This is a genomic window from Burkholderia diffusa (assembly GCF_902499115.1).
GTDB lineage: Bacteria > Pseudomonadota > Gammaproteobacteria > Burkholderiales > Burkholderiaceae > Burkholderia > Burkholderia diffusa.
This window is the reverse complement of sequence record NZ_CABVPN010000011.1, coordinates 111,603-169,273: the sequence shown is the minus strand read 5'-3', so window position 1 is coordinate 169,273 and position 57,671 is coordinate 111,603. Positions and strand designations below refer to the sequence as shown.

Here is a 57,671-nt window from a genome sequence, read left to right as displayed (position 1 = left end):
AAGTTCGAGTCGGGCGGCCATCGCGTGCAGCGCGTGCCGGCGACCGAGACACAGGGGCGCATCCATACGTCCGCGTGCACGGTCGCGGTGATGCCGGAAGCCGACGAGATCGGCGAAGTCGAGATCAATCCGGCCGACCTGCGGATCGACACGTTCCGCGCATCCGGCGCGGGCGGCCAGCACATCAACAAGACCGATTCGGCGGTGCGCGTCACGCACATCCCGACCGGAATCGTCGTCGAATGCCAGGACGACCGTTCGCAGCACAAGAACAAGGATCGCGCGCTGAAGGTGCTTGCCGCACGCATCAAGGACAAGCAGTATCACGAGCAGCACGCGAAGGAAGCCGCGACGCGCAAGAGCCTGATCGGCTCCGGCGACCGCTCGGAGCGGATCCGCACTTACAACTTCCCGCAGGGCCGGATGACCGACCACCGGATCAACCTGACGCTGTACCGGCTCGAGGCGCTGATGGACGGCGATCTCGACGAACTGATCAGCGCGCTCGTCAGCGAGCACCAGGCCGAACTGCTCGCGTCGCTCGGCGACGCCGACTGAGATCGCGATGCCCGACACCACCGCCGACGATCTGCTGCGCGCGTCGCCGCTCGACGCGGTCGATGCGCGCGTGCTGCTCGCGCACGCGCTCGGCTGGACCCGCACGCAACTGATCACGCGCGGCGACGTGCCGCTCGACGCTGCCGCGGTCGAACGCTATCGCGCGCTCGAAGCGCGCCGCGTAGCCGGCGAGCCGGTCGCGCAGCTCGTCGGGATGCGCGAGTTCTTCGGCCGGCCGTTCGACGTGACGCCCGATGTGCTGATCCCGCGCCCCGAAACCGAACTGCTCGTCGAAGCCGCGCTCGACGCGATCGACGGACGACCGCATCCGACGGTGCTCGACCTGGGCACCGGCAGTGGCGCGATCGCCGTGTCGATCGCCGCCGAACGGCCCGATGCGCGCGTGTGGGCGCTCGACCGTTCGCCGGCCGCGCTCGCAGTCGCGCAACGCAACGCGAACAAGCTGCTCGACGCGCGCCGCCCCGGCGGCCCGCTGCACTGGCTGCAGAGCGACTGGTACGCCGCGCTCGATCCGGCACTCGCGTTCGACACGATCGTCAGCAACCCGCCGTACATCGCGCAGCACGATCCGCACCTCGCGCAGGGCGACCTGCGGTTCGAGCCGCGCGGCGCGCTCACCGACGATGCCGACGGTCTCAGCGCGATCCGCACGATCGTCGCGGGCGCCGGCGCCTACCTGAGACCCGGCGGCACGCTATGGATCGAGCACGGCTACGACCAGGCCGAAGCCGTGCGCGCCTTGCTCGTGTCACGCGGCTTCATTTCGGTCCAGTCGCTCGCCGATCTGGCCGCGATCGAACGCACGACGGGTGGCCGCCTGCCCGGCTGATGGCCGGCCCGCCCGGTTGAAATCCGCTATCATTTCGTTCTAACGCCCCGCAAACGCAAGGTCAGTCATGGACACCCAACAACGTATCAAGCAAATCGTCGACGAAAACCAGGTCGTGCTCTTCATGAAGGGCAACGCGCAATTCCCGATGTGCGGCTTCTCGGGCCGCGCCGTGCAGGTGCTGAAGGCCTGCGGCGTCGACCAGTTCAAGACGGTCAACGTGCTGGAGGACGACGAAATCCGCCAGGGCATCAAGGAATTCTCGAACTGGCCGACCATCCCGCAGCTGTACGTGAAGGGCGAATTCATCGGCGGGTCGGACATCATGATGGAGATGTACCAGTCCGGCGAACTGCAGCAACTGTTCGCCGCCGCGTAACGCCCCCTTCCCGATGGCATCTCCCAGTGCGCCGCCACGCCGGCTGATCGTCGCGATCACCGGCGCCACCGGTGCAGTCTATGGCGTGCGGCTGCTCGAATTGCTGCGCGCCGCCGGCGGCGTCGAAACGCATCTGCTGGTTTCGAACGCCGGCTGGCTCAATATCCAGCATGAACTGAAGCTGCCCAAGGCCGAGGTCGAAAGCCGGGCGGATGTCGTGCATTCGGTGCGCGATGTCGGCGCGACGATCGCATCCGGTTCGTTCGCGACCGATGGCATGGTGATCGCGCCCTGCTCGATGAAGACGCTCGCGAGCGTCGCGCACGGCCTGTCGGACAACCTGATCACGCGTGCAGCCGACGTCACGCTGAAGGAACGCCGCCGTCTCGTGCTGATGGTGCGCGAAACGCCGTTCAACCTCGCGCATCTGCGCAACATGACCGCCGTGACCGAAATGGGCGGCATCGTGTTTCCGCCGCTACCCGCGTTCTATGCGATGCCGAAGACGATCGAGGAACTCGTCGACCAGACCGCCACCCGCGTGCTCGACCTGTTCGCACTCAGTGCACCGATGACGGCGCCGTGGGCCGGCATCAGGCCGGCAGGGTAAGCCGCTCGACACGGCGCTCCGGCGTCGTTCTTCACGCATCTTCGCTGATTCGGCCGTCTTCCCGCTCGATCCGGCAACCTCGAGCCCTCGCCTGCCGCCGAACGCCCGAAGCCGGCCGAATTATCAACTCACACGATTCAATCAAATTCCGCCAAGCCGATTTATCAATAATTGGTGTGCGTCTATAGTCACAGGCAAATCCCTTTTGCAGGCTCCCCACCATGAACCGCTTGCCCTCGCTTTACCTGTCCCACGGCGCCCCTACCCTGCCGATCGACCCGACACTGCCGTCCGGTGCGTTCACGCACCTCGGCGCCGAATTGCCTCGCCCGCGCGCGGTGCTGATGTTGTCCGCGCACTGGGGCACGCAACAGCCGGTCGCGAGCGTGGCCGCGCATCCTGAAACGATCCACGACTTCTACGGCTTCCCGCGCGCGCTGTACGAAATCCGGTACCCGGCACCCGGCGCGCCCGAGGTCGCCGAACGGGCGGCCGCGCTGCTGAACGCGGCCGGCATCGCGACCGCGACGACCGAGCACGGCCTCGACCACGGCGCGTGGGTGCCGATGCTGCTGATGTTCCCGGAGGCTGACGTGCCCGTCGCGCAGTTGTCGATCCAGCCCCGCGCGGACGCAGCCCATCACTTCGCGCTCGGCCGCGCGCTGCGGCCGCTGCGCGACGAAGGCGTGATGGTGATCGGCTCGGGCCAGATCACGCACAACCTGCGCGCGGCCGATTTCAGCGCGGCGCCCGAGGATGCGGACCCGCGCGTCGCGGAATTCACCGACTGGTTCGAGGCGAAGCTCGCCGCGCGCGATGTCGACGCGCTGCTCGACTATCGCCGGCAGGCGCCGCACGCGGCGCTGATGCATCCGACCGACGAACACCTGCTGCCGGTGTTCACCGCGCTCGGCGCGGCCGACGACGACTATCAGCTCGGCATCCAGTCGCTCGGCACGTATCAACGCGTGCTCGCGATGACGAACTACGTGTTCGCGAGCGCAGCCGCCTGAATCCGGCGACAAAGCCGGCGGCCGCAAACAAAAAGCCCGCCCGAGCAGCGCTCGGACGGGCTTTTTTTACGCTTTCCGCCACCGCCGATTCCGGTGGCGAGTCACGCGTCAGGCACCGACCCCTTCGAGGATCTCGTCGTGCGACTCGCGCTCGTCGAGATACTGCGTCCGGTAGCCCGTATTCACGCCCCAGAAGTAGAACACCAGCGAGATGGCCGCGACGATCAGCATGTCCCAGCCGTACGGCAGCACGCCGTGACCGCCGAACTCCTTGCTGCCGATCAGCGACAGCACGGCCATCGTCGGCAGGTACGCGACCAGCCACCACGCGGCCTTCAGGTCGGCGCCCCAGCCGGTCCAGCCCGACTTCGCCTGGAAGTAGAAATACACCGGCAGCGCGACGATCATCAGCAGGATGATTTCGCCCGTCAGCGGCCACTTCGCCCAGTACAGGATCAGCGACGCGCAGACGAACGCGAACGGTGCAATCAGCTTCATCAGCGGGATCGACAGCGGACGCTCGATGTCGGTCGCCGCGCGGCGCAGCGCCATCAGGCTGATCGGGCCGGTCAGGTACGAGATGACCGTCGCGACCGAGATCACCGCCGCGAGCGAGCTCCAACCGCGGAAGAAGAACAGGAAGATGAACGACACGAGCAGGTTGAACCACATCGCCTGGCGCGGCACACCGTAGATCGGATGCACGTTGCCGAACATCTTCGGCATCGTGTTGTTGCGCTCCATCGCGTAGATCATGCGGGTGGTCGTCGCCATGTAGGTCGTACCGGTGCCGCTCGGGCTGATGAACGCGTCGACATACAGCAGGATCGCGAGCCAGTTCAGGTTCAGCGCGATCGCGAGTTCCGCGAACGGCGACGAGAAGTTGAAGTGCGACCAGCCCTTTGCGACGTCGGCCGGATTCACCGAGCCGATGTACGCCATCTGCAGCAGCACGTAGATCACGAGTGCGATCAGAATCGAAGAGATCACCGCGAACGGCACGCTGCGCGACGGATTGCGCGCTTCACCGGCCAGGTTCACCGGGCTCTGGAAGCCGTTGAACGCGAACACGATGCCGCTCGTCGCGACCGCGGTCAGCACGGCCGACCAGCCATACGGCGCGAAGCTCGCATTCGACGCGGTGCCGAGGTTTTCCGGGTGGAAGCTCGACAGCATCAGGCCAAGGATCGTGAGGCCGGGGATCAGGAACTTGAAGATCGTGATCGCGGTGTTCGCACGCGCGAACGCCTTGACGCCCCAGTAGTTCAGCATGAAGTAGATGACGACCAGCACGGCGGATAGCAGCAGGCCGGGTGTCGTCAGCTCGCCGTTCACGAACAACGCGTGCGCCCACGGATACGGCCACGTGCTCATGTACTGGATCGATGCTTCCGCTTCGATCGGAATCACCGATACGATCGCGATCCAGTTCGCCCACGCGCTGATGAAGCCCACCAGCGAACCGTGCGAGTAGCGCGCGTAGCGCACCATGCCGCCCGACTCGGGGAACATCGCGCCCAGTTCGGCATACGTCAGTGCAATCGCGAGAATCACGACCGCGCCGATGATCCATGCGCAAATCGCTGCCGGGCCGGCAATCTTCGCAGCCTTCCAGGCGCCGAACAGCCAGCCCGAGCCGATAATCGAACCCAGCCCCGTCAGCATCAGTGCAAACGGGCCGATGTTCCGTTGAATAGAACTCTTCACATCCTCTCCTATGTCTCAAAAAGCATGGTCGGCCTGCTGTCCGGGATCGGCTCGGATAGCACCGCGCATGCAATTTTGGGGGGAAGGATCACCCGATCGGGGCAACCCTTCCGCGCGGCGCGTAGTTTAACGGTTGCACCTGCAAGTTGGCGCCAAAATCGTTCGGCCCCTACAAAAAATTCGCATCGTTTGCAAGGTTTGTAAACCTGAACCCCGCAATAACCCTGAGTGCATGGAAATACGGTTGACCGCGCGACCGAATAGCCGTATAAACAACGTTGCAGGATTTCAAGCGGCGAGTGAATTGGTTCTTTCGTAGTTCGCCCATCAACGGTACTCCGGTTGGTCCTATTACCCCCTTCCTTGATTTTCCGCACCCATGGGCCTCGGCCCCGTTTTATCTTTTTAGGAACAAGTAACATGGCAACCGGTACCGTCAAGTGGTTCAATGACGCAAAGGGCTTCGGCTTCATCACCCCGGAAGGCGGCGGCGACGATCTGTTCGCGCACTTCTCGGAAATCCGCGTCGAAGGCTTCAAGACGCTGCAAGAAAACCAGAAGGTTGAATTCGAAGTGAAGACGGGCCCGAAGGGTCTGCAAGCTGCGAACATCCGTCCGGTCTAAGTTCGGCGCGATATTTCGTGTAAAAAAGCCCCGCTTCGGCGGGGCTTTTTGTTTTCCGGCGCGGGCCGCCTTGCGGCCATCGCCGACCCGAATGGCCTTCGCTCAGCCGAACAGCCGCTGCGCGTGGATGCCGAGCCCGGTCGCGACGCTCGCGAGGCGATCGCCGAACACCGGCTGCGCGTCCGGAAATGCACCGGCGAGCGCACCCGACAGGAACGCGAGCCCGGTCGAGCCGCCGGTGAAATACAGCGCGCCGACATCGCGCGGCGCGATGCCCGCAAGCCGTACCGTTTCGCGCGCGGCATCGACGATGCGCGCGGTGTCGTCGACGCTCGCATCGACGAGACGTTCGGCGTCGAACGCGATCTGCAGATCCTCTTCCACGTCGTTCAGGTCGATCATCGTCTCCCCGCCCGCCGCCACGCCGATCTTCGCTTCTTCCGCGCGCGCCATCAGCGCATGCCCGAGCCGTTGCTCGACCACGCGCGTGAGCCGGTCGTACTGCCGTACGTCCTGGTACAGATGCTTCATCAGCTTCAGCTCGCCCAGCCGCTTCGGCGTGTAGACCGTGTTGATCAGGTGCCAGGTCGCCAGGTCGAAGTAGATCCGGTTCGGCAGCTCGCGCCCCTCGGGATCGAGCGCGCGGTAGCCGAACGCGGGCAGGATCGCCGCCAGCTCGACGCGGCGGTCGTAATCGGTGCCCGCGACGTGCACGCCGTGGTGAGCAAGCACGTCGTCCTTGCGTTCGAGGCGCGCCATCCGCTCCGGCCCGACGCGCACCAGCGAGAAGTCGGACGTGCCGCCGCCGATGTCGGCGACCAGCACGAGCCGCTCGGCCTGCTGGCGCGACTCGTAGTCGAACGCGGCCGCGATCGGCTCGTACTGGAAATGCACGTCCGTAAAACCGACCGACTGCGCGGCCGCTTCGAGCTGGTCCTGCGCGAGGCGGTCGGCGCGCGCATCGTCGTCGACGAAGAACACCGGCCGGCCGAGCACCGCGCGCCCGATCGGCGCGCCGGCGCGCGCTTCGGCCTTGCGCTTCAGGTGCGTCAGGAAACGCGCGATGATCTCCGTGTACGCCATCGCGCTGCCGTCGCCGAGATCGGTCGTGGTTTCCGCGAGCGGCGAGCCGAGGATGCTCTTCATCGAGCGCATCAGGCGGCCGTCGAAACCGTCGATATAGGAGGCCAGCGCCGCGCGGCCGTACTCGACCGTCTGCTCGTCGTTGTTGAAGAAGATCGCGGTGGGCAGCGTCAGGTGGTCGCCCTCGACGGGCGCGAGGCGCATGCCATCGCCGTCGGGCAGCGCCACGGCGGAATTGGACGTGCCGAAATCGATCGCGCAGTAAGTCATGGGAAGTTGCCGCAGCAGGGCCGGCGCGAAAACGGAAAGGACGGGCTTTTTATCATGAAGCCCGCCGGATCACAACCGGATCGCCCACCGATGCCGGCGCAACCGGCCCGGGGTCGCGATCAGGCGCACCCGCGGCGCACCTGCGACGGGTGCGGACGGGTCATCCAGCGCCACCACGCCGCCCGCGTGCTGCGCGCGCAACTGCCGCGGACAGCGTGCTCGACGAGCGCCTGCCCGATTGCGGATCAGGCTGCGGCGTCGAAACCCTTCTTCCAGGCGCCCGCATAGACGACTTCGCCGATCGCATGACGCGTGCGCGGCGCCTTTTCGCGATCGCGCAGCACCGGATCGAGTTTGTCTACGTTGCCGTAGTGGCCGAGCGAGATGATCGCCGGAATCGCGACGTCGGCCGGAATCTCGAATGCGTCGCGGAACGCCTTCGCGTCGAAGCCGCTCATCTGGTGTGCAGCAAGACCCAGCGCGTGCGCCTGCAGCACCAGCGACATCGCGGCCGCGCCCGCGTCGTACAGCGCGGTCGGCGCCGGCTCGCCCTTCGGTGTGAGCGTGTGCGCGGTCACGGCGATGAGCACTGGCGCCGGCGCGTTCCAGCCCTGGTTGAACGGCACCAGCGTCGCGAATGCGCGCTTGAACGCCGCTTCGTCCTGCGTGCGATCGAACACGACGAAGCGCCACGGTTGGGCGTTGTACGCGGACGGCGCCCAGCGAGCGGCTTCGAGCACCGCGTGCAGATCGGCGGCGCTGATCGGCTCGTCCGAGTACGCGCGCGGGCTCCAGCGGCCGGCGATCAGGTCGTGAATCGAAACAGTGGTGGGAGCAGGTTTGACGGACATGCGGTTCCTCGCTGACATCGATGAAGGGGCGCGAACGCCCGGCGAACCGAAAGCATAACCGCTCGAGGCGTCACGCGCCCGATCATCCCGCGCAATGCAAATCACGGATCCCGCATTGACCGGCCGCACCCGTGCATGGGCCGGCCGAAGCGCCGCGCTCAGGCGGCCTGCGCGGCCGCGCGGGACGGGCCGCGGTTGATCCGCAGCACGATCAGCGCGCCGATGATGCAGAGCCCGCCCGAGATCATCGACGCTATCGTATAGGTGCCGAGGCTCGCACGCAGCAGCCCCGCGCCGAGCGCCGCGAACGCCGCGCCGAGCTGGTGGCCGGCGACGATCCAGCCGAACACGACCGGCGCCGCGGCCTTGCCGAACACGTCGGTGGCGAGCCGCACCGTCGGCGGCACGGTCGCGATCCAGTCGAGCCCGTAGAACATCGCGAACAGCGGCAGCCCGAAGAAATCGATGCCGAACGCATGCGGCAGGTAGATCAGCGACAGCCCGCGCAGCCCGTAGTACCAGAACAGCAGCACACGGTTGTCGTAGCGGTCGGACAGCCAGCCCGACAGCGTCGTGCCGAACAGGTCGAATACGCCCATCGCGGCGAGCAGCGATGCACCCTGCACTTCGGTCATCCCATAGTCGCTGCACATCGCGATCAGGTGCGTGCCGACATAGCCGTTGGTGCTCGCGCCGCAAATGAAGAAGCTGAAGAACAGGAGCCAGAAGTCGCGCGAGCGGCTCGCCGTCAGCAGCGTGCGGAACGCGACCGCGAGCGGGTTCTCCTTCGTCGCGTCAGGCGCGGCCGGCGCGTCGGCCGGCTCGCCGTAGGGGCGCAGCTTCACGTCGGCCGGCCGCTCGGGCAGCAGGAACGCGACCAGCGGAATCACGATCGCGGCCGCCACCGCGACGACCAGCACGACCGGCCGCCAGCCATGACGCTGCGCGATCGCCGCGAGCATCGGCAGGAACACGAGCTGACCGGTGGCCGTGCTCGCTGTGAGGATGCCCATCACCAGGCCGCGCCGCGCATGGAACCAGCGCGTGACGAAGGTCGCCGACAGCGTCAGCGCGACGACGCCGGTCGAGCAGCCGACCATCAGGCCCCAGATCACGACCATCTGCCAGCTCTGCGTCATCATCGACGACAGCGCGACGCCCGCGCTCATGGTCACCAGCGCAGTCAGGATCGTCGGCCGCAGCCCGAAGCGCTGCATCGCGGCGGCCGCGAACGGGCCCGTCAGGCCGTACAGCGCAATGTTCACCGAAATCGCCAGCGAAATCGCCGCGCGGCTCCAGCCGAGTTCGCGCTCGAGCGGCACCATCAGCACGCTCGGTGTCGCACGCGTGCCGGCCGCGGCCAGCAGGATCAGGAAAACCACCGCCGCCGCGAGCCATCCATAGTGGAAACGCCCGCCGATTCGTGTCACTGCCCAGTTCATGTCGTCGCTCTCCAATTGGCGGCCCGGCACCCGCGCGCCGGCCCCGCGTCACCACCAGGCCACCTCCGCCGCATGCTGCATCGGCCGACCGGGGCCGATACCTGGCATTTGTCTGTCGACCCGGCCGGCATTGTTACCGCTCGGTCACAAGTGTGTTGCGATCGTAGTGACCAGTCGGTAACATGTCAAGCAATTCATCACGCAGTCGAGGGTCATCATGTCGGGCATCGAGGCCGCCAACAAGCCGCCGGCACGTCGCACGCGCCAGCCGATCGCCGCGGCCGCCGCGCAGGAACACCTGCTGCGCGCCGCCGAGGAGCTGTTTTACAAGGAAGGGGTGCGCGCGGTCGGCGTCGAAGCGGTCGTGGAACGCGCGGGCGTCAACAAGATGAGCCTGTACCGCCAGTTCTCGTCGAAGGACGAGCTGATCCTCGCGTATCTCGAACGGATGGATGCGTGCTTCTTCGAGCGCCTCGATTCGAGCGTCGCGAAGCATCCCGGCCAGCCGAAGGCGCAGTTGATCCAGTATTTCGTCGATCTCGCGGAGCGCGCGACGCAGAAGGACTATCGCGGCTGCCCGTTCGTCAACGTCGCGGCCGAATTCCCCGATGCGTCGCATCCGGCGCGCGAACGCGTCGCGCAAAACAAGGAGCGGCTGATGAAGCGGTTCGTCGAGCTATGCGAAGGCGCAGGCGCCCGGCAGCCGAAAGCGCTGGCCGATGCGCTCGCGCTCGTGGTCGAGGGCATCTACGCGGCCAGCCAGACCTACCGGCACGGCGAAACGCCGATCGGCACCGCGCCCGCGCTGGTCACGCAACTGATCGAAGCCGCCTGCGCGTGACAGGCGGCGCACGCCCGAACCCCGCGTGCCCGCTCCCGCTACAATGCGGCCCTCGCTTCCGCCTTGCCCGACTGCCCTCGCCATGACCGATACCCGCCCCGATTCGCACGACGACATCCTCGCCGCCACGCGGCACTGGCTCGCGCGCGCGGTGATCGGGCTCAATCTGTGCCCGTTCGCGAAGAGCGTCTATGTGAAGGAGCAGGTGCGCTATGCGATCAGCGAAGCGACGACGCTCGAGGACGCGCTCGCCGACCTCGAAACCGAGTTGCGCGCGCTCGAAGCGGCGGATCCGCAGCAGGTCGACACGACGCTCGTGATCTATCCGCGCGCGTTCGCTGATTTCGTCGACTACAACGACGCGCTGTTCTTCGCCGACCGGCTCGTGCGGCAACTGCGGCTCGACGGCGTGCTGCAGATCGCGAGCTTCCATCCCGAGTACCGGTTCGAAGGCAGCGAAGCCGACGACATCGAGAACTACACGAACCGCGCGCCGTATCCGATCCTGCACCTGCTGCGCGAGGACAGCATCGCACGCGCGGTCGACGCGTTCCCGGACGCGTCCGCGATCTACGAGAAAAACCAGGAAACGCTGCGCCGCCTCGGCCACGACGGCTGGCGTGAATGGATGCGCCGGCCGGGCGACGACGTCTGACGCGTCGCGCGCCGGCCGTCCGCCGCGCGGCAAACGGGCCGCGAGTCGGCCTGCCTCAGTCCGGGTCCTGCTCGACAGCCTCGCCCGCCGCCGCCGCGGGCGCCGGCGCGAAGAAGCGCTCGTTCAGTTCGGCGAGCCCGAACATGCCGAGGATCTCGTTCAGCCGCTCGCCGGGCTTGCGGCGCGGCAGGTTCTTGTACTGCGCGATGATCAGCTCGTTCTTCATCGAATGCTCCCAGCCGACCAGCTCGGTCACGCTGACCTGATAGCCGTGCGCCTCGAGCTGCAGGCAGCGCAGCACGTTGGTGATCTGGCTGCCGAATTCGCGCGTATGCAGCGGATGCCGCCACACTTCGGTCAGCGCGTTCGCGAGCGACTTGCCCTTGTTCCTGCGCAGCACGCCCGCGACTTCCGCCTGGCAGCACGGCACCAGCACGATGTGCTGCGCGCGCTTCGCGAGCGCGAAGCGGATCGCATCGTCGGTTGCCGTGTCGCATGCATGCAGCGCGGTGACGACATCGACCGTTTCGGGCAGCTTCGGCGACGTGATCGAATCGGCGACCGACAGGTTCAGGAACGACATGCCGCCGAATCCGAGTCGCGCGGCGAGTTCGGTGGAACGCGCGACGAGCTCCTCGCGCGTCTCGATCCCGTATACGTGCGACGCGAATGCCGGCGTGCCGTGCCCCGGCTGCTGCTTGAAGAACAGGTCGTACAGGATGAAGCCGAGATACGACTTGCCGGCGCCGTGATCGACGAGCGTCACGCTGCCCTTGTCCGCCTGCACGCTCGCGAGTAGCGGCTCGATGAACTGGAACAGGTGATAGACCTGCTTCAGCTTGCGGCGGCTGTCCTGGTTCAGCTTGCCGTCGCGGGTGAGGATGTGCAGCTCCTTCAGCAGCTCGATGGACTGCTCCGGACGGATTTCGTAGGTCTTGTTCGACATCGTGAAGCGTCGCCGGGCCACGGTCGGTCGACCACGGCCCGGCGGCGGGAATTCGTGAGGAATGGCGACAGTTTACCGAAAATACGCGATCAGGCTCGCGCACCGAGCCGCCAGAGCGACGTGACCTCGGCGCGGCGTGCCGCGTGCAGCGGGTCGTCCGCGTCGGCCGACTTGGGGTGCGCGGGGCGGATGTCTTCGCGGCCGAGCACGACGAGACCGGCTTCGTCGATCCATTGCAGCAGCGTATCGCGCGGCCGCAGGCCGAGATGTTCGGCGAAATCGGACAGGATCAGCCAGCCTTCGCCGCCCGGTTCGAGATGGTCGGCGAGCCCCGCGAGGAAACCGCGCAGCATGCGGCTGTCGGGATCGTAGACCGCGTATTCGATCGGCGCGCTCGGACGGGCCGGCACCCACGGCGGGTTGCAGACGACGAGCGGCGCGCGGCCGGCCGGAAACAGGTCGGCTTCGACGACCTCGACGCGCTCGGCATGACCGAGCCGCGCGACGTTCTCGCGAGCGCACGCGAGCGCGCGCGGATCCTGATCGGTCGCGACGATGCGCTCGACACCGCGCGACGCGAGCACGGCCGCGAGCACGCCGGTGCCCGTGCCGATGTCGAACGCGAGCGACGTCGCGGGCAGCGGCGTGCGCGCGACGAGTTCGACGTATTCGCCGCGCACCGGCGAAAACACACCGTAATGCGGATGGATCAGCGCGCCGCCGAGCGCCGGAATCGGCACGCCCTTCTTGCGCCATTCGTGCGCGCCGACGAGGCCGAGCAGCTCGCGCAGCGACACGACCGACGGCGCGCCGCCCGGGCCGTATGCTTCCTCGCACGCTGCACGCACGTCGGGCGCGCGGCGCAGCGGGATCGTGTAGTCGGCGTCGAGCGGGATCAGCAGCATCCCGAGCGTGCGGGCACGCTGCGATTGCGCGAGGCGATGCAGGTTGAATGCGTCGACGCCCACCGCGGCCTTCGCCTTCTTCGGCTTGCGTTCGACGCGGCGCGCCATCGCCTGCACGAGCTGGCGCGCGTTCTGGAAGTCGCCCTGCCAGACGAGCGCGGTGCCCTCGCACGCGAGGCGGTACGCGGCGTCGGCGGTGAGGCGGTCGTCGGCGGGCACGGCGCGCCTGGGCGGCTGCACGCCGGCTTCGGAGCGCCAGCGCACGGCATGTTCGGCGCCGTCGGCGTCGGTCCAGTGGAAAACGGGGAAATCGGTCACGCGAGCTCGGCTACGGTTGGCTTCAGACAGGCGGCGCCACAGGAGCGCGCCGCGCGGACCACACCATACCGCGCTTTGCCCGCGCGGCAAAGCGCGGGCGACCGCCCTGGCATTGCGCAGGCAGCCTACCCGCCCCACCCCGGCATCGCCGGCATGCGCAACGTGCCCGCATCGCGGAAATGCACGCTGCCGAGCACGCCGCCCGCGAGCCGGCCGCGCAGCGCGTACGGCAGCTCGCCGTTGGCCGCCGCGCCGGGCAGGTTCCACGCCTGCCGCGCGGCGGCGAACGCCGACACCGAAACGGGCACGTCGATCACGGCCTCGCCGAAGCGCGGCACGATGCCCGCGCGATCGCTCACGCCGCTCGCGAACGGCGTGCCGTTCAGTTCGAGTGCGACCGAGATGCCGTCGTATTCGATCGGCGTGTCATTCGGGTTCTGCACGCGCAGTTTCAGGCTGAAGCGCATCTCGAGGCCCTGGCCGACGAGCGGATCGAGCCCGGCGACGGTCACGCTCACCGGCTCGCGCGTCAGACCCGCGCAACCGCCGAGCACGAAGACGGCGGCGAACAGCAGCAGCATGGCGCGCAGCGGCGCGATATGGAACAGGGCTCGTGGCATGGGCTGGCCTCCTTGCGGCAATCGATTTGACGGACCGTCGCTGCATTGTACCGAGCGCGCCACGCTCCACCCTGATTCGTAGTTTCCGCGCACCGCCGAGATCGTTAATAGATTAAAACTACGAAAACAAACAGTCGAATGGAAAGCGAATTAATGCCTTCCAGCATTCAATGGTGCGCAAAAAATTCAATCGAATCACTTTCTAATTTTTTCGTTTCCTTTACCCAAAACCATCAAGTATATTTACGCATCCTTCGAGCAGGCCGACAAACCTTCAAGCCGCATGACGGCGATTTTACGGAACGGCGACACGCCGTCCTTCCGTCCTGCGGCCTTGCACGGCCAGCCCCGTGGGTCGTCGGTTCAAAGGGAATGCACGCCCGCGCAGGGCGGGCGGCCCCGTGTCGTGCGCGCGAAATCAATTCAGTACAACACGCGCCCGGCCAGTTTGAACCGGCAAGTTAACCGACATCCGGAAACACAGAGGGGGCAGTAAACCATGATTACCTTCACGTAGTCGGCCGGCCGTCTTTTCGAATAATCCGTCATTGGCATTTCTCGTCGCTGTTGATTAACGGCGAGGGATTTCCTTTGCCGGCGTTTTCGCAGCACTGAACGATTCTTTCAACAATCGAGGTTTCAGTCATGTCGATCAACATTCACAAGATGCGTTACCTGCCGCTGGTCGCCGCACTCGCGCTCGCCGGGTGCGGCGGCGACGACAGCGGTGTCGGCTCGGCTTCCGCGCTCAGCTCTGCCGGCGCGCCGCACTCGAGCTCGTCGCCCGCCGCCAACACGCCGCCGAGCGCGTCCAATGTCGACAAGAGCGTGTCGCCTGTCGAACTGCCGGACACCGTGGTACCCGTCAACTACCGGCTGTGGTTCCGACCGAACGATGCGCTGAACGCGTTCGACGGGCGCGCCGACGTCGAGATCAAGGTGCTGAAGCCGGTCAACAACATCGTCATCGCCGGTCACCGGATCAAGTTCACGAACGGCCGCATCACGCTGCAGCCGGGCAACATCCAGCTGATCGCGACGCCGCAGGACAAGGGCGACTTCTACCAGCTGCGTCCCGTCGCCGGCACGATCTCGCCGGGCAACTATTCGCTCCACATGGAGTGGTCGGGCATCATCAACTTCAAGTCGTACGACGATCCGGCCACGCAGACGGGCGGCAGTTGCGGCGACGATCCGTATCCGGGCTGCTCGGCCGCGGAAGGCGTGTTCCGTGTCGACCTGAAGAGCACCGACGGCACGACGAGCGGCGCGATCCTCACGCAGGGCGAAACCAACCTGTCGCGCCAGTGGTTCCCGGGTTGGGACGAGCCGGCATTCCGGCCGACTTATGAAGTGACGGCCGAAGTGCCGCAGAACTGGCGCGTCGTGTCGAACGCGGCCGAGAAACCGTCGACCAACGTCGGCGGCGGCTACAAGCTCGTGCAGTTCGAGAAGACGCCGCCGATGCCGTCGTACCTGCTGTTCTTCGGCGGCGGCATGTTCGACACCTACGAGGACGATTTCTCGAGCCCCCTGCCGGGCGGCAAGGGCGGTCTGCACCTGCGCGTGTTCACGCCGCCGGGCATGAGCGACTGGGCGAAGCCGGCGATGGACCGCACCAAGCAGGCGCTCGACTTCTACTACCGCTATACGGGCATCCCGCTGCCGCTGACGAAGTTCGACACGGTCGCCGCGAACGATGCGTTCAAGGAGCAGAAGGACCTGAACTTCGGCGGGATGGAGAACTGGGGGTCGATCCTCGAGTTCGCCGACGACATCCTGCCGCAACCGGGCCAGCCGATGTCGCACTACGGTAACGAGGTGCTGACGCACGAAGTCGCGCACCAGTGGTTCGGCGACCTCGTCACGACCGACTGGTGGGACAACGTCTGGCTCAATGAATCGTTCGCGACGTTCTTCGAGACGAAGACGACGATCCAGTTCTTCCCCGACGAGTTCAGCTGGCTCGATCAGGTGAAGAACAAGTATCGCGTGATCAATCGCGACATCGGCCCGAACGCATTCCCGGTCGCGCCGAACTTCAATGACTGGGCGTCGAACGACTTCGTGCTGAGCGCGAGCGCGTTCACCTACGACAAGGGCGGCCACGTGCTGAAGACGCTCGAGAACTATCTCGGCGAGCAAACCTTGCGCAAGGGCTTGCAGCAATACCTGGTCGATTACTCGTTCGGCAACGGCACACCGAAGCGCCTGTGGGATGCGCTGTCGAAGGCGAGCGGCCAGCCGGTCGGCCCGATCGGCGACAGCTACGTGCGCCAGACGGGCGTGCCGCTGATCTCGCTCGACACGCAGTGCGACATGACGAAGAACCAGACGATCGTCACGCTGAAACAGCAGCCGTTCCCGAACAAGAACGCGTATCCGGGCCTGCAGTGGACGGTACCGATCACGCTCGCATACGGCCAGGGGCTCGCGAAACACACGACGCTCGCGCTGAAGGATACGCAGACGCAGACGCGGATCGACGGCTGCACGGGCGTGGTCGCGGATCCGAGTGGTCTCGACTACTACGTCGTGAACTACGGCGACGCCGCGTGGAGCGGCCTGCTCACGCAGGTCAACGGCTCGACCGATCCGGTGCTGCTCGCGAACCTGAAGAGCGAGGCCGCGCTGCTCGTCGCGAACAACCTCGCGCCGGCTTCGCGTTCGACGTCGATCGGCTCGGTCGCCTCGCCGGCCGCGATGAAGCTGCGTCAGACGCCGAGCTTCGGCGGCATCGCGCCGACGGTGAAGGAACGTCCGTCGCTGCGCTACCAGGGCATGTTCAAGCCGCGCAAGACGCTGGTTCAGTAACGTCGTGGTCGGGCCGGCCGGTGCCGCGGCGTTTGCGGCGCCGGCCGGCGTTCAGTCTTTCACGTCCTTCGACAGGCTCCGGATGCGGGGCCTGTTTTTTTGCGGCCGCCGCTAGCGATCATTGCGCCGGCGAAACGCCCACCACGCGGCGAGCGCGGTAAAGCCCGCGACCAGCAGCACCATCAGCCAGAACCCGTGCTTGTTCTCCGAGAACGGCACGCCGCCGACGTTCATCCCGACGAAGCCCGCGACGATGTTGATCGGCAGCGCGATCACGGTCACCAGCGTCAGCGTGAACAGCGTCCGGTTGTTCTGCTCGTCGAGCCGCGAACCGATCTCTTCCTGCAACAGCTTGATCCGTTCGTTGAGCCCCGACAGGTCGGCGAGCACCAGCGAGAATTCCTCGGTCGACTCGCGCAGTTCCTGCACGTCTTCGGCATGCAGCCACGCGGGCGGCTTCGCGAGCAGCCGGAAGATCGACCCCGGCTCGGGCGCGAGCATGCGCTGCAGCCGCGTCAGCGTACGGCGCATCGCGCCGAGTTCGACGCGATTCGACGTGAGCCGTTGCGACAGGAAGCGATCCTCGATGCGGTCGACGTCGATGCTCGTGCGCCGCATGATCTGGATCAGCAGGTCGGCCTGGTCGCGCAGCAGGTGCACGAGCAGTTCGGCCGGCGACCGGAACCGTTCGCCGTCGCGCACACAGGCGCGCAGCGTGTCGACCGAGCGCAGCGGCTTGAGCCGCGCGGTGATCATGATGCGCCGCTCGACGTGGACGAACAGCGTCGCGATTTCCGACGGCGTCAGCTCGAGGTTGAACATCACGTCGTTGACGATCGCGCGCAGCGCGCCGTCCTCCTGCTCGATGCGCGTCGAGCGCGATCCTTCGTGAAGGAATTCGAAGAAGCTGTCGGGCAATCCGAGGTGCGTGCGCATCCAGCGCTCGCTCGCGCCGTGCGCGAGATTGAAGTGCAGCCAGACGAAATCGTCCGAGGCAGCTGCCTCGCGCGCGCGGCACGTGCGCAGCCATGCGGCGGCCGCGTCGGCATCGAGCATCGCACCCGATCCGCCCGGGACGAAGCGGAATCCGCACACCATGCCGGACGTATCGGCGCCGTAAGTCTGTACGATCAGATCCATCGTGTCGAAGGTCGTGCGGCGCGGCCGCGCCGCGCATCGCGCATTGCGGCGCCACGCCGGGAAATGAAAGGAAACGTATGCCCGACGTATGCGACATTTTCGTGACGGGGTCACACACGGACGTCCGGCGTCGGACAGCCCCAAAAAGCAATGCGCCGCCCATCGGGCGGCGCATGTGCGATGAGCAGGCCGGCGTGACGCCTCGCTACTGCCGCGTCTCCGACTGCGCGGCGGTCGGGCAGGCGGGATCCTTGCCCCAATGGCCGTCGCAGACGCGCCACCGGCACAGCTGATCCTCGAAGAAGCCGCGCTCCGAGCACTCCTTCACGCGCGCTGCGAGCGAACCGCCCGTCGTGGCGGCCGTCTTGGTCGGCACGACCTGCCCCTTCTGCGCGGCGACCTTCTTGTCGGCCGGCTTCGTGCGTGCGACGAGCGCGGCGAGCAGGTCCGCATCCGGGTCGTCCTTCCCGGCGGCCTTTGCGCTCGCGGTACGGGTCGTCGCGTCGCGACGCTTCTTCGCCTGCGCGAGCTCCGCCTGCTGTTCCTTGTGGTGCTTGCGGGCCTCCGCCTTCGCGTCGGCCTTCGCATCGGCCTTGCTGCGTGCGGCGACCTTGCCGCTCTGCGCGGCGTCGGCCTTCGCGGTTTTCGCTGTCGCAGCCGCGGCGGCGGCCGTCGCGGCGACGGCTCCAGCCGTGGCCGCGCCCGATGCATCGTCGGCACCGTTCGCGAGCGCGCGCGACAAGCGGCTGTTGTCCGCGCCCGATGCGGACGCAACGGTCTGGGACGCCGCATCGTCATTGACGATCGTGGCCGGTTCCGCGGCAGGAGCGGCCGACGCGGCATTCTGCGCGACCTGCACGGCGCCGCCGCTGGCTGCCTCGGCCTTCGCCGCTGCCTGCGCGGGCGCGGCGGCCACGACGGCCTGTTCGCCGGATTGCTGCTGCCAGCGCCATGCCCCCCAGCCGCCGACGGCGACCACGAGCGCGACGACGGCCGCGATCGGCCCCTTCAGCGAGCGGCGCGGCGCTTCGGCCGGCGGCGTGACACGTCCTTCCAGATTCGCGAGAATGCGCGACTGCTGCGGTCCACCCTCACCTGCCGGTTTGGTATCGGACAGCAGGCTCGGCGGGGTTTTCGAATTTGAATTTTCCGGCGCACTCATTCAGCGTCTCATTGAATCCTGGTTTAATTCACCGCGATAATATAGCCCGGCCTCTCAAAGCAGCCTGATTCTAAGAGCAAGCATTGCAAAACACAATCAATTCCAATTTCCGGGGATTTCGTTGATTGCCGTCGCACTCGTCGCCTATTTCGCCCTTGCCGTCGCGGTCGCGGCACTGTTGCTTTTACCGGGTATCCGCACGGCGGTTTTCGAATCCGTCGCCCAGTTTCACGGCCGCCTGACGCGCCGCGCGAACGCTCGCGCCGCACGCACGCGAAGTCAGATTGTTAAATCGGCAACCGTTACGCGCGGCGCATTAAGCGATGTGCAAAATTTACTGATTCGGCGACGCTTGATGATTATGGTGTCGGCAGGTATTCTTGCGACGCCGCCATTGGTGGCCATTGCGTTACGCGGTCGGCAATTGTTTCAGTACGACGACACGGCGCGCGTGCCGGACGAGAAGATCGCCGCGCTGCTGCAGGGCGAACAGCTCGTGCCGCCCCCGCCGTTGCCGCCGGAAGTCTTTGCCACGAAGGAAGTCGAACAGGTGCGGCCGGCACTGAAGGACGCGAGCCGCGACTGGAACCTGCTGGATCCCGATTTCCGTACGCGTTTGCTGCTGGTCTACAAGATCATGCACGAACAATATGGTTACGAGATGGCGCTGCTGGAAGGTTATCGGAGCCCGGAACGACAGAACCGGCTCGCGCAAATGGGCACCAACGTGACCAATGCGGCGGCCTTCCAGAGTTATCACCAATTCGGGCTCGCGAGCGACAACGCGTTTCTGCGCGACGGCAAGCTGGTCATTTCCGAGAAAGATCCCTGGGCGATGCGCGGCTACCAGTTGTACGGACAGGTTGCCGAACAGGTCGGCCTGACCTGGGGAGGCCGATGGAAAATGATGGATCTCGGGCACGTGGAATACCATAAACCCGGTTTTAAACTGGGACGCGGCAGCTAGTCAGGGCTGCCGGACAAGAAATAATGAGGGCGGCATGGGGCTTTTTAATCATCCGGCAGGAAACGATTTGAGCGGCGCAATCGATCGGGCATTCCGTTGCACGATTTTTTCCGATCGCCGCTTCCGTTTTAATTCTCACAGCGTCCTTTCATTATTGCGCGCGCCTTCTCCGATGCCGCGGGCGCATTGATGCCAGCCCCCTTCATCCCGTTTGACAGCATGGCGACACATCGCGGCGCCACGCTTGCCGCTCGGCGCGCCTGCGTCGCCTCACCGAATCGCACCGGAACCTGAACGTCCTATGCAACGCATCCTCAACGTGCTGACTCATCCGCGTACGCTCTCGATTGTCGGGATCATCGCGCTAGCGGCGATTCTCTTCATCGTCGCCGACATGCTGCAGCTGCCGCTCCTGTGGGCGGCGATCGCCTTCGCGGCGATCCTCGTGCTGTGGCTTGGCGTCGCGTTGGTACGCCGCTGGCGCGTGAAGCGCGCGAACCAGCAGCTCGGCCAGGTGCTGGAAGAGCAGGCGGAAACCGGCAAGATCGCCGCGCCGGCCGCGGCCGCGCTCGCACCCGACACCAAGACCGCCGACCTCGACGTGCTGCGCACGCGCCTCTCCGACGCGGTCAAGACGATCAAGACGTCGAAGATCGGCCAGGTGTCGGGCGGCTCCGCGCTGTACGAGCTGCCGTGGTACATCGTCATCGGCAACCCGGCCGCCGGCAAGAGCAGCGCGGTGCTGAACTCCGGCCTGCAGTTTCCGTTCGCGGACAAGAACAGCGCCGTGATCCACGGCATCGGCGGCACGCGTAACTGCGACTGGTTCTTCACGACCGAAGGGATCCTGCTCGACACGGCCGGCCGCTACTCGGTGCACGAGGAAGACCGCAGCGAATGGCTCGGCTTTCTTGGCCTGCTGAAGCGTTATCGCCCGAAGGCGCCGATCAACGGCATCATCGTTACCGCGAGCATCGCCGAACTGACCGGCAACCGCCCCGAATTCGCGATCAACCTCGCGAAAAACCTCCGCCAGCGCGTTCAGGAGCTGACGGAAAAGCTCGAGGTGTTCGCGCCGGTCTACGTGATGTTCACGAAGGCCGACCTGATCACCGGCTTCACCGAATTCTTCAGCAGCAGCGACAAGCACGAATACGACCGCGTGTGGGGCGCCACCCTGCCCTACGAGCCGGACGACAAGCGCGACGTCGTCGCGCAGTTCGACACGCACTTCGAGGAACTCTACGAAGGGCTGAAGGAAATCAGCGTCGCGCAGCTGTCTCTGTCGCGCGGCAACCAGCTGTCGCCGGGCCAGTTGAGCTTCCCGCTCGAATTCTCGACGATCAAGCCGTCGCTGCGCGCGTTCCTCGCGACGCTGTTCGAGAACAACCCGTTCCAGTACAAGCCGATCTTCCGCGGCTTCTACTTCACCAGCGCGCTGCAGGAAGGCGAAACCAACAGCGCCGCCGCGCAGCGCATCGCGCACCGCTTCGGCCTCGACGCGAGCGCGCTGCCGAAGCCGCACAGCGCGTTTTCGAAGAACGGCTTCTTCCTGCGCGACCTGTTCTCGAAGGTGATCTTCGCGGACCGCCAGACCGTGCGCCAGTTCGCGAGCCCGACCAAGACCCGGCTGCGCTACGCGACCTTCTTCGGCTTCGTCGCGGCGCTCGCGCTCGCGCTCGGCGGCTGGACCTGGTCGACGATCGGCAACCAGCAGCTCGTCGCGAACGTGCAGGCCGACCTCGACAACGTCACGCGCCTGCAGCAGGGCCGCAACGATCTGCAGTCGCGTCTGCAGGCGATGGATATCCTGGAAGACCGGATCGAACAGCTCGAACAGTTCCGCCGCGACAAGCCGGTGTCGGTGTCGCTCGGCCTGTACCAGGGTGACCGTCTCGAACAGCACCTGCTGACCGAGTACTACAACGGCGTGCGCCAGATCCTGCTGGCGCCCGTCTCGCAGAACCTCGCGTCATTCATGAAGGATGTGAACGCGCACCCCGAACAGCTCGTGCCGATGACGCGCCCGCCCGAATCGGGCGCCGTGCAGGGCGGCCCGATTCCCGTGTCGACGAACCCGCCGGGCGCCACGCCGCTCGCCGGCGCCGCGCAAGGCGCATCCGCCGCGACGGCCGCCGCGCCGCAACAGGCGGCGGCACCGCAGGGCGGGTTGTACAGCGACGCGTCGCCGACCAACGTGCAGGACGCGTACAACGCGCTGAAGACTTACCTGATGCTGTCCGACAAGCGTCACGTCGAACAGGCGCACCTGACCGACCAACTCGCACGCTTCTGGCGCGGCTGGCTCGAGACGAATCGCGGCAACATGCCGCGCGACGAGATGATCAAGAGCGCCGAGCGCATGATCTCGTTCTACCTCGCGCGCGTAAACGACGACGACTGGCCGATGATCGACGCGAACCTCGCGCTCGTCGACCAGACCCGCGAGAACCTGCGCCGCGTCGTGCGCGGCATGCCGGCCCGCCAGCGCGTCTATGAGGAAATCAAGGCGCGCGCGTCGACCCGCTTCGCGCCGATGACCATCGCGCGCATCGTCGGTGACGGCAACCAGGGGCTGGTCGCCGGCAGCTATGCGATTCCGGGCACGTTCACGCGCGAAGCGTGGTTCGACTACGTGCAGCCGGCGATCCGCGACGCGGCGACCAAGGAACTGCAGGCGAAGGACTGGGTGCTGAACACGTCGACGCAGGACGACCTGACGCTGGAAGGTAGTCCCGAGCAGATCCAGAAGACGCTCGTCGGCATGTACAAGACCGAATACGCGCAGCACTGGCAGAAGTTCATGCAGGGTATCGCGGTGCAGGGCTTCAGCAGCTTCGGCCAGGCCGTCGACGGGATGAACCGCCTCGGCGACCCGCAGGATTCGCCGATCCGCAAGATCCTCGAAACCGCGTACGACCAGACGTCGTGGGACAACCCGTCGCTGGCGAACGTCGCGATCAAGAAGGCGCAGACCGGCGTCGTGAACTGGGTCAAGCAACTGTTCACGCGCTCGCAGGCCGGCCAGGTGGCGGCCGCAAACATCGACATCAACGGCAATCCGGCCGAGGTGCCGATGGGTCCGATCGGCCAGGAGTTCATCGGGCTCGCGCGGATCGTCACGACGCACGACGGCACGTCGATGCTCAAGGGCTACATGGACTCGCTGTCGAAGGTCCGTACGCGCTTCAACGTGATCAAGAACCAGGGCGACCCCGGCCCCGGCGCGCGCCAGCTGATGCAGCAGACGCTCGACGGCAACGGCTCGGAACTGGCCGATTCGCTGAAGTTCGTCGACGAGCAGATGCTGACGGGCCTGACCGATTCGCAACGCAAGTCGCTGCGTCCGCTCCTGGTGCGCCCGCTGATGCAGGCGTTCTCGGTGGTGATCCAGCCGGCGAGCGCCGAAGTCAACAAGGTGTGGAACGCGCAGGTCTACCAGCCGTTCCAGAGCTCCCTCGCGACGAAGTACCCGTTCGCGGCGAACGCGAAGGTCGAGGCCGGCGCCGGTGAAATCGCGCAGGTGTTCGGTCCGGACGGCGCGATCGCGAAGTTCGTCGGCACGACGCTGGGCCCGCTCGCGGTGCGCCGCGGCGACACGCTTGCGGCCCGCACGTGGGGCGACATGGGCATCGGCCTCACGCCCGACTTCACGAACGGCTTCGCGCGCTGGGTCGCCCCGCTCGCCGGCGGCGCCGCGGGCGGCGCGGCCGCGGCGGCCGAACCGCAGACCGTGTTCCAGATCCTGCCGCAACCGAGTACGGGCACGACGGAATACACGATCGCGATCGACGGCCAGCAACTGCGCTACCGCAACACGCCGCCGCAGTGGACCAACTTCGTGTGGCCGAACCCGCAGGGCTCGCCGGGCGCGACGCTGTCCGCGACGACCTTCGACGGCCGCACCGTGCAACTCGTCAACGAACCGGGCCGCTACGGTCTCGAGAAGCTGATCAACTCGGCGCAGCGCAAGCGCCGTCCGGACGGCACCTTCGACCTCACGTGGGTCCAGGGCAGCGTGAACGTGTCGGTGACGATGCGCATCATCAGCACCTCGCAGCCGACGAGCGGCGGCGGCGACCAGCCGCAGCAGCAGAGCCTGCGCGGGCTGCAGCTGCCGTCGTCGGTCGCCGACGCGAGCGCGGGTGCCGCGCAGAACGCGACGCAGGCCGGCACGGGCACGCCGGCCGCGGCACCGACACCGGCACCGGCACCGGCCGTCGCGGCCGCCACCGCAACGAATGCACAGGGGGCGCAATGACGCAAACCGTTCAGGCGCAGATCGCCTACTTCGGCAAGATTCCGTCGCGCGGCGACTTCGTGAAGAGCCCGCACAATCCGCAGCTGCTGCAGACGCTCGATCGCTGGATCGCGCAGGCGCTCGAACTGCTCGCGGAAGATCCGCGCTGGAAGATCGTCTATGAGGATGCGAAGCCGATGCATTTCGCGTTCCTCGGCTCGCGCAGCAAGCTCGCGATCGCGGGCCACATGGTCGCGAGCCACGACGTGTCGATGCGCCGCTTCCCGTTTCTCGGCGCGACCGCGCTCGAGGTCGACCGGCCGCTCGCGTTCCTCGCGCGCAGCCCGCTCGCGTTCGCCCGGCTGTGGTCGCGCGTCGCCGCGCAGATGCCGCCGCTGCTCGCGAAGGAGGAGCCGCCCGGCGCGCTGCAGGCGCTCGGCGACACGCAGGTGCCGATCGACGTCGGCGGCCCCGGCACGTCGCATGACGGCACCTTCAACGACTTCATCGAACACCAGTCGCTGTACGGCCTGCAGCAGATGCTGCTCGAAAGCGGCCATCCGGTCCGGCTGCGCGGCGCGATGCTCGCGCTCGGCTCGCTCTTGCGGCCCGTGATGCAGAGCGGCTCGTCGCACATCGAGCGCGGCCTCACGCTGCCGCTGCCCGTCGATCCGTTCTACCGAAGCCTCGTCGCCGCGTTCTGGCTCGAACTGATCGCACCGTTCGTCGCGCAGGCCGACTTCGAGCTCGCGATCTTCATCGGCACGATCGCCGAGCGCGAACGGCTGATCATCGGCTTCAACGGCGCGTCGTCGAAGACGCTGCTGAGCGTCGTCGACCCGCAGACCTACGCCGCCCACAACATCGACATCGACGATCCCGAATGGATCGACGCCCATGCGCAAAACGATCAGCAGATCAGCAAGCTCGTCAGCTACCTCGACCAACCGCAACTCTCGCTGCGCGTCGCCATCGACGCGTTCCGCGAAGCGTTCATCGGAGGCTGACGGGATGCAACGCACGAATCACGTCCGGCGCATGCGCTTCTCGGCATTCGTTGCCGCCCTCGCCGCCGCCGGCCTCGTCGCCAGCGGCGCGGCCTACGCGCAGAACACCGGCGGCGCGACCGTCACGCCGGTCGGCAACGGCACGGTCGCGACGACCGCGCTGCCGTCGTCCAACACGAACCCCGGCGCCGCGCCTGCTACCGCCTCCGGCACGGTGGTGCACGGCACGGCCGGCACGATCTCGCCGCCGCCCGCGAACGCGACACCCGGCCAGGTGGTGGTCGGCGGCAAGGTGCCGGACGAGGCGACCAAGGCCGCCGTGCTGCAGAAGCTGCGCGACACCTACGGCGCGGTGAATGTAGTCGACCAGATCGAGGTCGGCGACGTCGCGACGCCGCCGAACTGGAGCGCGAACGTGCAGAAGCTGCTCGGCGCGCAGCTCAAGCAGATCAGCAAGGGGCAACTGAAGATCAACGGCACGCAGATCGAGATGAAGGGCGAGGTGCACAACGAAGCGCAGCGCCAGCAGCTCGCGAGCGACATGGCGAACACGCTGAACCCGACCTACACGATCAAGAACGGGCTGCGCGTGTCGGCATCCGAGCAGGGTGTGCTCGACCAGACGCTCGCGAACCGGACGATCGAGTTCGAGACCGGCAGCGCGACGCTGACGCCGCAGGGCAAGCTGATCCTCGACCAGATGGCGGCCGCCCTCGCGAAGATGCAGAACCGCACGGTCGACATCATCGGCCATACCGACAACTCGGGAAACCGGACGTCGAACATCGCGCTGAGCCAGGCGCGCGCGGATGCGGTGAAGGGTTATCTGATCACGAAGAGCATCCCGCCGCAGCAGATGACGACGACGGGCGTCGGGCCGGATCAGCCGATCGCACCGAATGACACGGCGGATGGGCGGGCCAGGAATCGGCGGATCGAGTTCCGGGTGGGGCAGTAGGCGGAGCGGCGGTCAGCGTATACAAGGCCGCCGACCGATTCCGACTGGCGCAAGAAGCAATCTGATCTTCTGGAGGTAGCGCCAGACAGATTGCCGCTTGCCCTGCTCGCCGAAGACGACGATACCTTCGACATCCCGCAACTTTCATCCGCAAGAAATGCTGGCTATTCGGCCACCAAAACACGCTTGCCGCGCTCTTGCCCGATCTGCGTTGGCAGGGCGATCGTCAATACGTAGTTGCGCACGAACAAGCTGACGAACAGCAACGCCAGCGGCATGCTCGCTACGGCCAAAAACAGCAGCACTCCGTTTGCCCCGAAATCCGACGAAAGCAGGCGACCCAGTATCAGGTAAAGCGGCGCCAGCCCCAACGCGATAACTCGGCCGAGATTCGGGATGGCAGAAGATTCCTCGTGATACCGCTCGAACTCTGCTGCTCCGCGCTGGACTTCATAAACGACGACCTCGCCTCGATCGTCGAATACGTTGCCGAGAAAGGGCGTGGCATCGACCGTATGACGCACGTTTCGGTACGCTTTAACCGCCCAGAAGATATGCAGTACGATGCCGCCGATCAATCCTGGGCACCGCGCCAAGGCGGACATGGGCGCGAATATGAAAAAGCAAAGATATCCGAATACGCCGAAAAAGTAGTACGTCGCGAACATACCGAGCGACATGACCAGTCCGTAAGCGAACAACTCGTTCGTACCGCGATACCTGGCATAGATGAGCAGAAGTCCCGCACAGCAACCCACTGCAACCAGAACACCGATCCGCCACGGCCAGGTCGATATCGACAATTCGTCCGCATAGGCGGCATACGATATCCCTGCGCCCAACAACGGCAACACCAAGCACAGCGGCACCGCCTTCCTCGCCAATGCCAGCACGTGATCAGGCCGCAGTTGATCAACACAGCTCATACATAAGCCCCGACATCACTGACTGTCATCTCCTTTCAAATCACATGCTTTGATTTACCGTTGCGGCATCGGTGAACGGCACGGGTTCGCTCCGTCGCGCCGATGGAACCGCCCCGCGCCCTAGAACGATGCATCAGGCGCCATCAGCACCGGCTTCCGGTATTTTCGTTCCATCGCGTTCGGCAACTGGATCATCGTCACCCCGACCCTGATCATGACGCCGATCAACCAGAGCGATGCGGGGAACGTGATGGCCGCGACAAAGAACAGCACACCCCCGGTCCCAAAGTACATCGACAGTAGTCGGCTGAGCACCAGAAAGAATGGCGCAAGCGTCATGACGATCCACGAATGCCATTTGACGAACGGGCTGCGTTCGGAATAGGTGGAGTCCAGAATCTCGAAGAAGTCCTTCCGGCAGACAATCGCTCCGTCAAGGACGTCAAAAGCCCTGCCCTCGAAATCCGATTGCGCGATATGGCGTGTCAGCGCGACGTAGGAAAACACCAGCCAGTAGATGCTAAGCCCGCCCCCGATCACCAGCCCGGCGGTCCGGGCAAGAACCGGCATCGGGGCGAAAATGAAGTAGTAAAAGTAAAAGGCGATCCCGATCAAGGCATAGGCCGACAGCAAGCTGGTCAACCTGAGATATCCATAGACTATGAATCTCTTCGTACCCCGGCACACGAGCCAGCAAATCACTGGCGTCGCCACGCATGCCGCAGCAATTGCAACGCTGATTTGGCCAGGTAGGCTGGAAACGCCGTAATCGAATTTATAAGCGGTGAACGCGAGTGCAACCGCCAACGCGTTGAGCAAAATCCCGATCCACACAGCCTGGGCGACGGCCGGCGACAGCGATTTCTCCGTGCCGTTCACGACAGCCTCGTTCCTCATGGCAGCGCTCCGAACATCGGCGAGTAGGGGTTGTAATCCTTGGGCATGTACTTTTCGTAGCTTTCGCCGATCTCACGCAATTTGTTCGCCACCCACTTGGTAAATTCCACTTTCTTGTCTACGTAATTGACGATGTATCCGACGGCAACAGCAACGCCAATCGCGACAGCGACCGTAAGCGCCACCGGCACCGCAGCAATTGCGGCCGCCGACGCAATCGCACCCACCACCATCGACGTCAAAGCAGCCGTGAGGCCTGCGACAACCAGATCAATCCCAATCTTTGCAAAGAGATCGCACAAGTCCTTTCGAGGTTTTCCCGAGGCATCGACCTGCTTGTAGTCGTGATACCACTCCGCGAAGTCCAGCGCGATCGTCAATACAAGCGTAATAACGCCAGCCTTGGTCGTCATCGAGCCCTTGGCACTGCGCCAGGCCGCCTGCGCCATCGATTTAGCCGTCCCGGCGCCTCCGGTGATCGCCAGAATCTTCGTATTCTTCACGCTATACTTGGCGGCGGATATTTCTGTTCGGGATCCTATAGTTCCCTTGAATACCACATACCACTTTGGTCCGGCATTTCGATGAACAATCTTGATCAACTTGAATTTGCTCTTCATTAGCTCCCGGATCCATGGCAAGTTGTCTCCGACGTATCCAAAAAATCCGGCGACTTGACCGATGATCCAGTTGCGAGTCGCGACGTGAGCTGTATCGATCGCGGTCTCGTCCGCGCCGCCATTTTCCAGCGCCGTGATCAGATCGTTCGGTATCGTCTTCACGTCGACTTCGAATATATGCATTACTTGCGAGGTTTCCGCTTGAGCTGTGGGAGCGGCCAGTGGTAACAGCATTCTGCAGCTGTACTGATCGTCGATCGTTGTCATACCTGACGAAAGTCCGGAAAGACCGAGTTGCCAATTAGGACGATAGGTTGCCTGGCCGGTCGTGGCACTCGACGAGCCGGAAGGGTATTGCCAGAAATTCGCGAGTTTCGGCGTGCCGCTCACTCCCGATTGTCCGCCGTAGATGAGCGTAATGGGTTCCGGTTTGGTTTTAGGATCGGAACCGTGGTTGTCGGTGTTCAAGAGGAGCATCGAATATCGCTGAAGCTCCACCCCGTCCTTCTTAAGCACGAGAAACCCCTTGAAATCACGACCGATCCAGACGTGATACCGTTCTCCGTCCTGAAATTTTCCGGTCTTGACTCGTCGCTTCGCCTTGGTGTCGTAAAACCAATCCTCGGTGGCCTCGACGGTGTAGTTGTTGCCTTTGTGCAAATGCACCTCAAATACCACATCGCGATGTTTGCGCAACAGGACCGTGATATCTGTCTCAGCCCAGCAACTCACCGGTTCCCCCGGCAGATCGATACAAACCTGATGTTGAACAAGCGCCTTGCCACCCATTTTCACTCTCCCGTCCGCTTGACCTGACTGGCCACGAACTCGTCAAAATCGATGTTCTTCAATTCCGCCTTGCCTTCCGCATCGAGTGCGACGCTATGCTCGATCCCGTCTTCCGTCGTGAACTTGATCGGCTCCCCATGCGGCACGTTGCCGTCGGCATCCACATAGCGAATCCGCATGTCTGCCTTCTTGCCTTCCGCCTTGAACGTCTTGTGCATGCTCGTCGGCCCGCTGAACGCGTGCTGTCCGCCCTTTACGTCGATCTTGCCCGGCGCGTGAATCTCGATGTTGCCGCCCTTGATCCGGACATACGCGCCGCCCGACGTCAGCAGAATCTCTTCCTTTGCGACACCTTCGATCGTTGAGGTCGCCGACAGCACCTTGATCGTCTTCTGCGCGACCATCTCGACGTTGTCGTTCTGTGCCTGAATCTCGACGGCGCCTTTCCCGGCAAAAAGCTTCATGCCCGCATTCTGCGCAAACAGGCTGAGCTTCTCCTTGACGCTCGCCACCAGCGATTTGCCGCTGACGAGATGCGTGCTCTGCCCGCTCACGACGTTGACTTGCCGGTCCGCAGCCAGGTGCGTGCTTTGCTGCGACGCCACCCCGATCCCCGCCGGACTCGCGAACAGCATCACCGGCTCCTTGAACGCATTCGCATTCCCCGTCCCGCCACCAGCCGTCCTGCCCCCGCCCGCGCTCGCACCCGCCACGCTATTCTGCGTCGCATCGGTGAATTGCTTCAGCGCATCGTGCCCGGTACCGAGACTCTCCGCCTGATGCATCTCGCTGACCTGCGACATCGACTCGATGAGCCCTTCCGCATTGACGAGCTGCTGCTTCGCTTCGCTGACATCGAGCGGCTGGCTGTTCGCCTGCTTCGGATGCGTCGTCACGTACAGGCCCTGCCCCGCACGCATCGCACCGTACGCATCCGTGCGCAGGTCGAAGCCGGAGCCGAGATACGCGCCGCGCGTATTCCCGTTCTGCTCGATCAGATAACCGAGATGAAGCAGCGAATTCGCGCTGCTGCTGAACAGGCGCGCGCGGTTCTGCCCGGTCGCGTCGTCGAGCACCATTTCGTTGTGCCCCGATCCCGCATACTCCTTGGAACGGAAGCCCGACAGGATCCCGTCGCTATGCCACTGCGGCTTAGCGGCGCCGTTGTACACGCGATGCATCACGATCGGTCGGTCGCAGTCGCCGCCGATGTAGCCGACCAGCACTTCCTCGCCGACCCGCGGAATATGCACGGCTCCGTACCCGCCGCCGGTATCCGACTGCACGACGCGCATCCAGCATGATGCCGTCTCGCGGCCTTCGCTCTGCCGGTCCCAGACGAACATGACCTTGATCCGGTTCAGCTCGTCCGTATAAACCTCTTCGCCCTTCGGCCCGACGACGATGGCTGTCTCGAGCTGCATCGCTGGCTTCCGATGCTCGAACGGGCTCCGATACGGCACGCTCGCGCGCTGCGCGTCGACCTCGACGAGATAGAACCCGGCCGAGCCGTCGTCACGCCCGACCTCGAACGCAGCTGCTTTCCCGTGACCGGCCTTCACCTGCGCCAGATCGTCCTGCAGGCTATGCGGGAAGCTCGCTTCGTGATCCGAGATAGGCAGATTGTTTTCGATGTAACGCGTGACGCCGATGGCCGCGAACTCGCGGTCGCTCGCCGAATCGCGGTCGTGCTCGGGATGATCGCTCAGCGTGAAGCGCCGGCCTGCGTCGATACCTCGCACACCGCCCACGCCGAAGAAGCGCTTCGCGCGCGACTCCCACTCCTCGAGGCGAATCTTCGACAGGTGTTCGCCGCGGTCCTGACCCGGATACGTGTACGCGCCGGTGTATTCGTAGATTTCCGCCTGGCCCGGCAGGTCGCCCTGGCCGGCCTTCGTCGGCAGCGACGTGCCATTCGGATTGCCCGCCGACGACGGCGACTTGTAGTCGAACGTGCGCGTCGTGTGCAGCGTGCTTTGCAGCGTCCGCGACGCGGCCCATTGCGTGAAACCGGCGGTTTCGGTGCCCGTGCCCGAACGGTCGAACGTGACGCCATTCGGCGACAGCGCATCGATCGCATGCAGGTCGTCGGTGATGACGAGCGTGTGCGCCTTCCCGTCTTCGTCGTGCCGCCAGAAACCGAACAGCCCTTCGTCCTCCATCAGACGGTGCACGAAGTTCCAGTCCGTTTCGCTCTGCCGGCAGTACGACCGCGACGGCAACGGCTTCGACAACGCGAACTGGTATCTGCCCCTGGCCTGCGGATGCATGTCGAACACGTCGGAGAGAATCGCGTCGACCGGCTGGTCCTGCCAGTACCGCATGTCGCTGCGGAACTTGAGGAAATGCATCCACGACGCGAAGCGCAACTGGTAACTCGACAGGCTGCCGTCGGCGCCGAGCCGCCGCGCCGTATGGATATAACCGTTGATCGGCAGATACGACTTGTCCGCCTGCTGGATCCACAGCGTGATCGGCTGCGCGATCAGCGTTTTGAGCTCGACGTCGCTCGCGGTGGACACGAGGTCGAGCACGACGCTGAAATCGCGGCCAAGCTCGGACCGCGTCACGGCGCGGCGCGGCACGAGCGCGTTATTCGGCAGCGACGGGATATCCGTCTTCAGCAGGCGGTCCTGCTGAATCAGGCCACCACGGATCGCCTGCGCCAGTTCGGTCACGTTCATGCGTCACCCTTCTTCTCGTTCATCGCGAACCTGCCGGGCCCGCGCTCTCAGGTCAAAACCCCATCGCTCAAGACTGCTCGTCGGGCCTCACGCCCAGCAGCTCGCGAATATGCGACAGCGACCCGTCGTCCTTCACGACGCTCTCGAGCCACTTGTGCAGCGGCATGTCGGCCCATTCGGCGGCCTTGTCCGCGAGATACGCAACCGGGCTGTGCGGCTCGGTCTGGCGGAAGTAACGCGCGACGGCACGCAGCTGGTCGACGGCCTGCGCGCGGTTCTGGATGCCGGCGATCATCTGCGTCACCGGCGGACGCGGAGCGGTCTGCGACTGCACGTGGGTCTCCTCGCTGTGGAACGTGTCGCCGAAGCTCGGCTCGATGCGCTCGGGCTGCGCCTGCGGCGCCGCTTGCGTGTGCGGCGCGCTACCCGTATAGCCCTGCTCGCGCGCAAAGCGCTCGGCGAGCCGGTACACGGTCTCGAACGCGTCGCGCGCCTGCCGGAAGCTCGGCGCCGAATCGCCCGCGCGTTCGACGAGCCGCTCCTCGAACGCATCGAGCGCGAATTCGAACGCCTTCAGGTTGGCGAGCAGCGTCGTGTAGAACGCGATCGGCGTCACGCGCCGCGACGCATCGACCTGCTCGACCGACGGCTTGCCGCGTGCGATGTCGTCCGCATGCTCGGGGTCGCGCCTCACGGCCTGCGCGACGTGCTGTGCGACTTCGCAGTCGAGCGTGGTGAACGCGTTCGACGCGCCCTCCGTCACCGGAATGCCGCGCAGCAGCTCGGCCGTGCGGCCGGACAGCCACGCGACGTTGCCGAGCCGGTATTCGACGTCGTCGCCTTCGGGCAGCGGATGCACGGTGTCCCAGTAGTCTCGGCACAGGCCTTCCAGCAGCGCATAACCTTCGGTGAGGCCGGTGATGCCGTCCTCGAGCGCGAGCGCCTCGGTCAGCCACACGGCGAGCCGCAGATCCTTGGTCCGCGTGCGCAGCAGCTCGCCCGCGTGATCGACGACGAAGCCCCAGTCGGCCTCCTTGATCTCGGTCACCCATTCGCCCTGGTCGAGCGTCGGATCGTCATAGCGCCGCGCGTCCTGGATCGCGTCGAATTCGTTCGAAAACAGCAGGTCGTCGCCGCTGGGCGACGCGTCGCTGATCGGCGTCAGCAGCTCGGGGAGATTGATCGGCATGGTTCAGTGAATCCGTTGATGCATGAGATGTCGCGCGTGGGGCTCATTCGACGGTGTACGCGAATTCGCCGGCCTCGTCCGCGCGCACCGCGATGCGCGCGATGGCCGCGCCGTCGGCGATCCGGCCGAGCACGTGGCCCGCGATCTCCGGCAGCAGCGTGCCGTTCAGGATATGGTCGACGTTGCGGGCGCCCGAATCGACCTCGGTGCAGCGCGCGAGCACCGCATCGACGAGCGACTCGTCCCACTCGAACGCGGCCTTGTGGTTCGCTTCGATGCGGCGGCGGATGCGTTCGAGCTTCAGCTCGATGATCTCGGCCAGCACGTCGTCGGAAATCGGGTAGTACGGCACCACCTTCATCCGGCCGAGGAACGCCGGCTTGAAGGTCTTGTACAGCTGCGGGCGCAGCGCCTCGGCGAGCGCGTCCGGATCGGGAAGCTCCTCGGCCGGCTTGTTCAGGCACGCCTGCATCACCGCCGCCGACCCGACGTTCGACGTCAGGATGATCAGCGTGTTGCGGAAGTCGATCTCGCGCCCTTCGGCGTCGTCCATCGTGCCCTTGTCGAACACCTGGAAGAACATCTCGAGCACGTCCGGGTGCGCCTTCTCGACCTCGTCGAGCAGCACGACGGAATACGGATTGCGGCGCACGGCCTCGGTCAGCACGCCGCCCTCGCCGTAGCCGACGTAGCCCGGCGGCGAACCCTTCAGACCCGACACGCTGTGCGCTTCCTGGTATTCGCTCATGTTGATCGTGACCATCTTGCGCTCGCCGCCGTACAGGATGTCGGCCAGCGCGAGCGCGGTCTCTGTCTTGCCGACGCCCGACGGCCCGACGAACATGAACACACCGCGCGGCTTGTTCGGATCCTCGAGGTTGGCGGTCGCGGTGCGCACGCGCTGCGCGATCGCGTCGAGCGCGTGGTCCTGCCCGATCACGCGCGCGGTGAGCAGCGGCTGCAGGTTCAGCACGGTGTCGATCTCGTCCTTCACCATCCGGCCGAGCGGAATGCCCGTCCATGCCGCGACGATCTCGGCAACCACGTGGCCGTCGACCTGCAGCGGCACCATCGGCTCGCCGCCCTGCAGCGCGTGCAGCGCCGCGACGCGCTCGGCGAGCTTGTCGCGGGTCGCCTGCACGTCGACCGGCTGGCCGTCCTCCGACGGGCCGCGTGCCTTGTCGAGCGCTTCGCGCAACTCGGTGATCTCGGCGACGATCGCGCGCTCGGCTTCATAGCGCGCTTCGTCCTCGGTCAATTGCGCGAGCGCCGTGTCGCGTGCGCCGCGCAGGTCGCCGAGCCGCTCGTCGTGCGACGCGCCGCCGGCCGCTTCACGTTCCAGCGACGCGATTTCCGCGTCGATCCGCTCGATGCGCTTCTTCGTATCGTCGATCGCGGCCGGCGTTGCGCTGTGCGCGAGCGCGACCTTCGCGCATGCGGTGTCGAGCACGCTGATCGCCTTGTCCGGCAGCTGGCGGCCGCTGATGTAGCGATGCGACAGGCGCACGGCCTCGGTGATCGCGTCGTCGAGGATCCGCACGTTGAAGTGCTTCTCCATCAGCCCGGACATCCCGCGCAGCATCGCGGCCGCGAGCGGCTCGCTCGGCTCCTCGACCTTCACGACCTGGAAGCGCCGCGCGAGCGCCGCATCCTTCTCGAAGTACTTCTTGTATTCGCTCCAGGTCGTCGCGGCGATCGTGCGCAGCTCGCCGCGCGCGAGCGCCGGCTTCAGCAGGTTCGCCGCGTCGTTCTGGCCCGCCTGGCCGCCCGCGCCGATGATCGTGTGTGCCTCGTCGATGAACAGGATGATCGGGTGCGCGCTCTTCTTCACCTCGTCGATCACGCTCTTCAGCCGGTTCTCGAACTCGCCCTTCACGCTCGCGCCGGCCTGCAGCAGGCCCATGTCGAGCACGTGCAGCGCGACGCCGCGCAACGGCGGCGGTACGTCGTCGGCGGCGATCCGCAGCGCGAGCCCTTCGACGACGGCGGTTTTGCCGACGCCGGCCTCGCCGGTCATGATCGGGTTGTTCTGGCGGCGGCGCATCAGGATGTCGATCGCCTGGCGGATCTCGGCTTCGCGGCCGATCACCGGGTCGATCTTGCCGTCGCGCGCGCGCTGCGTGAGGTTGGTCGTGTACGTGTCGAGCGCGGGCGTCTTCGACGGGCCGGCCGCGGGCGCGGCGCCGTCGGCGGCCGGCGCGACGTCGCTGCCTTCCGCATCCGCCTGGCGCGGCTCGGCCTCGCTCGACCCGGCCATGATCTCGTCGAACTTGTGCTTCAGGTCCGTCACGTTCATTTCCGCGAACCGCGACGACATGCGCTGCGCGAACTGCGCGAGATCGGGCGCGGTCAGCAGCGCGAGCAGCAGGTGCCCCGAGCGGATGCGGCCGAGCTGCGAATCGAGCGACGCAATCAGCCATGCCTGCTCGAACAGCGCGATCAGGTGCACGGAGAACACCGGCGTGCGCGTGTTGCCCGTCTTCAGGCGCGTGAGTTCGCGCTCGAGATCGGCACGCAGCGCATGCGGATCGACACGGCTTGCGCGCAGCGCGAGCGGCAGGTCGCCCGTCGCTTCGTCGAGCAGCGCGAGGAACAGATGCTCCAGATCGACCTCGTAGTGGCCGCGCGCCAGGCACGCGCTCGCCGCGCGCTCGGTTGCGTGCCGGCACAGCGGATTCAGTTTCGTGATCAGGGTCTTCAGAGGCGTGCTCATGGCGTCGATCTCAGGTTCGATTGCGTGTTGTTGTCGTTCGGAATCAGTGAATCACGTGCAGTTCGTAGCGGGCGTCCGAGCGGTCGTCGACCGCGTCGCGCGTGCAGAGGAACGCGTCCCAGCCGAGCCGCGAGCCGGCGCCGAGCACGCTCGCGCCGACCTCGGTGCGCTTCAGCACGAGCTTCACCTCGTATTCGAGCGTGACGCCGGCGAGCAGCGTGAGCATCCGCTCGAGCGCGACGGCCTGCGGGCCGCCGGGCAGGAATGCCTCGTAGTCGCGCTTGGACAGCGGACCGACGACGATCCGCGCGCGCATGTCGCGCTGCCATACGCGTTCGCCGACGAGCGCCGTCGCGCCGAGCACCGCGTTGACTTCGCCGAGCACGCTCAGTTGGTCGGTCGGCACGTCGTACCACTTGCCGACGAACTGGTCGATCTTCACCGGCACGCGGAAATAATCGGACAGCGTGCGCTGCAGGTACGCGGCCGACATCGGCCGGTGCCGCGCGGCGAGCGCATAGCCGGCAACGGCCTCGTCGAGCACGCCGCCCGCGCCGGCCGCGAGGCTGTCGCGCACCTCGTCGCTCGGCACGCCGGCGATCGCGAGCAGCAGCGGCAGGTAGCGCTCGTCGCGATCGAGTTCGTAATGAAACGGCAGCCGGTATTTCTTCCACGCCGCGTAGAACAGCGCGGTCGCGCGGTTCGAGAACACGTCGAAGAACGCGCGCGCCGCGTGGTCGCGCTTCAGGTGCTCGCGCGCGACGATCTGCTCGGTGTAGTGCAGCGGCAGCGCGCCTTGCCCGCCCAGCAGCCCGAAGAACGCGGGCGTCAGCTCGACGTGGCCGAGCTCGCCGGCCGCGAGCGCGGCGCCGCGCTGCTCGCCCGAGTCGAGCAGCGTGCCGTCGTCGTCAAACGAGCGCGCGCCCTCGATCTCGCTCGGCGGAAAACCGAGCGACAGCGTGTTGCGGAATTCGATGCGCTGCGCGACGACGTCGCCCTGCCGCCATGCGCCGGGGGCATCCGACGCCTGCCGCGCGAACAGCCCTTCGAGCACGCGCACCGCCTGGAAGAACTCGAAGCGGTGCGGCTCGTCGAGCAGCGCGTCGACTACGCCAGGATCGATTCGCCGGTCCGGGGCTTGCATCGGATGATCTCCTCGCCGGTGCGCTTCGACACGACGACTAGTTGAACGAAACTGTTGAGGTGGACGTAAAGCCCGAAGAAGCTGTCGAGCACGCGCACGAACGATGCGAGGCTCGCGCCGACGAAGTGCTCCTCGTCGATCGTCAGGCGGATCTCGATGCCGCGCACGAAGGTCGCGAACGGCTTGCCGGGCAGCCACTGCACGGCGCCGCGCTGCTCGACGCCGGCCAGGCCGTCGATCTGGCGCATCGACACTGCCGTGCGCCGCAGGTCGTACAGCGTCAGCATTTCCTTGAGCGGCGCGAGGCCGTGCGCGACCAGCGACACGTGGTTCAGCGCCAGATGCGACACGAGCCGCCAGTGTGCGGCGCGACCGCGCTCGAAGCGCACGCTCTGCGTCGGGCGCCTCAGCAGCGAGATGCCGCTCGTCTGCGCGCCGCCTTCCTGGAACAGGTCGCCGCCTTCGAGCCCGAACGCGAGCATCGACGGCAGGTCGCGGTTCGTGCAGGTGAGGTCGAGGCTCAGCGTGTCGGTTTGCGGCGACGTCGGCTCGAAGTCGATGTCGACGATCGAGATCTCGGTTTCATAGCCGGGGCTTTTTTGCGCGACCCAGTCGTTGCGGCGCGCGAACCAGTAATGGCCGATCCGCGCCGATTCGCCGTGATGCAGCGAATAGAACGGCCGAAACTCGATCACCGATTCTTCATGCGCCTGCTGCCTGACGAGCTTCACCGAATCGATCGAGTACACCTCGTACGCGAACGCGCGCCTCGCCTCGGCGATCACCGGATACGACACCGCGCGGTGCGTGATGCGGATCGGCTCGCCGTGCTGGCGGAACAGGTTGACGATCGGCGTGCAGAACAGCCGGAAATGGCTGGCCGTCAGCAGCTCGAGCAACCGCGCGACGTGCGAATCGCTGCGCACGTCCTGCAGCACGAGATGCAGCGTCGCGCGCTGGCAGCGGCCCGACGCGCGCGCGATCGCCGCGAGGTCGAAGTCGACGAAGTCGAACTTGTCGGGGAACGCGAAATATTCGGTGAGCAGGCGATACGCGGGATGCGATTTCGCCGGATAGTCGATCAGCGCGTCGTCTTCGTCGAAGCCGGCCTGCGCGATCGGCAGCTTGCGCAGCGCGGTCCAGCGGCCGTTGCGCTCGGGCTCGACATACGCGCCGAGCACGTTGACGAACAGGCAGTCGGTCAGCGCGGCGACGAACGACTGCTCGCCATGCAGGTGCGCACGCAGCGTCGGCACCTTCAGGGCGCCGAGATCGAGCTGCGCCGCGAGCGATTCGAACGTGATCGAGATCACGCCCGTCGCGTTGGACGGCAGCACCGTCGCGCTCGGCGCGAGCGCGACCGGCACGTAGCGCGCCTCCGAGATGCGGATCGGCGCGAGCGTCACGTCGTAGGCGGTGCGGAAGCGGCACTGCACGCCGCGGATCGGGCGACTCTTCAGTTCGGTGCCGCGATCGATCACGACCGGTTCGGTCTGCTGGCCAGGCGAAGCCGGCGTGAACTGCGCGATCGAGCACGACGGGAACGGCCGCAGGTAGTGCGGATACAGCACTTCCAGCAGCGCTTCGGTGAATTCCGGGTAGTCGTCGTCGAGCTTCTTGTTGATTCGCGCGCCGAGCAACGCGAACGACTCGATCATCCGCTCGACGTGCGGGTCCTCGCAGTGCTCGCCGGACAACGCGAGCCGCGCGGCGATCTTCGGATAACGTTCCGCGAAATCTCGCGAATAGCGCCGCAAAAACGATAATTCGCGCTCGTAGTACGGCAGCAATTCTTCCATCGACGACCCCGAACCTCAATATTTCCTGCCGGACCCTGAACCATCACCGGGCGGTCCGGCCCGCTCGGCGGCTTGATTTACAGCATTCTGGCCGCGCGCGTGCGCGTGACCGAGTACTGCAGCGTCGACGGCTGCAGCATCGCGTCGAAACTCACCGGCTCCTCGGCCGGATGCACGACAAGCAGCGCCTGGATCGCGAAGTACAGCGCATTGGTCGACTGCTCGTTCAGCTCGAACGTCACCTGCACCTGCTGCAGCCGCGGCTCGTGGCGCGCGATGGCCTGCTGGATCGACTTGCAGATGAACGCGCGGTCGTAGTGGCTCGCGAGGCTCAGCCCCGCGAAATCGTTCAGCCCGTAGGTCAGCACCGATTTCTGGCATTCCGGCAGCGCGGCCAGCTCGATCTCGGTGTGCGCGATACGGGTGTTGAGGATCGCCTCGACGTCGCGGGCGACCGTGTTCTTGAGCTCGTCCAGCGACAATTGCCGCATCGCGGCCGAGGCCGGCAGATGCGGTTCGTCGTCGAACAGCTTGTCGAGAAAACTGGGTTCGAATCGTTTCATCGGCCGGCGTGCACAGCGAAAACGGCAACGGGACGCCGCGCGCCCCGTTGCCGCAACCGACCTTAGACCGCGTAGGTCTTGTCGTTCTTCGTCAGGCTCCAGGCGCCCTGCGTGTTGCCGCCCTGGTTGCCGCCGATCTTCTGCTGGGTCTGCTTCCACTGCACGGCCGCGTACTTCAGCGAGAACGTCTCGAGCGGCAGACCTTCTTCGCGAACGCTCGGAGCGATGCTCGAGATGATCACGTACTTGAGCTTCACTTCCAGATACTGCACGCGCTTGCCTTCACCGTCCGCGCGCGAGAAATGGACCGTCACTTCATCGAACGTGGTGCCGCCCGATGCGTGCTGATACAGCAGCGGGCTCGACGAATCGATTTCCTTCGTGAAAATCATGTCGCCGTGCTCGCAGCGCGTCATCGTGTGACCGCCTGCGGTCGATGCCGTTGCCGAACGCGGCTGAACGATCGAGTGATCCCACGATTTCAGCTCGATCCAGCCCTGATGGTCTTTGTCCGCGGATTCGCCCTTCACCGCCGGACTACCAAACTGCAAGTGCATGTGTAACATGGCCCTTCGACTCCCCAAAGAGGTGGTTTTAACGTCCTACCCAGGCGGCCCGCCCGGGCGATTTACTCGCTTATGAATTTGCCGGTTTGGGCAGATCAGCGACAAGTCGCAGAGAAATCGAGAGTTCGTCGAGCTGAAAGTGCGGACGCAGGAACGCGACCGAACGATACGAGCCCGGCTTGCCCGGAATCTCCGACACTTGTATGGATGCCTCGCGCAGCGGGAATTGCGCCTTCTGTTCCTGCGACGCGTTGTCGTCGAGCAGGACGTACTGCGAAATCCACCGGTTGAGGAAAGTCTCCACGTTCTGCGCCGATGCGAAGCTGCCGATCTTGTCCCGCATCATCGCCTTCAGGTAATGCGCGACGCGCGATACCGAGAAGATGTACTGAAGCTGGGCGGACAGGACGGCGTTCGCATTCGCGCTGTCGGTGCTGTATTTTTTCGGTTTCTGCACCGATTGCGCGGCGAAAAACGCAGCGTAATCCGAGTTCTTGCAATGCACGAGCGGGATGAAGCCGAGGTCGCTCAGCTCCTTCTCGCGGCGATCGGTGATCGCGATTTCGGTCGGGCACTTCAGTGCGACTTCACCGTCGTCGGTCTTGAACGTGTGCGTCGGCAGGTCCTCGACGAGGCCACCGCCTTCGACGCCGCGGATCGCGGCGCACCAGCCGAAGTCATCGAACGCGGCCGTCAGGCGTGCCGCGAAGGCCCACGCCGCGTTGCACCACAGGTACTTGTCGTGCTCGGTGCCGTCGACGTCCTCGACGAAGTTGAAGTTCTCCGCGGTCTGACCGTCCTTCGGATTGAACGGCAGGCGGCCGAGGAAGCGCGGCAGCGTCAGGCCGACGTAGCGCGAATCTTCGGCGTCGCGGAACGATTTCCACTTCGCGTATTCGACCGTGTCGAACACCTTGCCGAGGTCGCGCGGCTTGCCGAGGTCGGAGAACGACTCGAGGCCGAGCAGCTCCGGCGACGCCGACGCGATGAACGGCGCGTGCGCGGCCGCCGCGACGTGCGACATCTGCTCGATGAAGTACATGTCTTCCGGCTGGCGCGAGATCTCGTAATCGCCGATCAGCGCGCCGAACGGCGAGCCGCCGAACGTGCCGAACTCTTCCTCGTAGACCTTCTTGAACAGCGCGCTCTGGTCGAACTCGCTCGCACCCTTGAAGTCGCGCACGAGGTCGCGCTTCGGCGCGTGCAGCGCCTTGATCTTGATCGTCTGGCCCGTATTGCTTTCCTTGACCAGGTAGTCCATCCCGCGCCACGTGCTTTCCAGGCGCTGGAATTCCGGCGCGTGCATCACGGCGGACAGCTGCGTGGAGATCAGGCGGTCGAGTTCCGCGACGCGCGCATCGATCGTCGCCGACAGGTTGTCCGACACGATCACCGTGCCGTCGAGCACCTGGTGCACGAGTTCGCCGATCAGGTCCTTCGCACGCGCATGCTCGGAATCGGATTTCGCGACCTTGCTCTTCTCGACGATATCGTCGAGCAGCGAAGTCCCGGCGGCGTATTCCGCGCCGCTCGCTTGGGCCGCAGCCGTTTGCTGGTTCATCTCAACACTCCGTCGTCATTCGCCGTCTTTGTCGCCGCCGGTGCCCTTCGCGAGCTCCTGCAGCTGCTGCGTGTTCTTCAGCACCTCGGACAGCAGATCCTCGAGCTTGTCGTTGCCGGCGAGCTTGTTGCGCAGGTCGGCGAGCTTCGAGCGCGCCTCGAGCAGGCGGCGCAGCGGCTCGACCTGTTCGACGACTTCGTCCGGGCTGAAATCCGACAGCGAACGAAACTTCAGGTCGACCGCGAACTTGCCGCCTTCCGGGCTCAGGCGGTTTTCCACCTGGAACGCGGCGCGCGGCTCGATCGCCTTCATCACGTCGTCGAAGTTGTCACGGTCGATGTTGACGAACTTGCGGTCGCGCAGCTTCGGCTGCTCGACTTCCGACTGGCCCGCCAGATCGCCGACGACCCCGACGACGAACGGCAGTTCCTTCACCTCGATCGCGTCGCCCTTCTCGACCTCGTAGGTCAGCTGGACGCGCGGCGGCCGTATTTTCTGCAAGCTTTTCTGAATGCTTTCTTTCTTGGCCATCTCGACGGCTCCCAGGTTAGTTGTGGTTATCGCGTCAGTTGCGGTCAGTTGCGCAGTGCGCTGAACGGATCGGCGCCGCCCTTTTGCGGTGCGGCCGGCGGCGTCGGCGCGGTGGTTGCTGCTGCGGCTGCCTCGGCGGCCGGCGCCGCGCCGGCCTTCGGACGGTGAATCACGCGGCGCGTCGTACGCGTCTTCGTGGTCCGCTGCTCCGGCGGGAACAGCGCCGATTCGCCGAGCGTGTCGCGCAGTTGCTTCGCGAGCGCCTGCGCGTCCGACTTCGCATCGCCCGCGAGCGATGCATCCTGGCGCAGCTCGCCGAGCGACTGCGTCGCGATCCGCAGCCCCGCGACGGCGAGCACGCTCTTCGCCTGACGGTCGGTCGCGTCGCGCTGCAGTGCCTCCTGCGCGGCGACGATCGCCTGGCCATAGTGGTTCTGGGCAAACTGGATCTGCGCGATGCGCGACCACGGTTCCTCGCGCGTCGGATCCGATTTCGCGAGCTGCTGGTACAGGCCGAGCGCCTTGTCCTGGTCCCCCGACTTCGCAACGGCGTCCGCATCGGCAAGCGACTTGTTGAACACCTCGGCAGTCGGCGGCGCAGGCGGCTGGTTCGCACAACCGGCGATCACGCCGCAGGCCAGCACTACCCCAGACAATTTTGCGAAGAGACGGTCTTTCATCGTTATATCCACCGGCGCGTGAGTATTAAAATCGTTGAGAATCTGGTTCTTTTGCTTTGCAAGAAGCGCGCGGGTATAGTACCGATCAATTTTTCATAATTCAATCGCTGCGTGCAGAGTAATTCCTTTTAAAACCGTGCGCTACCCCCTCGAAACGTCTTCGGCAACGGCCCGGCGGCGGCTTTTCCATCGACGGGAATGTGCAAGTTTTACTTGATCGACAACGCTGCGCGCGGGCACCGGAAAAAAATTCCGGAACCGCAATGCGCCGCACGTGTGCTTAATAGTTGAACGGCAGATTAGCCGGCATTCGCGGTGAACGCGGAAATGCCCGGTAGTTTTGACAGGGGAGTTAAAGGCGGCACGCCGGAAACACGATGAGATCGTCCATGATTCGCTATGCGCTGCCGCTGATCGCCTGCGCGCTCCTGGCCGGATGCGCGGCCGCCCCGCTGCTCGGCTCCGCCGCGAGCGCCGTGATGCAGGCCGCCGGCATCGGCAAGCCCGAACTGCCGGATGCCCAGAAGCCGCCGCGCAACATCGGGCTCACGCTCGCCGCCGCGCCCAACCTCAACGCCGCGAACGATCGCAAGCCGCTCGCATTAGTAGTAAGGCTCTACGCGTTGAAGGATCCGACTTCGTTCCAGCAGGCGCCGTTCGACGCATTCACCGATCCGACCAAGGAAAAGGCCGCACTGGGCACCGATCTGCTAAACGTGCGTGAAATCACGCTGATTCCGGGCCAGCGCTATACGGCAACCGAAAAAGTGTCGCGCGAAGCGCAGGCATTCGGCATCGTCGCACTGTTCCGCGATCCCGCCATCCAGCGCTGGAAACTGACGTTCGACCCGGCGAAGTCGGAGAAATCCGGCATAATCATCGGCCTGCATAATTGCGCGATGACGGTCACCGACGGCTCCGTCATCGCACCGCAACAGGGTGCGCCTTCACAACCGCTGAATTTGCTTTCGTCGGTCACCTGCGGTTAAGCATGACGCACGAATGTCAATTAACAAGAGTTAACAAATTGGCGATTTAATTCGGGCACGAACAAATCGATTACATCGCAACGCGACATTAACCGGATTTGACATGAGTTATTCGGCCAAGGTGCTTTGGGGGGAAGGGCTGTTCCTCCGGCCCCAACATTTTCAGCGGCAGGACGCCTACCACGAGGCGCGCCTGTTCGAATCCATCCAGGCGATCCAGCCGTACAACTGGGGCGTGCGCTCGGTGCGCATCGACCGCGATGCGCTCGGCAGCAACGTGCTGCGCGTGGCCGAGCTTGCGCTCGTGTTCCCGGACGGCGCGCTGTATGCCGCGCCGCAAGCCGACGACCTGCCGCCGCCGATCGCGCTGGACACGCTGCCCGACGGCATCAACGAATTCGTGTTCTACCTCGCGCTGCACCCGCTGCGCGAGAACGGCACCAACTACAGCGACGATCCGGCCGCCGGCTTCATGACGCGTTTCGTCAGCGAGCAGACGAGCGTTGCCGACAACTTCACCGACGCCGCCGAAGCCGACATCACGTTCCTCAAGACGCAGGTCAAGCTGATCGCGCACAGCGAGCCGCGCGACCAGCTGCTGTCGGTGCCGCTCGTGCGCGTGCGCCGCACCGCGACGTCCGGCTTCGAGATCGACGACAGCTTCGTGCCGCCGTGCCTCGCGATCGACGCTTCGCCGATCCTGCACCAGCGGCTGCGCCAGCTCGTCGACGCGCTGCAGGCGAAGGTGAACGCGCTGTACGGTTTTCACCGCGAGCCGTCGAAGAACATCATCGAATTCCGGTCGGGCGACATCGCGTCGTTCTGGCTGCTGCACACCGCAAACGCCGCGTTCGCGACGCTCGCGCACCTGCACCAGCATGCGGCGCTGCATCCGGAGCGGCTGTTCCAGGAGCTGCTGCGCCTCGCGGGCCAGCTGATGACGTTTTCGAAGGGCTACACGCTTGCCGACCTGCCCGTGTATCGCCATGACGATCCGGGGCCGAGCTTCGCGCGCCTCGACCTGATGCTGCGCGAATTGCTCGACACCGTGATCTCGACGCGCTACTTTGCGATCACGCTCGACGAGGTGCGTCCGTCGTTCCACCTCGGCCGCCTCGATTCGGGCAAGATCGACGACAAGACCGAGTTCTACCTGGCCGTGTCCGCGGACATGCCCAACGTCGAGCTCATCGACGCGGTGCCGGCCCGCTTCAAGGTCGGCGCGCCGGATGACGTCGACAAGCTCGTGCTGTCGGCCATGCCCGGCGTGCGGCTGTCGTACATGCCGCAAGTGCCGCCCGCGATTCCGGTGCGGCCCGGTGCATGCTATTTCCAGCTCGATTCGCGCGGCGCGCTGTACGAGCGCATGCTGCAGGCCCAGTCCGCGATGATCTACGCGCCGACTGGCATCAATGACCTGAAATTCGAACTGATCGCGGTCACATCATGAGCTACGCGCCCTCCCTGTTCGGCGACAACACGCCGGCTCCGCTGCATACCCCGGCGTCGACCGACGCCGCGTTCCAGGCCCGTTCGCTGCTCGATCTGCTGTACGACGGGTTTTTCATGCTGTTCCTGCTCAAGAACGGTCGCGAGCCGGATAGCGCGAGCGAATTCAGTACGAAGATCCAGGAGTTTCTGTCGGATTTCGAGCGCGGCGCGAAGAAGCTCAACATTCCGGCCGAGGACGTGTATGGCGCGAAGTTCGCGTATTGCGCGGCGGTCGATGAAATGGTGTTGTCGTCGCAATTTAAGATCCGCACCGACTGGGAGCGCCGGCCGCTGCAGCTCGTGCTGTTCGGCGAGCAGCTCGCGGGGGAGAAATTCTTTCAGTATCTCGAGGAATGTCGGGCGCAGGGCGCGGCGCGGTTGCAGTCGCTCGAGGTGTTTCACATGTGCCTGCTGCTCGGGTTCCAGGGCAAGTATCTGCTCGAAGGGCCGGAGAAGCTCGCTTACCTCACCGCGCGGCTGGGGGACGAGATCGCGCATATGAAGGGCAAGCGCGCCGCGTTCGCTCCGCATTGGCCGCTGCCGGATCAGATCGCGCATCGGTTGAAGCGCGAGGTGCCGGTCTGGGCGATCGGCGCGGTGTTCGCGCTCGTGGCCCTGCTCGGGTATCTCGGGCTCAATACCTATCTGAAGGACAAGACGCTGCAGGCGTTGGCGCCTTATTCGCAAGTCATCAAGGTGGGCCCGGAGTCGGCGAATTTGACGATTTCGTTGCCTTGAGGGGCGTTGAGTCGTCGTTTTAACGCGGCTGCTGCTTCGTGGAAAAGGACCGCCCGGCGGTCCTTTTTTACTGTGGCGTGCGGGATGCGCCGTCAGAGCAGAATGAATTCGTCGTTGTCGACGTAGAACACGAACGCGTCGAACAATTGCGCGACGCTCGGTTCGTCGACCTGATCATGCGCGTTGATCACGATGTCCTCGATCGTCGCGCTGTTCAGCGTGACGCGCCAGCCGGGCGGGGTTGCAGCATCCGATACTGCGCCGTCTTTCGCGTCTTCGAAGAAGACACCGCTCGTGTCGGGCGTCCATGGCGTCGGTGGTAGGCAGAGCCGCCCGGTGAAGTCACCGGGATGTTCGAGAACGTGTTTCAACGACACTTCGGTCGCGGTGATAGTCGACATGGGGTAAGGCGGTGGTAACTAAGGGAAATGTAACGGGCTGGTGGACGCACATGCGTTGTAGCGCCCGCGTCAGCGAGCCGCGATTGTGCCAAATAGCGGATGCATAAGGTTGGCCGGCGGCTATCTTCGCCACATCTTCGACTCATCACCAGGATACCGGGAAGGCGCGGGCCAAGCATGGCGCGCGGCCGCCGCCGGCCGGCACCTAGCCATGCTCGACAATACGATACTCGTCGGGCTTCACCCACGATACCGAACGATAAGGCGCCGTGACTGCTCCGTTTTCCCGGTAATGCTCGACGAGCTCCTGCGCACTCCAGTCTCGTCCGGCCGAAAAGAGTGCGTTGAGCTCCATCAGCATTCTCACGAGATGCTGGCGGTCCGCATCGTCGGAAATCGGCCGTATCCATTGATCCCCCTGTTTATGGAATCCAGCGGTCTGCAACTTCGAGACGTGCGCAGGCACATCCGAAAGGACAACGCACCTGTTGCTCGCAATATCGATCACGACGGTTTCATTCTTCGGGATCAGCATCATTTTCTAACCTTCACGTTCACGAGCGTCTTCACGTAGTCATTGTCTGTTGCGTTTGCGCCGCATTGGCCGCTGCCGGATCAGATCGCGCACCGGTTGAAACGCGACGTGCCGGTTTGAGCGATCGGGGTGGTGTTCGCGCTCGTGGCCCTGCTCGGGTGTCTCGGGCTCAATACTTGTCTCAAGGACAAGACTCTGCAGGCGTTGGCGCCTTATTCGCAGGTCATCAAGGTCGGGCCGGAGTCGGCGAATTTGACGATTTCGTTGCCTTAAAGGGCGTTGCCTCGTCGTTCGAACTCTGTTGCTGCCTCATGGAAGAAGGACCGCCCAGTGCACTATCCCGAAAACGGGACGGTCTTTGCGGTGCCTCGCTCCACATAGTACCCGTGCCGGTTAAAGTGCAGCCCAACTCAAATACGAAACATCTTCCGAAGCCGCATCAAGAAAGCAGCGCAAGCGGCTGCCTCCGAGTCGAATGCCTGCTGCTCAGTACGTTGTCCGCGCTCACTGTAGTACACGTACCAGTGCCCATAATTTTCCGCAAGACATAAAGCCTCATCCTTTTCACCTCCAAGGCAGTAGCTATCTCGTGGTGCACCTACCGCATCAAGCGCATTCTGTAGATCTTGCTTATTCATCCATCTCCTAAGGTGACTAGACTCCACCAAGTCTCCAACCGATTTAGGTAGCTTGTACTGCGTACCGAAGCCCAGCTCACCGGACCATGGTGCAATTTTCCCCGCTACTACATTCTCAATCGGCTTTGCCACCTCATACATGTTGCAAGGCTCTTCATTCGATCCGGGCGGAAGCGTTCGTGCAATCGCCCTGCCCGCAAAAAATGCGGACGGGGCTCCCCGGCAGTCATTGCTCACTTAGAATTTCTTTGGAGCGAGCTCGATTGCATCGTCTACTAGGCCGTCAAAATTCGGGCAACGCCCTCAAGCTCGCCAACAGAAAAATCGCTCACTGCCTCAAGAGAAACCCCGTAATCCAAGTCAAACTTCACATTGAAGTCTTTACCTTTATACTTGCAGCGCAAAATATCGGCCTCCGGTATATGGACGACTTTTTCGAGGGAAATTCCATCCTTTCCCGCGAGCAATTCACTGCAAACACGCTCGAAATCCAGAGCATCCAAATCCTTCGAATTAAATTCCCGCATCGCTAAGCACCTTATTACAGTCAAGATCCCCAATCGTCATCTTGTCAACACCGGGTCTCGATCGCTTGGACGATCCAATGATGTAGTTGTACACGTCATCGCCTTGATAGCCTTTACCGTTTGCCTTGGCAACCGTTTCCTTCCAGGTGAGCATAGGCTCCGCCTTGCCAGTCGGCGAATTGATCCCCGTATAAAGAGCAGTAGCAGCATCGCGGTCGGCCATCAAAAGTCTAGCTCGAATACGTGCTTGATTACGCAACTTATGCGCAAGTCGCGCCCTTTCCTTCAAATTTTTACAGCTGCACAATTGCTGATCGATCCTGCTTTCTTCGCGCTTATACCAACAGCGAGTCTGAACGTCACTCAGCGATCCGCCTTTCGGATCTGTTTCCCTGAGCTTTACCAACCCCAGAGCATCCGTCCACTCGACAGGATTTGGCGCATACTGAAAATTATTTGATCCACCGTGCAACTTTATCGGATCCTGGCTAGTAAATCTGCCAGCTCTCGGGTCGTAATACCGATACCGGTTATAGTGCAGCCCCGTCTCCTCATCGACCTGCTGCCCCTGAAACCGCAACGGATTCCTGGCAACGATCCCCGCCGCCTTCGACACCCGCGCGATCACCTCCCGCGCTTCGCCCCACGCCTTGTACGACGCCTCCCACACGACATCGCCATCGTCGTCCGTCAGCAACTGCGGCGTACCGATCTGATCGCAGTGGTAATAGAACACCGCCGCATCACCCCGTCGCTCCGGCAGCTTCTGCAGCGGATCTTCCTCCGGCACATAGCGGTCGGTACTCTTCGACCCCGGCGTCGCGATTCCCTCGACCGGCTCCGCCACATACTGCGCCAGCGGCACGAATGTCCCCGGCTCGTACAGATAGTGCGTGCCGCACTCGCCATCACTCTCGTACGCCAGCGTGTCACCGTCCCACCCGAACACCGTCCGCTCGCCGTTCAACTCCTTCGCAATACGCCGGCCGAATCGAGTAATTTCGACGAAACCGGTCATATCCGCGTGCGGCTGCTGGATCATTTCGGAAGCTGGCTCCATCGTCAATCAACCCGTGAAGTTGCTTGTAATACCTTTGATGCGTCGCGGCGGACAGCTCCACGATTGGTCCCGGTTCGTCACCAAGCACATGATGCAGATTTACCTGATTGCCATCGGGCCCGAAAGGCGCATAGCCCGCTTTCATCAAGTCCACATTCGTCGCACCGTTGTTGATCATACCCTTCAGCTTATCGAAGCTAGGCGAATTGAGTGCCTTCTGATTGATGCTCATTTGAATGATGGGAGTGGTCGCGTCAATCAAGGAGTCGTCTTGATTGACCTTGCGGCCAAGAACGCTATTAGGGCAACGCGCCAAGCCGAGGGGATCAACCCATCCAGTTGGATTGGGCGCGTACTAATAAACGTTGATACCGCCCGCGAGCCCGATCGGGTCTTTCGAGAGGAAGCGCCCGGTGCTGGGATCGGAATACCGATGCCAGTTATTGTGTAAGCCCGTATCTCACGCAACGGAATTGCCCGTGCTAATTGAGCCGCAATGGTACCGTCGCTAGTGACGCACACTCTTCCGTTCGCATGCTGTCTATTCCCGCGTGCTGTAGGCATGCATCCTCATAGGCAACGTGCTCGCCATCGCATTGTGAAGCCAAGAAGGCGTCGATTCTCTGAAATTCGACATCAGCAGCAATGTCAACTGCAAAGAGCGATAACCCGTCGGTTACTGAGCATTGTGCTCCAAGTTGCGTGAGGTTTTGGACAATTGCCTTTCTGGTTACATCATCCTCCGCAAATACCCGGAGGGTCGAGTGCCCCCCCCGAGCAACTACTCCAGCGGCAACAAGTTCGCCGTCAATCTCCTCGGTCACGACCGTATCACCTTTGCTCACCCCACATATGTAGTAAGGCACGTTGTCGATCACGTAGGAATTCTCGCCAAGAGCCCCCCCCCACAGTGATTCGAAGCCAACGGGCGGATATCCGTCAGCGTCAGTCTTCAGACGAAACACGATTTTTGCGAAGCCTGGCATGATGATCCTATTCGTTTCCGCAGGGGTTGCGCCCCAAACGGTTGAGTTGCTTGAAATTTTCCTTCAGCTTATTCGAGAAGCCACGATTGCACTTACGGCAGAGCAGTTGGGTGTTTTTTTCGTTGTTCGCCCCACCCAGCGAGTCGGGTTCGACGTGGTCGAACTGACGTTCGTTCGCCGGAGGTGTGACACCGCGTTGACTCTTTTGGCCAGGAATCACGTCGGTGCCACAGCACTCGCACTTTTCCGTTCCAAAGAAGTCTTTATTCTCCTGAGCAACCTTCTGTTTGACAGACGCCGGGATGCGCGCTAGCCCAAGCGGATCGATCCATCCCGTTGGCGCGGGTACGTATTGATAGACGTTGATGCCACCGGCGAGCCTGATCGGGTCTTTCGAGATGAACCGTCCACTGCTCGGATCGTAGTACCGATGCCGGTTATAGTACAACCCCGTTTCCGCATCAACCTGTTGCCCCTGAAACCGCAACGGATTCTTAGGCACGATCCCCGCCGCCTTCGACGCCCGCGCAATTACTTCCCGCGCTTCGCCCCAAGCCATGTACGACGCTTCCCACACAACATCACCGCCGCCGTCGGTCATCAATTGAGGCGTCCCGATCTGATCGCAGTGGTAATAGAACAGGGCAGCATCACCACGCCGCTCCGGCACCTGCTGCAGCGGGTCCTCCTCCGGCACATAGCGGTCGGTACTCTTCCACTCCGGCGTCACGATCCCATCGACCGGTTCCGCCACATACTGGGCCAGCGGCACGAACGTCCCCGGCTCGTAGAGATAGTGCGTGGCGCGCTCGCCGTCACTCTCGTACGCCAGCGTGTCACCATCCCACCCGAACACCGTCCGCTCGCCGTTCAACTCCTTCGCAATACGCCGACCGAACGCATCATAGAAATACCGCGCGCGACTCTGCCGCGACGTCTCGGCAACCCGCGCGGATAGCAATCGATTGAATTCATCCCACTCGTATTCCTGCTCACCCGCAGGCGTGCGCTTGCGCACGAGATTCCCGCGCGCGTCGTACTCGAAGTGCATCCCCGCATACGTCTTCAGCAAGTTACCGAGCACCTTCGGCACCTCAACCGGCAACGTGCTGTCCGGCCGCACCGGACTCGGACGCGGCGCGGGCGTCTCCGTAGTCCGCGCCGGATCGATGATGTTGCTCGCCGGATCGAACGCAAACCGTTCCTTCGCGATGGGACTGATCGCCTCGATCAGCCGTCCGACAGGATCGTATCGATAGTCGGTCCCGCCCTTGCGGCTGTCCTCGATTCGCGACAACTGCCCCGCCGCGTCATAGCGATACCGCCGCTCGGCGAGCGGCGCAGGTGACGTCGATCGCTGGATCGACTGCTGCAACACGCGTCCCGCCGGATCGTAGTGCGTGCGCTGCCCGACCTTGCTCGACAGCACGCGCACCGTCTCGCGATGAAGATCATCGCGCTCGAACTGCACGCGGTCCTCGCCGTCGAGCAGCATCCCGTGCACATGCCCCGAGCCATACAGCAACCAGTCGACGACATGCCCGTCCGGCCGAACGGTACGCCACCGGTTGCCGAGTTCATCGTATTCGTGATGCCATACGTAGCTGCGCCGGTCACCGAACAGATCGTAGGCGTGATGTTCACGCACGAGATTGCCAACCGGATCGAAGAAGAACTGCACGCGGCTGTATCGGTTCACCGCGTCGATCAACCTGCCGCTCGGATCGTAGGCAAACCGTTCCTCGCTTTCCCCGGCGACACGCTTCAGCAGACGGCCATTTGCATCGATTTCGACCGAAGTCAGGCAGCCCGCTTCATCGATCGAAACAAGACTGCCGCTGTCCGGATCGTACTGGTAACGCGTCGACTTGCCGTCGAAGCCGATTTCCTCGATCAGCCGACCTGCCGGATCGTAGTGGAACTGATACGTCGCAAAGTTCGCATCGGTCAGCGCGGACAAGCGGCCGAGACGGTCATAACGATACGCAACCGTCTGCCCGAGCACATCGGCGCGACTCGCAATGCGACCGACCGCATCGTAGGCATATCGCGTCGACCGATTGAGCTGATCCGTATGAGCGAGCAATCGCCCTTCGGCATCGTGTTGCACATGTTCGACACCGGCTGGCGAACGAATCGCCGTCAACCGGCCGTTCGGGCCATATGCATAAGCAACGACGCCACCGGACGCGTCCTTTTTCTCGATCACACGCCCTATATCGTCGTAGCGCCACGCCGTCTTCTTTCCGGAGCAGTCCGTGTAGCTGGTCAATTGCCCGGCGGAGTTGTATTCGAGTGCCTTCGATCCGCCTTTGGCATCGGTGATCTGTGTCGGCAGTCCCTTGTCGTTATAGCTGTACTTCGTAGCGTGCTGGAGCGGATCGATTTCCTCGACGAGATTGCCAGCATCATCGTACTTGCGCTGCCAGACATGCCCATTCGGATCGACGAGCCGGATCATCTGATCCTTGTCGTCATATGCCATTTCGACAATGCTGCCGTCAGCGCGCTCGTGCCACGTCCGGTTACCGCGCGTGTCGTAACGCATCTGCTCGACGCTGCCGTCCTGGAGAATATGCAACGTCAGATTGTTGTGCTCGTCGCGCCTGAACCACTCTTCGTTTCCATCCGGATAGGCGATCCGATAAACGTAGCCCTTGATGTTGAAGTAATAACGCGTCGTCTGACCGAGCGCATCGGTCACGTAGGTCAATCGAATGTTCGGGTGCCACGCAAGACGGATATCGAGACTGCCATCGTCCGCGTACTCACGCACGCATTTCGCATTCGCGTTGTCGTCAGCGTCCGCGCCGTCCCATTCAAGCGACATCCCGCGGCCGGTGCGATCGGTATAACGCGTCACGAGATGTCGGTCGTACTGGTAGTTCCACGCGTTGCCGTGCCGATCGGTTGCACGGATGAGATCGGCCGCTTCGTCATAGGCGTAACTTGCGAGCGTGCGGCGCTTGCCATCCTCGATCACCTGCTCGATCAGGACGATCCGACCTTGCTTGTCGTGCTCGAACGAGAGCACGTTGCCATTCGCGTCAATCAGGCGCGCCACGCGGTCGCGCGCATCGTAGTCGAGCGTGATCGTGTTGCCCGCGTGATCTTTCTGCATCGCGAGCCGGAACGCGTCGCCACGCCGCTCGTATACGTGCAACTCGTCATGACCGTACGCGATCGTCACCCACGTATCGTCTAGTCGCGACAGCGTCAGGTTTTCCGAGAGATCGTCATGCACGCTTCCGGCTGCCAGCGCGCGATATTCAATGCTGCGTCCGCTGGCATCACGGTAGAACCATGTATCGCCTTCGACATCGATGCGCGTCGTGTACGGCGTAATCCATCGCGCGCCAAGTTCTCCAGTGTCATATGCAGACAGGCGTGACCGATAAGTACGCGCCCAGACAAGCGGCAATGCGCCGGGCAGTTCAAAGTCCGTATGCGTGAACGTCTCATCGCCGAAAGCAAAATCGATCGATCCGGTCGACGCGCCAATCCCGCAACTTTTGCAGGGGCTCTGGCCAGCACCTTCCGGATGCACATGCTGTTCGGTCGCACCCACCGGCTCCTGCGGGCGGTCATGCTGTGCCCGTCCCTTGCCGCCGGGTGGCACGTCAGCGCTCTTTTCACGAAGCTTGCCGCCCGCACGCACCCTCGCCACGGCCTCGATCACTTGCGCGATCAGCCAAAGCATCTTGCCTTCTTCGCTGCCATTCAGATCGCGGATTGCCTTCGCGACTTTCGGTGCTTCGGTCTTCAGGAACGCGACGATATCGCGAAACGGTTGAAGCCACGAATCCGGCGCAAGCCTCGCAGCGGTCCCGACCGTCGCGTTCCCGGCTTCCTTCCCTAACGCGATCGAACCTTCGTAACCGTACTCGAACGCATCGACCACGATCATCGGGTTGTACCAGGATCGCTCGTCCATCTTCCGCGCGATCTGCTGCGTACGTCGTACGTTCGCACTGCTGTCGAAAATTTGCCCTTTGAGGGCAAGCTCCAATCCGCTGGCAATACCGACCATCAACTCCTGCGCCTTGGCCGCGCAGTCATTCAGCAAGTCGACCAGAACCTCCTGCAACGTCTTCAGGAAGTTCTCGATTTCCGTCGCGGCCGCGGCGTTGACGTGCGTAATGAGCACGTTGATGATCGCGGCCCCGAGATTGCCGCGCGACACCAGCAACTGATTGCGCACGAGCGCCAACAACGGTCGCGCCGACAGGCGAAACGATGCCAGCGGCGGCGGCACCGGAATGACCCCGATCAGGTTGATCGCGAGTCCAAGGTAATCGAGCAGATCGGCGTGACGCTTCTCGACGATCATCACGATGTCGCACACTGCATCGTAGAACGCCATCAGGTTGCCGATGATCGGCACCGCACTGGCGACGGTTTTGAGGTCCTCGAACGAAATGTGATTGCCGCTGATCTTGAGCAACCACTTATTGAAACGGTCGCCCCCCGCCGCCACGTCTTTCGGCGAAATATCGCTGAGCCAGGAAACAGCCTGTTCCTTCTCAGCGCCCGGTGGAAGTTGTTGTGCCATGTCGTTCTTCGTTCAATTCGTTTTTTTCAAGACGGCTGACATGCCGCCCTCTCAGGATTTCAGCGGTCCACCAAACCCGCTCGTCGGCAGCTTCATGCCCGTCGCGCCTGCGGCCGACGCCACGGTCGTGGCGCCCTTGCCCGCGATACTCGCGACGCCCGGCAATGCGCCTTGCAACGCCCCGGACGCCGCATTCGCCGCCGGCGCGGCCAGCGCGGCAAGGCCGCCCTGACGTGCGGCCTGCACCATCCCGGCCACCTGCTTCGCCGCACCGCTCAGGCTCGAGGCCGTCTGCAACGCCGACGCGACACCCGCGCCACCCAGCGCAGTCGCCGCAGCCGGCAATGCAGAACTGGCGAGGCCGCCAAGGGCAGCACCCGCGCCGCCGCCGCTCACCAGCCCCATTGCTGCTGTCGTCGCGGCCGGCGCCATCCCCTGCAGCTGGCTCGCGAGCTGCCCGCTAGCTGCCGCCTGCGCGGCCTCCGGCGACGGTTGCACGGGCTCCGCCGGCCACTTCACCTGCTTGAAATAGTTCGCTGGCTGATCCGACTCGCGCGGGTCCTTGCCGAACTCGACGCGCACCGCCCCCGGCGGCAAACCGCTCACAACCGTATAGCCGCTGTTGTCGAGTGCGCCTTTCTTCAGCACGGCGCCGTTCACGTCTCTCACCGTGAACAGCCCGCCTTTGACCGCCTCGCCGTTCACGTACTTGTGGAACAGTTCGAGCTGCCCCGGCTGATCCGGCCGCGGGCTCGGCAACGGATAACCCATGCTCGCCGGCCCCGCGAACGTATGCGATGCACCCTTCACATCAACCGCACCCGGCGTATGAATCTCGATGTTGCCGTCCTTGATGCGGATATACCCGCCGCCGCTCGTCAACAGAATCCCCTGATCGGCGGCGATCTCGATCCGATCAGTTGCGGACACAACCTTCACCGCCTTCTGCGCAGTCACCTCGACGTTGTCCGACTGCGCCTGGATCTCGACCTTGCCCTTGCCCGCGAACAGCTTCATCCCCGCGTTCTGCACGAACAGGCTCAGCTTCTGCCCGATGCTGCCGATCAGCGACTTGCCCGCCGCGACATGCACGCTCTGTCCGCTCGCGACGTTCACGTGATCGTTCGCGACCAGGTGCAGCGACTGCTGCGTCGACATCGCGATTCCCGACGGGCTGCCGAACAGCATCACTGGCTCCTTGAACGCATTCGCGTTGCCCGTGCCGCCGCCTGCCGTGCGTCCGCCGGACGCGCTGCCCGATGCGCTGTCCTGCGTCGCGTCGGTGAACGCGCGCATCGTGTCGTGTGCTTCCTTGAGACTTTCCGCCTGATGCTGTTCGCTCACGCCCGACATCGCCTCGACCAGGCTCTCGCCCGTCACGAGCTGCTGCTGCGCTTCCTTCACGTCCAGCGGCTGGCTGTTCGGTGCCTTCGGATGGGTGGTGACGTACAGCCCTTGGCTCGCCCGCACCGCGCCGTATGCGTCCGAGCGCAGATCGAAGCCACTGCCCAGGTACGATCCGCGCGAATTGCCGTTCTGGTCGATGATGTAGCCGAGATGCAGCAGGCTGTTCGCGCTGCTGCTCATCAGCTGCACGCGGTTCTGCCCGGTCGCGTCGTCCATCACGAGCTGGTTGTAGCCGCTGCCTGAATACTCTTTCGACCGATATCCGGACAGAATCCCGTCGCTATGCCACTGCGGCTGGTTCGCGCCGTTGTACACGCGGCCGACCGCGAGCGGCCGGTCGCAGTCGCCGCCGACGTAGTCGATCAGCACTTCCTCGCCGATGCGCGGCACATGCACGCCGCCATAGCCGCCACCAGTATCCGACTGCACGACGCGCACCCAGCACGACGCGTTCTCGTTGCCCGGATTGAGGCGATCCCACACGAACTGCACGCGAATCCGGTTCAGCTCGTCGGTATAGACTTCCTCGCCCTGCGGCCCGACGACGATCGCCGTCTCGAGGTGCATCTCCGGCTTGCGATGTTCGAACGGGCTGCGATACGGCACGCTCACGCGCTGCGCCTCGACCTCGACGAGATAGAAGCCGACCGAACCATCGTCATGGGGTACGCGAAACGCCGGATCGGCACCGTAACCTTCCTGCGCTTGCATCAGCGCGTCGCGCAGGCTGTACGGAAAGTCCGCGCTCCTGCTGGCCACGGGCAGATTGTTCTCGATCCACCATTCGACGCCGATCGCCGCGAATTCGCGCTGGTCCGCCGGATCGCGATCATGTTCGGGATGGTCCGACAGCGTGAAGCGTCGGCCCGCATCGATGGCGCGCACGCCACCCGCGCCATGGAAGCGCTTTGCCTGCGACTCCCATTCCTCCATCCGCACCTTCGTCAGATGGTCGCCGCGCGTCTGGTCCAGATACGTGTAGGCACCGGTGTACTCGTACACTTCGAGCTGGTCGGGCAATTCACCCTGGCCACTCATCGTCGGCAGCGTCGTGCCCTTCGGGTTCGACGGCTGCGACGGGTTCTTGTAGTCGAACGTGCGTGTCGTTCGCGTCACGCTTTGCAGCGTGCGCGAGCCCGACCATTGCGTGAACGCGTCGGCTTCGCTCGCCGCGCCGCCGCGGTAGAAGCGCACGGTCTCGGGCGACAGCGGCGCGAACGCCTGCAGGTTGTCGGCGATGACGAGCGTGTGCGTCTTGCCGTCGTCGGCCTGCTGCCATGTGCTGTAGAGGCCTTCGCTTTCCATCAGCCGATGCACGAAATGCCAGTCGGTGTCGTGCTGGCGCGTGTATGACCGGTTCGGCAGCGGTTTCGACAGCGCGAAGCGGAAATGCCCCTGCGCCTGCGAATGCTGGTTCAGCACATCGCTGATGATCTGGTCGACGGTCGTGTCGTTCCAGAGCCGCTGGTCGCGACGAAACTTCAGGAAATGCGTGAAATCGGCGAACGTAAGCTGATAGGTCGCGAGCCCGCCGTCGGCGCCAAGGCGGCGCGCGGTGTGGACGTATCCGTTGATCGGCCGGTAGCTGCGATCGCCCTGCTGGATCCACAACGTGACGGGCTGCGCGATCAGCTTTTTCAGTTCCAGATCACTATCGGTCGACAGCACGTCGAGCGTGAACTCGTACGCACGCCCGACGCGCGAATGGCCGACCGCCCGCTGCAC

The 57,671-nt window shown here is 64.3% G+C and carries 46 protein-coding genes and 4 pseudogenes (2 of these 50 cut by a window edge); 17 read left to right on the top strand and 33 right to left on the bottom strand.

Annotated features, from left to right (window positions below):
- From prfA to BTE28158_RS13320, 5 genes are all read left to right on the top strand, one after another.
- A protein-coding gene (prfA, locus tag BTE28158_RS13340; protein ID WP_124629087.1) for a peptide chain release factor 1 crosses the window boundary here: on the top strand, positions 1-558 show its 3' portion. Its footprint begins 525 nt before the window's first position; the window shows 558 of its 1,083 coding nt (coding positions 526-1,083); its start codon lies beyond the left edge, outside the window; its stop codon occupies positions 556-558.
- A 7-nt stretch (positions 559-565) separates the two neighbouring features.
- Positions 566-1,408 carry a peptide chain release factor N(5)-glutamine methyltransferase gene (gene prmC, locus BTE28158_RS13335; protein ID WP_059607889.1) on the top strand — a complete coding sequence of 281 codons (843 nt, stop codon included), beginning with the start codon at positions 566-568 and terminating at the stop codon, positions 1,406-1,408.
- A gap of 67 nt (positions 1,409-1,475) precedes the next feature.
- Entirely contained in the window at positions 1,476-1,787 is a 312-nt protein-coding gene (gene grxD / locus BTE28158_RS13330) for a Grx4 family monothiol glutaredoxin (protein WP_011883132.1), read from the top strand.
- Between the two features lie 13 nt (positions 1,788-1,800).
- Positions 1,801-2,397 carry a UbiX family flavin prenyltransferase gene (locus tag BTE28158_RS13325; RefSeq protein ID WP_151048924.1) on the top strand — a complete coding sequence of 199 codons (597 nt, stop codon included), beginning with the start codon at positions 1,801-1,803 and terminating at the stop codon, positions 2,395-2,397.
- 221 nt (positions 2,398-2,618) lie between these two features.
- Complete coding sequence (locus BTE28158_RS13320) at positions 2,619-3,410, top strand: DODA-type extradiol aromatic ring-opening family dioxygenase (RefSeq protein WP_059607887.1); 792 nt, start codon at positions 2,619-2,621, stop codon at positions 3,408-3,410.
- Between the two features lie 108 nt (positions 3,411-3,518).
- Here BTE28158_RS13320 and BTE28158_RS13315 read toward each other — a convergent pair whose 3' ends face one another.
- Positions 3,519-5,117: an APC family permease gene (locus BTE28158_RS13315; protein ID WP_124629094.1), complete on the bottom strand. Its 1,599-nt coding sequence runs from the start codon at positions 5,115-5,117 to the stop codon at positions 3,519-3,521.
- A gap of 420 nt (positions 5,118-5,537) precedes the next feature.
- Here BTE28158_RS13315 and BTE28158_RS13310 point away from each other — a divergent pair, with 420 nt between their 5' ends.
- The gene (locus BTE28158_RS13310; protein WP_006477070.1) at positions 5,538-5,741 is read left to right on the top strand and encodes a cold-shock protein; all 204 of its coding nucleotides are present in this window, start codon (positions 5,538-5,540) and stop codon (positions 5,739-5,741) included.
- 102 nt (positions 5,742-5,843) lie between these two features.
- On the opposite strand, the gene BTE28158_RS13305 is transcribed toward BTE28158_RS13310, so the two are convergent.
- From BTE28158_RS13305 to BTE28158_RS13295, 3 genes are all read right to left on the bottom strand, one after another.
- On the bottom strand, positions 5,844-7,094 hold the full coding sequence (locus BTE28158_RS13305; protein WP_151048925.1) for an Hsp70 family protein: 1,251 nt from the start codon (positions 7,092-7,094) through the stop codon (positions 5,844-5,846).
- Positions 7,095-7,339: 245 nt separating this feature from the next.
- On the bottom strand, positions 7,340-7,945 hold the full coding sequence (locus BTE28158_RS13300) for a nitroreductase family protein (protein ID WP_151048926.1): 606 nt from the start codon (positions 7,943-7,945) through the stop codon (positions 7,340-7,342).
- A gap of 158 nt (positions 7,946-8,103) precedes the next feature.
- On the bottom strand, positions 8,104-9,387 hold the full coding sequence (locus BTE28158_RS13295) for an MFS transporter (RefSeq protein ID WP_059607883.1): 1,284 nt from the start codon (positions 9,385-9,387) through the stop codon (positions 8,104-8,106).
- Between the two features lie 217 nt (positions 9,388-9,604).
- Here BTE28158_RS13295 and BTE28158_RS13290 point away from each other — a divergent pair, with 217 nt between their 5' ends.
- On the top strand, positions 9,605-10,228 hold the full coding sequence (locus tag BTE28158_RS13290) for a TetR/AcrR family transcriptional regulator (protein ID WP_059607882.1): 624 nt from the start codon (positions 9,605-9,607) through the stop codon (positions 10,226-10,228).
- A gap of 82 nt (positions 10,229-10,310) precedes the next feature.
- Positions 10,311-10,883: a DUF1415 domain-containing protein gene (locus BTE28158_RS13285; RefSeq protein WP_059692336.1), complete on the top strand. Its 573-nt coding sequence runs from the start codon at positions 10,311-10,313 to the stop codon at positions 10,881-10,883.
- Positions 10,884-10,938: 55 nt separating this feature from the next.
- Here the strand turns inward: BTE28158_RS13285 and BTE28158_RS13280 are convergent, their stop codons facing one another.
- The 3 genes from BTE28158_RS13280 to BTE28158_RS13270 form a co-directional block, all read right to left on the bottom strand.
- Entirely contained in the window at positions 10,939-11,829 is an 891-nt protein-coding gene (locus BTE28158_RS13280; protein WP_151048927.1) for a class I SAM-dependent methyltransferase, read from the bottom strand.
- A gap of 89 nt (positions 11,830-11,918) precedes the next feature.
- The gene (locus BTE28158_RS13275) at positions 11,919-13,052 is read right to left on the bottom strand and encodes a methyltransferase (RefSeq protein ID WP_059607879.1); all 1,134 of its coding nucleotides are present in this window, start codon (positions 13,050-13,052) and stop codon (positions 11,919-11,921) included.
- A 125-nt stretch (positions 13,053-13,177) separates the two neighbouring features.
- Complete coding sequence (locus BTE28158_RS13270; RefSeq protein ID WP_151048928.1) at positions 13,178-13,672, bottom strand: LEA/WHy family protein; 495 nt, start codon at positions 13,670-13,672, stop codon at positions 13,178-13,180.
- A gap of 645 nt (positions 13,673-14,317) precedes the next feature.
- Between BTE28158_RS13270 and BTE28158_RS13265 the strand changes: the two genes are divergently transcribed.
- A complete protein-coding gene (locus BTE28158_RS13265) occupies positions 14,318-16,486 on the top strand; it encodes a M1 family metallopeptidase (RefSeq protein ID WP_151048930.1) in 2,169 nt (722 codons plus the stop codon).
- A gap of 111 nt (positions 16,487-16,597) precedes the next feature.
- Here BTE28158_RS13265 and BTE28158_RS13260 read toward each other — a convergent pair whose 3' ends face one another.
- On the bottom strand, positions 16,598-17,626 hold the full coding sequence (locus tag BTE28158_RS13260) for a transporter (protein ID WP_151048931.1): 1,029 nt from the start codon (positions 17,624-17,626) through the stop codon (positions 16,598-16,600).
- Positions 17,627-17,831: 205 nt separating this feature from the next.
- Entirely contained in the window at positions 17,832-18,788 is a 957-nt protein-coding gene (locus tag BTE28158_RS13255) for a hypothetical protein (RefSeq protein WP_059607875.1), read from the bottom strand.
- Positions 18,789-18,909: 121 nt separating this feature from the next.
- On the opposite strand from BTE28158_RS13255, the gene BTE28158_RS13250 reads away from it, so the two are divergent.
- The 4 genes from BTE28158_RS13250 (at position 18,910) to BTE28158_RS13235 (ending at position 25,960) form a co-directional block, all read left to right on the top strand.
- Positions 18,910-19,755 carry a M15 family metallopeptidase gene (locus BTE28158_RS13250; protein WP_059607874.1) on the top strand — a complete coding sequence of 282 codons (846 nt, stop codon included), beginning with the start codon at positions 18,910-18,912 and terminating at the stop codon, positions 19,753-19,755.
- Between the two features lie 301 nt (positions 19,756-20,056).
- The gene (gene tssM, locus BTE28158_RS13245) at positions 20,057-24,016 is read left to right on the top strand and encodes a type VI secretion system membrane subunit TssM (RefSeq protein WP_124905083.1); all 3,960 of its coding nucleotides are present in this window, start codon (positions 20,057-20,059) and stop codon (positions 24,014-24,016) included.
- The gene (tagF, locus tag BTE28158_RS13240) at positions 24,013-25,002 is read left to right on the top strand and encodes a type VI secretion system-associated protein TagF (RefSeq protein WP_059607872.1); all 990 of its coding nucleotides are present in this window, start codon (positions 24,013-24,015) and stop codon (positions 25,000-25,002) included. Before tssM ends, tagF begins: the two co-directional genes overlap by 4 nt.
- 4 nt (positions 25,003-25,006) lie before the next feature.
- Positions 25,007-25,960, top strand: coding sequence for an OmpA family protein (locus tag BTE28158_RS13235; protein ID WP_151052577.1), 954 nt, complete (start codon positions 25,007-25,009; stop codon positions 25,958-25,960).
- Between the two features lie 164 nt (positions 25,961-26,124).
- Here the strand turns inward: BTE28158_RS13235 and BTE28158_RS13230 are convergent, their stop codons facing one another.
- The 13 genes from BTE28158_RS13230 to BTE28158_RS13170 form a co-directional block, all read right to left on the bottom strand.
- Positions 26,125-26,886, bottom strand: a complete 762-nt coding sequence (locus tag BTE28158_RS13230; protein WP_174919915.1) for a hypothetical protein — start codon at positions 26,884-26,886, stop codon at positions 26,125-26,127.
- 120 nt (positions 26,887-27,006) lie between these two features.
- Positions 27,007-27,783, bottom strand: a complete 777-nt coding sequence (locus BTE28158_RS13225; RefSeq protein WP_174919913.1) for a hypothetical protein — start codon at positions 27,781-27,783, stop codon at positions 27,007-27,009.
- The gene (locus BTE28158_RS13220; RefSeq protein WP_151048144.1) at positions 27,780-29,192 is read right to left on the bottom strand and encodes a hypothetical protein; all 1,413 of its coding nucleotides are present in this window, start codon (positions 29,190-29,192) and stop codon (positions 27,780-27,782) included. Before BTE28158_RS13220 ends, BTE28158_RS13225 begins: the two co-directional genes overlap by 4 nt.
- 2 nt (positions 29,193-29,194) lie before the next feature.
- Positions 29,195-31,876 carry a type VI secretion system Vgr family protein gene (locus BTE28158_RS13215; protein ID WP_151048143.1) on the bottom strand — a complete coding sequence of 894 codons (2,682 nt, stop codon included), beginning with the start codon at positions 31,874-31,876 and terminating at the stop codon, positions 29,195-29,197.
- 67 nt (positions 31,877-31,943) lie between these two features.
- A complete protein-coding gene (gene tssA / locus BTE28158_RS13210; protein WP_151048142.1) occupies positions 31,944-33,065 on the bottom strand; it encodes a type VI secretion system protein TssA in 1,122 nt (373 codons plus the stop codon).
- Positions 33,066-33,108: 43 nt separating this feature from the next.
- Positions 33,109-35,778: a type VI secretion system ATPase TssH gene (gene tssH / locus BTE28158_RS13205; RefSeq protein ID WP_151048141.1), complete on the bottom strand. Its 2,670-nt coding sequence runs from the start codon at positions 35,776-35,778 to the stop codon at positions 33,109-33,111.
- Between the two features lie 43 nt (positions 35,779-35,821).
- Positions 35,822-36,922 (bottom strand): type VI secretion system baseplate subunit TssG, encoded by a 1,101-nt coding sequence (tssG, locus tag BTE28158_RS13200; protein WP_059607866.1) that lies wholly within the window; start codon positions 36,920-36,922, stop codon positions 35,822-35,824.
- Positions 36,886-38,721 (bottom strand): type VI secretion system baseplate subunit TssF, encoded by a 1,836-nt coding sequence (tssF, locus tag BTE28158_RS13195; protein ID WP_124905091.1) that lies wholly within the window; start codon positions 38,719-38,721, stop codon positions 36,886-36,888. The genes tssG and tssF overlap by 37 nt, the downstream gene beginning before the upstream one ends.
- A 77-nt stretch (positions 38,722-38,798) precedes the next feature.
- A complete protein-coding gene (gene tssE, locus BTE28158_RS13190) occupies positions 38,799-39,284 on the bottom strand; it encodes a type VI secretion system baseplate subunit TssE (protein WP_059465243.1) in 486 nt (161 codons plus the stop codon).
- A gap of 62 nt (positions 39,285-39,346) precedes the next feature.
- Positions 39,347-39,850, bottom strand: a complete 504-nt coding sequence (locus BTE28158_RS13185) for an Hcp family type VI secretion system effector (RefSeq protein ID WP_006477093.1) — start codon at positions 39,848-39,850, stop codon at positions 39,347-39,349.
- Between the two features lie 70 nt (positions 39,851-39,920).
- Positions 39,921-41,411 carry a type VI secretion system contractile sheath large subunit gene (tssC, locus tag BTE28158_RS13180; protein WP_039320274.1) on the bottom strand — a complete coding sequence of 497 codons (1,491 nt, stop codon included), beginning with the start codon at positions 41,409-41,411 and terminating at the stop codon, positions 39,921-39,923.
- Between the two features lie 15 nt (positions 41,412-41,426).
- Positions 41,427-41,942, bottom strand: coding sequence for a type VI secretion system contractile sheath small subunit (tssB, locus tag BTE28158_RS13175; protein ID WP_044845930.1), 516 nt, complete (start codon positions 41,940-41,942; stop codon positions 41,427-41,429).
- A 44-nt stretch (positions 41,943-41,986) separates the two neighbouring features.
- The gene (locus tag BTE28158_RS13170) at positions 41,987-42,622 is read right to left on the bottom strand and encodes a tetratricopeptide repeat protein (protein WP_124629125.1); all 636 of its coding nucleotides are present in this window, start codon (positions 42,620-42,622) and stop codon (positions 41,987-41,989) included.
- 377 nt (positions 42,623-42,999) lie between these two features.
- On the opposite strand from BTE28158_RS13170, the gene tssJ reads away from it, so the two are divergent.
- From tssJ to icmH, 3 genes are all read left to right on the top strand, one after another.
- Positions 43,000-43,611, top strand: coding sequence for a type VI secretion system lipoprotein TssJ (tssJ, locus tag BTE28158_RS13165; protein WP_059607863.1), 612 nt, complete (start codon positions 43,000-43,002; stop codon positions 43,609-43,611).
- Positions 43,612-43,714: 103 nt separating this feature from the next.
- Positions 43,715-45,061, top strand: a complete 1,347-nt coding sequence (tssK, locus tag BTE28158_RS13160; protein WP_059682129.1) for a type VI secretion system baseplate subunit TssK — start codon at positions 43,715-43,717, stop codon at positions 45,059-45,061.
- Positions 45,058-45,840, top strand: a complete 783-nt coding sequence (icmH, locus tag BTE28158_RS13155) for a type IVB secretion system protein IcmH/DotU (protein WP_059510562.1) — start codon at positions 45,058-45,060, stop codon at positions 45,838-45,840. Before tssK ends, icmH begins: the two co-directional genes overlap by 4 nt.
- A 92-nt stretch (positions 45,841-45,932) precedes the next feature.
- Here icmH and BTE28158_RS13150 read toward each other — a convergent pair whose 3' ends face one another.
- A complete protein-coding gene (locus BTE28158_RS13150) occupies positions 45,933-46,241 on the bottom strand; it encodes a DUF7716 domain-containing protein (RefSeq protein ID WP_151048140.1) in 309 nt (102 codons plus the stop codon).
- 205 nt (positions 46,242-46,446) lie between these two features.
- Positions 46,447-46,779: a hypothetical protein gene (locus BTE28158_RS13145; RefSeq protein ID WP_239007270.1), complete on the bottom strand. Its 333-nt coding sequence runs from the start codon at positions 46,777-46,779 to the stop codon at positions 46,447-46,449.
- Between the two features lie 51 nt (positions 46,780-46,830).
- Between BTE28158_RS13145 and BTE28158_RS13140 the strand changes: the two are divergent.
- Positions 46,831-47,049: pseudogene (locus tag BTE28158_RS13140) on the top strand (DotU family type IV/VI secretion system protein); the annotation flags it as partial.
- Between the two features lie 137 nt (positions 47,050-47,186).
- Here BTE28158_RS13140 and BTE28158_RS32480 read toward each other — a convergent pair.
- From BTE28158_RS32480 to BTE28158_RS13100, 9 genes and pseudogenes are all read right to left on the bottom strand, one after another.
- Positions 47,187-47,414, bottom strand: coding sequence for a hypothetical protein (locus BTE28158_RS32480; RefSeq protein ID WP_239007271.1), 228 nt, complete (start codon positions 47,412-47,414; stop codon positions 47,187-47,189).
- A gap of 15 nt (positions 47,415-47,429) precedes the next feature.
- Positions 47,430-47,651: pseudogene (locus BTE28158_RS32945) on the bottom strand (TNT domain-containing protein); the annotation flags it as partial.
- A 38-nt stretch (positions 47,652-47,689) separates the two neighbouring features.
- On the bottom strand, positions 47,690-47,941 hold the full coding sequence (locus tag BTE28158_RS13130; protein ID WP_239007272.1) for a hypothetical protein: 252 nt from the start codon (positions 47,939-47,941) through the stop codon (positions 47,690-47,692).
- Positions 47,942-48,338: 397 nt separating this feature from the next.
- Positions 48,339-48,932 (bottom strand): annotated as a pseudogene (locus BTE28158_RS13125) (RHS repeat-associated core domain-containing protein); the annotation flags it as partial.
- Entirely contained in the window at positions 48,871-49,146 is a 276-nt protein-coding gene (locus tag BTE28158_RS32940; protein WP_367646621.1) for an HNH/ENDO VII family nuclease, read from the bottom strand. The gene BTE28158_RS32940 and the pseudogene BTE28158_RS13125, both read right to left, overlap by 62 nt.
- A 213-nt stretch (positions 49,147-49,359) precedes the next feature.
- A pseudogene (locus tag BTE28158_RS32790) lies at positions 49,360-49,461 on the bottom strand (RHS repeat-associated core domain-containing protein); the annotation flags it as partial.
- Positions 49,462-49,483: 22 nt separating this feature from the next.
- Positions 49,484-49,987 carry a DUF4265 domain-containing protein gene (locus tag BTE28158_RS13110; protein WP_124627982.1) on the bottom strand — a complete coding sequence of 168 codons (504 nt, stop codon included), beginning with the start codon at positions 49,985-49,987 and terminating at the stop codon, positions 49,484-49,486.
- A 7-nt stretch (positions 49,988-49,994) separates the two neighbouring features.
- Positions 49,995-54,539: an RHS repeat-associated core domain-containing protein gene (locus BTE28158_RS13105; RefSeq protein WP_170296395.1), complete on the bottom strand. Its 4,545-nt coding sequence runs from the start codon at positions 54,537-54,539 to the stop codon at positions 49,995-49,997.
- A 51-nt stretch (positions 54,540-54,590) separates the two neighbouring features.
- Positions 54,591-57,671: the 3' portion of a type VI secretion system Vgr family protein gene (locus tag BTE28158_RS13100; protein WP_151048138.1), read on the bottom strand. It continues 99 nt past the right edge of the window; only the last 3,081 of its 3,180 coding nucleotides appear in the window; its start codon lies off the right edge, out of view — the gene reads right to left on this strand; the stop codon is at positions 54,591-54,593.

Bases quoted from the DNA above. Each gene is read 5' to 3' on its own strand.
- prmC (WP_059607889.1), top strand. From the start codon at position 566: ATGCCCGACACCACCGCCGACGATCTGCTGCGCGCGTCGCCGCTCGAC.
- grxD (WP_011883132.1), top strand. From the start codon at position 1,476: ATGGACACCCAACAACGTATCAAGCAAATCGTCGACGAAAACCAGGTC.
- BTE28158_RS13325 (WP_151048924.1), top strand. From the start codon at position 1,801: ATGGCATCTCCCAGTGCGCCGCCACGCCGGCTGATCGTCGCGATCACC.
- BTE28158_RS13320 (WP_059607887.1), top strand. From the start codon at position 2,619: ATGAACCGCTTGCCCTCGCTTTACCTGTCCCACGGCGCCCCTACCCTG.
- BTE28158_RS13310 (WP_006477070.1), top strand. From the start codon at position 5,538: ATGGCAACCGGTACCGTCAAGTGGTTCAATGACGCAAAGGGCTTCGGC.
- BTE28158_RS13305 (WP_151048925.1), bottom strand. From the start codon at position 7,094: ATGACTTACTGCGCGATCGATTTCGGCACGTCCAATTCCGCCGTGGCG.
- BTE28158_RS13300 (WP_151048926.1), bottom strand. From the start codon at position 7,945: ATGTCCGTCAAACCTGCTCCCACCACTGTTTCGATTCACGACCTGATC.
- BTE28158_RS13295 (WP_059607883.1), bottom strand. From the start codon at position 9,387: ATGAACTGGGCAGTGACACGAATCGGCGGGCGTTTCCACTATGGATGG.
- BTE28158_RS13290 (WP_059607882.1), top strand. From the start codon at position 9,605: ATGTCGGGCATCGAGGCCGCCAACAAGCCGCCGGCACGTCGCACGCGC.
- BTE28158_RS13285 (WP_059692336.1), top strand. From the start codon at position 10,311: ATGACCGATACCCGCCCCGATTCGCACGACGACATCCTCGCCGCCACG.
- BTE28158_RS13280 (WP_151048927.1), bottom strand. From the start codon at position 11,829: ATGTCGAACAAGACCTACGAAATCCGTCCGGAGCAGTCCATCGAGCTG.
- BTE28158_RS13270 (WP_151048928.1), bottom strand. From the start codon at position 13,672: ATGCCACGAGCCCTGTTCCATATCGCGCCGCTGCGCGCCATGCTGCTG.
- BTE28158_RS13265 (WP_151048930.1), top strand. From the start codon at position 14,318: ATGTCGATCAACATTCACAAGATGCGTTACCTGCCGCTGGTCGCCGCA.
- BTE28158_RS13260 (WP_151048931.1), bottom strand. From the start codon at position 17,626: ATGGATCTGATCGTACAGACTTACGGCGCCGATACGTCCGGCATGGTG.
- BTE28158_RS13255 (WP_059607875.1), bottom strand. From the start codon at position 18,788: ATGAGTGCGCCGGAAAATTCAAATTCGAAAACCCCGCCGAGCCTGCTG.
- tssM (WP_124905083.1), top strand. From the start codon at position 20,057: ATGCAACGCATCCTCAACGTGCTGACTCATCCGCGTACGCTCTCGATT.
- tagF (WP_059607872.1), top strand. From the start codon at position 24,013: ATGACGCAAACCGTTCAGGCGCAGATCGCCTACTTCGGCAAGATTCCG.
- BTE28158_RS13235 (WP_151052577.1), top strand. From the start codon at position 25,007: ATGCAACGCACGAATCACGTCCGGCGCATGCGCTTCTCGGCATTCGTT.
- BTE28158_RS13230 (WP_174919915.1), bottom strand. From the start codon at position 26,886: ATGAGCTGTGTTGATCAACTGCGGCCTGATCACGTGCTGGCATTGGCG.
- BTE28158_RS13225 (WP_174919913.1), bottom strand. From the start codon at position 27,783: ATGAGGAACGAGGCTGTCGTGAACGGCACGGAGAAATCGCTGTCGCCG.
- BTE28158_RS13220 (WP_151048144.1), bottom strand. From the start codon at position 29,192: ATGGGTGGCAAGGCGCTTGTTCAACATCAGGTTTGTATCGATCTGCCG.
- BTE28158_RS13215 (WP_151048143.1), bottom strand. From the start codon at position 31,876: ATGAACGTGACCGAACTGGCGCAGGCGATCCGTGGTGGCCTGATTCAG.
- tssA (WP_151048142.1), bottom strand. From the start codon at position 33,065: ATGCCGATCAATCTCCCCGAGCTGCTGACGCCGATCAGCGACGCGTCG.
- tssH (WP_151048141.1), bottom strand. From the start codon at position 35,778: ATGAGCACGCCTCTGAAGACCCTGATCACGAAACTGAATCCGCTGTGC.
- tssG (WP_059607866.1), bottom strand. From the start codon at position 36,922: ATGCAAGCCCCGGACCGGCGAATCGATCCTGGCGTAGTCGACGCGCTG.
- tssF (WP_124905091.1), bottom strand. From the start codon at position 38,721: ATGGAAGAATTGCTGCCGTACTACGAGCGCGAATTATCGTTTTTGCGG.
- tssE (WP_059465243.1), bottom strand. From the start codon at position 39,284: ATGAAACGATTCGAACCCAGTTTTCTCGACAAGCTGTTCGACGACGAA.
- BTE28158_RS13185 (WP_006477093.1), bottom strand. From the start codon at position 39,850: ATGTTACACATGCACTTGCAGTTTGGTAGTCCGGCGGTGAAGGGCGAA.
- tssC (WP_039320274.1), bottom strand. From the start codon at position 41,411: ATGAACCAGCAAACGGCTGCGGCCCAAGCGAGCGGCGCGGAATACGCC.
- tssB (WP_044845930.1), bottom strand. From the start codon at position 41,942: ATGGCCAAGAAAGAAAGCATTCAGAAAAGCTTGCAGAAAATACGGCCG.
- BTE28158_RS13170 (WP_124629125.1), bottom strand. From the start codon at position 42,622: ATGAAAGACCGTCTCTTCGCAAAATTGTCTGGGGTAGTGCTGGCCTGC.
- tssJ (WP_059607863.1), top strand. From the start codon at position 43,000: ATGAGATCGTCCATGATTCGCTATGCGCTGCCGCTGATCGCCTGCGCG.
- tssK (WP_059682129.1), top strand. From the start codon at position 43,715: ATGAGTTATTCGGCCAAGGTGCTTTGGGGGGAAGGGCTGTTCCTCCGG.
- icmH (WP_059510562.1), top strand. From the start codon at position 45,058: ATGAGCTACGCGCCCTCCCTGTTCGGCGACAACACGCCGGCTCCGCTG.
- BTE28158_RS13150 (WP_151048140.1), bottom strand. From the start codon at position 46,241: ATGTCGACTATCACCGCGACCGAAGTGTCGTTGAAACACGTTCTCGAA.
- BTE28158_RS13145 (WP_239007270.1), bottom strand. From the start codon at position 46,779: ATGATGCTGATCCCGAAGAATGAAACCGTCGTGATCGATATTGCGAGC.
- BTE28158_RS32480 (WP_239007271.1), bottom strand. From the start codon at position 47,414: ATGAATAAGCAAGATCTACAGAATGCGCTTGATGCGGTAGGTGCACCA.
- BTE28158_RS13130 (WP_239007272.1), bottom strand. From the start codon at position 47,941: ATGCGGGAATTTAATTCGAAGGATTTGGATGCTCTGGATTTCGAGCGT.
- BTE28158_RS32940 (WP_367646621.1), bottom strand. From the start codon at position 49,146: ATGAAAGCGGGCTATGCGCCTTTCGGGCCCGATGGCAATCAGGTAAAT.
- BTE28158_RS13110 (WP_124627982.1), bottom strand. From the start codon at position 49,987: ATGCCAGGCTTCGCAAAAATCGTGTTTCGTCTGAAGACTGACGCTGAC.
- BTE28158_RS13105 (WP_170296395.1), bottom strand. From the start codon at position 54,539: ATGGCACAACAACTTCCACCGGGCGCTGAGAAGGAACAGGCTGTTTCC.